Here is a 55,232-nt window from a genome sequence, read left to right as displayed (position 1 = left end):
AACCAACCCGGCAGCACCGATTCGGTCAGCTGCTCGTGAACGACGGCAATGGCATCGGCCTGCGGCTTGTTCTCCACCATCGGCTTGCGCACCGGCTTGTGGATCTTGCAGTCGGCGTTGCGCCCGACGTTGCAGGCGATGCCGTCGGCGTTGGCTTCCAGGCCGAGCGCCCACTGCGCGTTCTGCACATCCGCGAAGGTCTTCTCCATCAAGGCACGCACGCCCGGGTCGAGCTTGTCCCACCAGGCCAGGTTCACGAAGTAGCCCGCCACCGACCACGACAGCGGCAGCGAATAGAGATGCGATGTCACCTCGGCCCAGTTGGCGCTGCTGCCCGCGCTGGCCCCCGACACGCTGCAATCGAGCGTGCCGCGCTCCAGCGCCGTGTAGACCTCGCCAAAGGCGATCGAGACCGGTTGCGCGCCGATGCCCTTGAGCAGGTCCGAGGTCGACGGACCGTTGGTGCGGATGCGCAGCCCCTTCAGATCGGCCAGGGTGTTGATCGGCTTGCGGCAGTAGAACATCTGCGCGGTGAAGGGAAAGGTGGCCACCAGTTTGATGCCCAGGCGCTGCAGCTCCTTGTTGGCCAGCGGCATCATCGCGTCGGCGATGCGCCGCGCCTGGCGGATGTCGGTGCTCAGCCCGGCAAGGTCCACGCCGTCCAGAATCGGCACGTCGCCCGACACCGTCGTCAACGGCGAGGTGGAGATGTCGATCTGACCCGCGCGCACCAGGCGCAAGACCTCGGGGCCCGACACATTGCGTTCGGGCCAGGTCGACAGCACCACCTCCACGCGCCCGTTGGAGGCCTTGGCCAATCCGTCGCGCAGGATCGGCTGGTCCACGCGGGTGTACTGCGGCAGGGTCGGTGTGGCCTGCGTCACGGCCTGGATCACCACCTTGGGGCCTGGCGCGAGTTGGGCCAAAGCTGCGCCGGGCAGCAGCGTGGCGGCGAAAGCGAGCGAGAGGAGTGTGTTGAGGTGCTTCATGTGCGTACGTCCGTTGAGGTGGAAACCATCCCGCCGACATCGTCCCCGTTCGCCAGAGCGATCGGCGGAGAGAACGGCGCGGGAACCAGGATTTCGTTTGTCATGTCCCTGATGAGTGGCAGCACGGTGGGCACGAAGGCCTGCCATTGCGGGTCCGCGTAGAGGCTTTGTCGTCGTCGCGTGCGGTCGTCGTGCGACACGAAGGCCCACATGTGCAGCACCTTGTTGATCGATCCGAACTCGGTGGAATAGAAGCCCAGAAGCCCGCCGAGGTGCCGCTTCTCGATGTCGATGCCGCCCTCGGCCATCAACTGCATGAAGCGTGCCACCTGGCCAGGATGCAGGACGTAGGTGCGGGCTTCGACGATCATCGTGCTGCCCTCACGACCACAGCACCAACTCGCCATCGGGCATGCGCCCCACGAACGAGCCGATGGAGATGCGGCTGCCGCCGGGCTTGGGCGTGCCGCCAACGATCTCGTGCGGGTTGCGCGTGTTGAACAAGACCACATCGCCCGCCGAGGCCTTGTACACCGCCTTGGGTGAGCCTTCGACAAGTTCGGGCTCCAGTCCATAGCTCTTGGGGATTTCACCGGCCGCCACCTGCGGGTCCCATGGCGCGTTGTGCACCGTGGTCTCGCCACCCGATGCCAGTTCCTCGGCAAAGAAGTTCCAGCCGAGCTGGCCGTCGATGTGGCCGATGGCGTAGTGCGGCGCGTTGACCGGGGCCCAGTCCACGTGCAGGTCCACGCCTTCGCTTGCGAAGCGGATGATGCCGGCGTAGTACGCACCCAGCGCTTCACGCGCCACGCCCACCGGGTTCGGCCACACGGCTTGCAGCCGGTCGATCAGGCGCTGCAGCGGATCGAAGCTGCAGCGCGCGATCACGTCACGCAGATCGCACTGCGCGTCGGGCACGGCGGCGAAGAAGTCTTCCTTCGGGCGGTCCCAGCGGTATTCGTACTGCGCCATGCCGATGTAGCCAATGCGCTTGGCCACGCTGTAGTACTTGATGTTCCCCGCGCGCGCGGCCTCGGTGAAGCTCGTGCATTCGGCGGACGTCGCAAAGCCAGGGATGCGGATGACGGAGATGCGGTTGTCCAGCAAGAGGCGCAGGTTCTCCTGTGTCAACAGGTGCTCGCCTTCGGTGGTCCAGGTGGGTGCGGTGGCAGCCATGGCGTGATGCCCCTTCAGGCTTCCGAGACCCAGGTCTTGCGAACCGGGGACTTGATCTCGAGCTGCTCGCATTCCTCCAGCGCTTCGCTGAAGTGCTCCACACCGCGCGGGTGCCGCCACGAGGTGCCTGGCCCGGCGATGAACTCCTCGCCACCGATCACCAGGCGCAACTTGCCGCGGATCAGGTAGGCAACGGTTTCGTGGTCATCGTGTTTGTGCACCGGGTCGATCAGACCCTTTTCGCGCACCACGTGCAGCATGAGGATGTCCTCGCCCACCATGGCGCGCCGCACCTCGACGCGCCCCTTGGGCTTGATGCCCTCGACGGCCGCCAGACGCTCGGGCGCGATGGCCGCCAGGGTGGTGAAAAAGCCCTCGGTGGGCGCGATGTATCGGGGATCGGTTGCCGTGGTCATCGTTCTGTCGTCATCGGTTGGTAGGAGCCGTTAGCGTAACAGCGACGGCTCTCATTGTCGACAATTGATCTGTATTTTTTTGATAAGTGGTTTCCACTACGCCTTAAATAAGTTTTCAAAATGCTTTGATTGTGTACAATTCGCCGAAATTCAGCTTGCGTCAGGAGACCACCTTGAGCGACTCCCTCGGCTGGCGACAGAAGTTCGCCGTCCTCATCCCCTCGACGAACACCAGCGTGCAACCCGAGTTCGACGCCATGCGTCCGCCCGGGGTCACCAACCACATCAGCCGCATCCGCATTCCCAACATCGCGTTGAACGACGACGCCGATTTCCAGCGCCTGATCACCCTGATCGCCGATGCGCAGGACGAGGCGGTGGACGCGGTGATGTCCTGCGAGCCCGACCGCCTCGTGCTGGGCATTTCGGCGGAGACGTTCTGGGACGGCCTCAAGGCCAGCCGCGACCTGAAGAAGCACCTGGAGGAGCGCACGAAGCTGCCGGTGTCCATGGGCTCCGAAGCCTGCGCGGCCGCGTTCGCCAAGCTGGGCATGCGCCGCCTGGGCGTGGTCACGCCCTACCAACCCGTGGGCGACCGCAACGTGCAGCGCTTCTTTGAAGAGTCGGGCTTCGAGGTGCGGCGCATCAAGGGACTGAAATGCGAGAGCCCGGTGAAGATCGCGCACGTGAGCGAAACCGAACTGCGCGACGCGTTGATCGAAGTCGACGGCGACGACATCGACGGCATCGTGCAGGTCGGCACCAACCTCGCCATGGCTCGGCTGGCGGGCAGCGCGGAGATCTGGCTCAAGCGCCCGGTGGTCGCGATCAACACCGCCATCTATTGGCACGCGCTGCGCGAATCCGGCATCACCGATCGGGTGGGTGGCTTCGGCGCGCTGCTGGAACGACACTGAACGAGGCCACGAACATGTCCATGGAAACCGTCGCCGCCCGCATCTACGGCGCCATCAAAGAGCAGATCATCGACGGCCGCTACCCGCCGGGTGGGCGCATCACCGAACAACAGGTCGCCGCCGAGTTCAACACCTCGCGTACCCCCGTGCGAGAAGCCATGCGCCAACTGGTCGCCGACGGCTTCGCGCGTTTCAAGCCCAACAGCGGCACGGTGGTGCGCGAGTGGTCGTTCGAAGAGATGCGCCAGATTTTCGAGGTGCGCGTTTTCATCGAAAGCGAAATCGCCGGCCACGCCGCCACGCGCATCACGCCCGAAGAACTCGCCGAGCTCACGCGCATCCAGGACGAGATCGAACTCAACGGGCCGGACATCGGCACCGAGAACACTGCGCGCATCGGCCGCCTCAACCGCGAATTCCACCGCATCGTGGCCGAGGCCAGCCACAACGAACGGCTGGTGTCCATGCTGGCCAGCGCGATCGAAGTGCCCATCGTGCAACAGACCTTTCGCCAATACACCACCAAGCGCCTGGCGCGCAGCTTTGGCCACCACCGCGAACTGCTCGACGCCTTCGCCGCACACGACAGCGCATGGGCCAAGAGCGTGATGAGCAGCCACATTCACTCAGCCAAGCAAACCTTGTTGGGGGAGAAGCAGCATGGGCACGCCTGACGCCACGTCCCCCGCTTTCGGCGCCAACCTGGGTTATGGACATCGGCAGGCGCTGGTGATGATCGACTTTGCACAGGCCTACTTCATCCCGGACTCGCCCCTGTTCGCCAACTGCCCGCAAGCCGCCGAGCAAGCCACACAGCTGCTGGCGTGGGCCCGCGCGCGCCGCATGCTGGTGTGCCACACGCGCGTGAGCTACCGCGAAGACGGCCTGGACGGCGGCGTCTTCTTTCGCAAGATCCCGGCCCTGCGCGTCTTCTGCGAAGGGCATCCGCTGGCCGAATTCGTTCCCGCGCTGGTACCCCGCCCTGACGAACCCGTGGTGACCAAACAGTACGCCAGCGCCTTCTTCGGAACCTCGCTGTCCAGCCTGTTGCGCGCGCAGGGTGTTGACTGCCTGCTGCTCGCCGGCATGAGCACCAGCGGCTGCGTGCGCGCGAGCGCGGTCGACGCGATCCAGCACGGTTTCATCCCGGTCGTGGTGGGCGACGCCTGCGGCGACCGCCACAGCGGCCCGCACGAAGCCAACCTGTTCGACCTGAGCGCGAAATACGCGGACGTCCGCACCCTGGCCCAGGTACAGGCCAGCCTCATCTGAACGACACCACCCTCCTCTTCGCCATGGCACTCGAACACATCACCGTCCTCGACCTCACCCACATGCTCTCGGGCCCCTACGGCACCATGCTGCTGGCGGACCTGGGCGCGCGCACCATCAAGGTGGAGCCCCCAGGCGTTGGCGAAGGCACGCGCCGTTTGCTCGAACACGACCCGGACTATTCGCGCGACGGCATGGGGGCGTACTTCCTCACGCTCAACCGGAACAAGGACAGTGTCTGCATCGACCTGAAGAGCGACGCGGGCCGCGCCGTCTTCTTCGACCTGGTGCGCCGCGCCGACGTGGTGTTCGACAACTTCAGCGTCGGTGTGCCACGCCGCCTGGGCATCGACCACGCGGCGCTGGCCGCGGTGAACCCGCGCATCATCACCTGCAGCGTCACCGGCTTTGGCGAAACCGGGCCGGACACGCAGCGCCCCGCGTTCGACCAGGTGGTGCAGGCCATGGGCGGTGGCATGTCCATCACCGGCTCGCCGGAGACAGGCCCCATCCGCGGCGGTATTCCCATCGGCGACCTCGGCGGTGGCCTGTTCGGTGCGATCGGCGTGTTGTCCGCGCTGGCCGAGCGCGAGCGCACCGGCCTCGGGCAACACGTGGACGTGTCGATGCTGGATGCGCAGATCTCCATGCTCAACTACATGGCCACCATGCACCTCATGTCGGGCCACGTGCCCGAAGGCATCGGCAATGGCCATTTCGTCCACGTGCCCTACAACTGCTACCCCACGGCCGACGGCCACGTCATCGTGGCCTGCATCGGCGACGCCTTCTTCGAACGCTTCGCCGAATTCAGCGGCATTCCCGAGTTGCAAGACCCCGCGCTGAAAAAGCAGCCGGTGCGCTTCGCCGCCAAGGGCCGGATCGATGGACTCATCACCGAGAAATTCCGCACCCGCCCCACCACCGAATGGGTGGCCCGTCTGCGCGAAGCGCGTATCCCTTGCGCGCCGGTCAACAACTTCGCGCAGGCGCTGTCGGACAGCCAGGTGCGCGCGCGCGACATGGTGAAAGACGTCACCCTGCACACCGGCGAGGTCATGCCCATGCCCGGCAACCCGATCAAGTTGTCCGCCGCGAAGGCGACCGAGTGGACAGCGCCGCCGACGCTCGGGCGCGACACCGACCGCGTGCTGAGCGATCTGGTCGGCTACGACGCGCAACACCTGGCGGCGTTGCGCGCTACGGGCGCGGTGGCTTGATGGATCGCGTGCACATCACCGACGTTGCGCCGCGCGACGGGTTGCAGAACCAGGCGGTGCACGCCTCTACCGCGCACAAACTCGCGCTGGTGGAACGCCTCGCGGCCGCCGGTATCGGCAGTGTGGAGATCACAAGCTTCGTGTCCCCCAAGGCCGTGCCGCAGATGGCCGACGCTGCCGACCTGCTGCCGCAGGTTCAAGCGCGGTTGCCTGCGCTGCGCAGCTCCGTGCTGGTGCCCAACCGCAAGGGCCTGGAGCGGGCGCATGCCGCGGGTGCGCACGAGATCGCGGTGGTGCTCTCGGCCACCGAGACCATGAACCGCAAGAACATCAACATGGGTCTGGACGAAGCCATCGCGGTGAGCGAACAGACCCTGCAAGCCGCACTGGCGCTCGGGCTGCGCACCCGCGCCTACGTGGCGGTGGCCTTCGATTGCCCGTTCGAGGGCGAGACCCCGCTGGACCGCGTTGTCGACCTCTCGCTGCGCATGACAAAAGCCGGCGCCCACGAAATCGTGATCGCCGACACCATCGGATCGGCCTCACCCGGCATGGTGAAGGAACGCATGGGCGCACTCACGCAAGCCATCGCAGCAGACAAACTGGCGGTGCATTTTCACGACACGCGCGGCATGGGCGCGGCCAACGCCTGGGCAGCGCTGGAAGCCGGCATCCGGCGCTTCGACGCCAGCGTGGGCGGCATCGGCGGCTGCCCTTTCGCGCCCGGTGCGGCGGGCAACCTCGCGACCGAAGACCTTGTGCTGTTGGCCGAACGCAGTGGCTTTTCAACAGGCATCTCCTTGCCCGGTCTGCTTGATGCGATCGACCTTGCGCAGGAGGTTTTGCAACGGCCCCTGGGCGGACGCTCTATTGCCTGGCTGCGCAAGCAACGCGATTCAGCCAGCGGCACACACCTCAAACGACCGCAAGGCCTCCACCAAAGCCCCACCCAGCTCGCGCCGCCGCCCGGCTGACATGCGGGCGTTGAGCGCCGCCACGCTCACGCCGGCGAAGCTGGCATCCGACAACCTCACCGCGCAGCCCACCCCACGCGTTTCGCCCGTGCGGGGATCGGGTGCCTGGGAGTAGCCCAGGTGGCGCGTCTCTTCCACGCGATCGCGCAGCCGCTCCAGCGAAATGCCCGCCGTTCGGTACTCGGGCTGTCGCCGGCTGTAAATGGCCTCGACATCGGCGTCGGGCAAGCGCGCGAGCACCCCGACCCCCACGGCGCTCACGCCCAGCACGCGCCGGATGCCGGGCTCGACGATGAGCCCGCTCTCCGTGTGTCCGCCCTCTTCCCGATGCAGGCACAAGGCGTGGTCACCGCTGCGCACCATGAGAAAAACCGTGTCGCCCGAACGCTGCGCGAAATCTTCCATCACCGGCTTGAAGCGCTGCACGAGCGGCCTCATCGCTGCCGTCCCCACACCGAGCTGCATCGCCTCGATGCCCAGCCGGTACCGCTTCGACGGCTGCGCGCGATCGACAAATCCTTCTTCGATCAGACACGCCAGTTGCCGGTGCACGGTGGAGCGGTCCAGGCCGCTCAGCCCGATCGCGTCGGTGAGGCGCAAGCCATGCGGGTGGTGCATGGCCACCAGACGCAGCAGCGCCAGGGCCTTGCCCGCGCTGCGTGCACCCTCCACCACGGGCCTCATGAGCGAGCACCTCCGGTCCACGCATGGCTGCTCAGCTCGGCCCGCAGCAGCGCACCGAGTTCGCGGCACCGGGTGGGCGGCATGCGCGTGTCGATGGCCGCGATGCTCATGCCGATCAGGCTGTTGGGCGACAGGCGGATCGCACAGCCCACACCGCGAATGACTTCCTGGCGCGGGTCCTCCATCTCCGAAAACCCGGCGCTGCGCGTGTTCAGCCAGGCCCTGTGCAGCCTGGCATAAGGCATGGCGTGTCGCTGGTAGTCGGCCGCATGGCGTTCGTGCGTCGCGGCCACCTCCGCTTCGTCGAGGTGCGCCAGCATCGCCATGCCGGCCAGGCTGCGCCCCAGAAGCACGCGCGAATCCGGCTGCGTGGTCAAGGCCTTCATCGGTGCGCCGCCCTCTTCGCGGTGCAGGCACAAGGCGTGATCGCCCGCGCGCACCATGAGAAACACGGTGGTGTCGCCGGTTTGCCGGGCGAGACGGCGCATCAAGGGCAGAAAGCGCTCGACCACGGGGCCCATGCCCGCCGACATCCAACCCATTTCCAGCGACGCCAACCCGAGCCGGTACGCTTTGGAGGGCAAGGCCCTCTCGACGAGCCCGTGTTCCTCCAGGCACGCGAGCAAACGGTGGGCCGTGGAGCGGTCCTGTCCCGAGCAGGCCATCAATTCGGTCAGGCGCAATCCTTGGGGGTGGTGCGCACCGACGTGCCTCAGCAAAGCCATGGCTTTGGCGGCGCTGCGCGTGCCGCTCAGGGGGTCGACGTTTCTCATGGATTGGGAAAGACTTCAGGTACCGGTTGCGGTTCGGATTTTGAACCCGTTCAATGGGGGACCGGTTGTCACACGGGCGACCATGCCTTTTTTGCAGACAACCTTTTTTGAGAGCACGCACGATGCAGATGATGAATGCCATTGAAATTTCGAGACCGGGCGGCCCGGAGGTCCTTGTTCCCGTTCAACGACCCCTGCCCGAGCTTCGGCCGGGCGAGGTGTTGATCCGTGTGGCCGCGGCCGGCGTCAACCGGCCCGACGTGGGGCAGCGCGCGGGCCGCTACAACCCGCCGCCAGGCGCCTCGGACCTGCCCGGGCTGGAGGTGGCCGGCACCATCGAGGCGGTGGGCGAAGGTGTCACCCACTGGAAACAGGGCGATCGCGTCTGCGCGCTGACGCCCGGCGGGGGTTACGCGGAATTCTGCGCGGCGCCGGCTTCGCACTGCCTGCCCGTTCCCGCCGGCCTCACGCTGGTGGAAGCCGCGTCGCTCCCCGAAACCTTCTTCACCGTGTGGAGCAACCTGTTTGGCCCGTTCGGGCTCAAGCCCGGCGAGAGCGTGCTGGTGCAAGGCGGCTCCAGCGGCATTGGCGTCACCGCCATCCAGCTCGCGCGCGCCCTGGGCCACACCGTGTTCGCCACGGCGGGCAACGACGCGAAGTGCCAGGCCTGCGAAGCGCTCGGCGCGCAGGCCATCAACTACCAGCGACAGGACTTCGTGGCCGTCGTCAAGGAGGCCACGCAAGGCCGCGGCGTGGACGTGATCCTCGACATGGTCGGCGGCGACTACGTGGCGCGCGAGATCGGCGTGCTCGCGCCCGACGGCCGGCTGGTGCTGCTCGCTTTCCTGCGCGGCGCGGAGGCGGCATTGCCGCTGGGCGACATCGTGTTCAAGCGCCTGGTGATCACCGGCTCGGCCCTGCGCCCGCGCACGGTGGCGTTCAAGGCCGAGATCGCGCAGCAATTGAAGGAGAAAGTCTGGCCCTTGATCGAGGCCGGCAGCGTGCGGCCCGTCATCCACAGCACCTTCCCCTTCGAAGAAGCCTGGCGCGCGCACGCGCTGATGGAGTCGAGCCAGCACATCGGCAAGATCGTGCTCACCGTGAATTGAGGGCGGGTCAGCGCCGGGCGCTGGCCCGGCGCGGTGGCGCTCAGTGCTGGATCGCGGTCTTGCCTTGTGCGGCCACGAGCTGCGCGCGGTCGTAGTACTCGCGCCACAGGGAAATCAGCGGGCCTTCGAAGTCCAGAATGCCGACCACGGGCACCGAACGGCTCACGCCGTCGACGGTGATCTCGTCGCGGCGCTCGCACACGAGCGCGCCCTCGACGATGCCGATGCGGTCGATGTGCAGCTTGACCTGCTTGTCCGGCGAGCTCATCGAGACCATGCGCTGGTAGAACGTTTCGCGTCCCACCGTGGCCTCCTCCTTCATCATGGAGTGGATGCGGCCGTTCTCGGTGAGAAGGTCCGCGCAGGTGCGCCAGTCCTTGCGCTCCCAGGCGTCGGCCATTTTGCGGAAGGTGGCGATTTTCTGTTCGTCGGTGAGATCGGAAGCCATGGTGCGGGTACCCCTTGTGAATGAAGTGATGTGGCCGCTACGGTAGAGCGGCGGTATGGGGTCGGTCAACGGCTTTGGCGTTCGATTCCCAACAGATGGGAAACGCCCGGGCTTGCCCCGACGCTACCGCCCCTGCTCCGCCATCACCAGCAGCACCCGCGCCGGCGCGTTCCCCCGGTTGACCAGCATCCGCGCTTCGCCCGGTGCGATGCGGCAGCTGTCGAGCGCGCGCAGCACCTCGACCCGCGTGGTGCCGTCCGGCAGCACACCGGTGATCTCCAGCTCACCGTCCACCACCACATAGAACTTTTCCAGCGCGGACGCCGACAGTGTCGTGCTACCGCCGGACGCGACCACCGACAGGCCGATCCAGGCGGCATCGCCCGGACCGGCCTCGCGGCCTTGCAGGCGCACCATCTGAAAACCGGCGTGGCCGGGTGCGTCGTAGGCCGGTGCGTCGACGTGTCGAACCAGGTGCATGGCGGCCTCCGGCGTCAGGGCGCGAGCACCACGCGCGAGGACGAGCCCGCGATCACGCGCTGGTACGCGTCCGCCGCCCCGTCCAGCGGCACCAGGCCGTCGGCGTCGACGTCGAACGCGCGCAGCGAGCCGTCCGAAAAACCGGGCGCCAGCGCGTGGAGGATGGCGGCGCAATCCACCACGCCGAGCTTGAGGCTGTCCACGCCCAGCAGGTGCAGGTTGCGGCGGTAGAACATGAGGATGTCGAACGGCACCGTGCGCTCGATGGTGGAAATGAGGATCTGCGTGCCGCCCACGGCCAGGCCTTGCAGCGCCGCCGCGAAATACGGTGAGCCGACGGTGTTGTAGGCGATGTCGGCGCCTTGCCCGTCCGTGGCGGCCAGCACGGCCTCGCCCAGATCGGCGCGCGTGCCATCGAGCAACACGACGGGCCCGCTACTGTGGCCACGGTAGGCGCTGGCGCCGCGCTCCACGCCGATCACGCGCGCGCCGGCGCGCGTGGCCAGCTGCACCGCGGCCTGGCCGACCTTGCCATTGGCGCCGAACACCACCACCGTCTGGCCCGCGCCGCGCAGACCCGCGCGGCGCAAGCCCTCGTGGGCTGTGATGAAGGGCACGCCCACCGTGCCGGCCGCCGCCGTGGGCACCGCGTCGGGCTTGCGCACCAGCGCTTGCACCGGCAGCACCAGGTAACGCGCGTGGCTGCCGTCGCGGGTGATGCCCAGGTCACCGCCGGTGCCCCACACCTCGGTGCCCGGCCAGCCGTCCGGCCCGGACACCACGCGCGCGGCGAAATCGCGCCCCGGCGTGCGCGGCCAGACGGCCTGCGGCATCAGGCCCAACGCGGCCTTGACGTCGCTGGGGTTCACAGCGGCGGCCAGCACTTCGACCACGGCATGGCCGGGCGGCGCATCGGGCAAGTCCTGGGTTTGCACCTGCAGTTGCAGCGCGTCGGGCGTGGCGGCCTTCTGTAGCACGCGCAGCGCGCGCGAAGGGGTGACAGGGGTCATGGTGAGCGTCCTTGATGAAGTGAAAAAAGTGATTCAGTGCGCGGCGTTGTCCGCGCGCAGGCGCCAACGCTCGCGCGCCTGCGCGCAGGTGGCCAGGCGCCCGCCGAGGTCCTCGACGATGCGGCGCGCCTTGCGCACGAGGTCGGCGTTGCTGCGCGCGAGCACGCCCTTGTCGAGGTAGATGGTGTCCTCCAGGCCAATGCGCACGTTGCCGCCCAGCAGGTGGGCCTGGGCCACGGCGGGAAAGGCGTGGCGGCCCACGGCGAAGGCGGACCAGGACGCATCGGGCGCGATCAGCGAACGCGCCAGCATCAGCGCGCCGGGCGTGAACGGCAGCGCGTAACGCACGCCCATCACGAAGGTGTAGAGGCCGGGACCCCGCAGCGTGCCGTCGGCGATCAGCGTCTGCGCCAGCACGAGATCGCCGGTGTCGAAACACTCGAGCTCCGGCTTCACGCCGTGCGCGCGGATCACGGCCGCCATGCGGCGCACATTGGCGGGCGTGTTCATCACCACCTGCTCGCCCGAGTTCATGGTGTTGAGGTCGAGCGAACACACGTCGGGCTTGAGCGCCGCGATGTGCGCCACGCGCTGTTCGGGTGGCAGCAGCGAGGTGCCGGGGCCGGCCACGCGCGGCTCGTCCGCGCTGGGCACGAAACGCCCGCCCGGTCCGGTGGTGAGGTTGATGATGAGTTCGGGCCGCTCGCGGCGCAGGGTCTCGACCACGCGGGCGTAGAGATCGACGTCCATGGACGGCGTGCCGGTTTTCGGATCGCGCACGTGGATGTGCACCGCCGCCGCGCCGGCGTCGGCGGCTTGCAGGCAGGCGTCGCTGATCTGTTCCGGCGTGACCGGCAGGTGCGGCGTCTGGTCCGGGCGTGTGAGGTTGCCGGTGACGGCGCAGGTGAGGATGGTGGTGGTTTCCATGGAGGTCTTCAGCCGAGATGGCGGCCACCGTCGGCGACGATCACGCTGCCGGTGGCGTAACGCAGGGTGGTGCAGCAGGCGACGATGGCGGCCGCCACGTCGTCGGCCACGCCCACGCGCTGCAAGGGAATGGTGGCGCCCACGCGGTGATTGAACGCGGCGTCGCGCCCGGGCACGAAGCCCGTGTCCACCACGCCGGGCGACACCGCGAGGCACCGGATCTGCGGCGCCAGCGTCTTCGCCAGCGCGCGTGTCAGCGCATCGGAAGCGGCCTTGGCCGCCGCGTAGGCGAGGTTGCTGCCCAGGCCGGTGAAGGCGGCGATGGACGAGACGTTGACCACCACCGATTCGCCGGCCGCCTTCATCTGCGGCGCGAACGCGCGGATGGCCGCGAAGCCGCCGCGCCAGTTGGTGGCGAAGATGTCGTCGATCAAGGCGTCGTCCAGGCCGTCGAGATCGGCTGCCGGCACGGCGCGGGTGAAGCCGGCGCAGTTCACCAGCACCGTGGCGCGGCCGACCTCGCGCTCGACGGTCTGCGCGGCCGCGCGCAACGCGGCGCTGTCGGTCACGCTGGCCTGCAAGGCACGGTGCCCGCCGCCAGGCAGTTGCGCGAGCGCGGGTGCGGCGGCCTCGGGCGCGCCCCGCTGCAGCAACACCACGCGCGCACCCAGCGCGGCGACGCGCCGCGCGGTGGCCAGGCCAATGGCGCCGGTGCCGCCGATGATGACGGCGACTTCGCCGTCCAGCCGCTCGCGCGGCGCAAAACTTCGTTGCGGTTCTTGCATGTCCATCTCAGGGCAAAGGGCAATGGGGCAGCCGGGTTTCGCCGGGTTCGACGCGCAGCTCGATGTCCAGTCCAAAACCACCGCGGCCATCGGGTTCGAAGCGGCGCAACAGCGAGCCCACGGCGCCGAACACCACGTCCTCGTGCGCGTGCGGGTCTTCGATGTCGAAGTACTGCGTGGCCAGCACCTTGTGGCCGTCCGCCACCACGATGAAATGCAGGTGCGCCGGGCGCATGATTCCGCGCCCCTGCGCCGCCAGCAATTCGCCGCACGGGCCGTCCACCGGCACCGGGTAGCCCGCCGGGCGCACGCTGTGAAAGTGAAAGCCACCTTCTGCGTCGGTGAGGAACACGCCGCGCAGGTTCATGTCTTCCTGCTCGGGGTCCTGGTTCTCGTACAGGCCTTGGGGCGAGGCCTGCCAGGTCTCCACGCGCGCGCCGGCCAGCGGTGTGCCATCGAGCGAACACACGCGACCGCGCACGTGCAACGGCGCACCCGGCGTGTCGGAGGCGGCGATGCTCTCGCCGTTCGCGCGCACCGGTTGGTGCGCGCGCCAGAACGGGCCGACCAGCGCCGGTTCGGTACCGCCTTGGGCCAGCGCCTCGCGCGCGCCGCGCAGCTGCGCCAGCGTGGCCAGACCCAGGATGTCGGCCAGCAGGATGCCTTCGTTCTTGTGCGGCCCGCTGGCCTGGCCCATGCGCACCAGGAAGTCCATGCCCAGATCGAGTTCGGCCGACGTCAGGTCAACCTCCAATGCGAAGGCGTGCGCGTGGCGGATCAACGCGTCCATGACCTGCTTCAGGCGCGCGTTCGGGGTGCCGGCATTGGCGCGCAGCACGGCCGCCAGCAGCTCGGCCGGGTCGGAGGCCGACAAGCCGCTGGGCGCGGCGGCGTGCGTGTTCACGGCAGCGGCGGCCATCATCGGACCAACGCCTTGGCGTTGTCGCGGTAGATGGCCTGCAGCTCGCTCGCACTCAGGCCCGCCTTCTCCAGCCCCTCGACGATCTTCGCCGGCTCGACCCACGGAAAGTCGGAGCCGAACACGATCTGCGAGGTGGGCACGATCATCTTCAGGATGCCCATGTGCACCGCGTCGGCGGCGGCGGCCGTGTCGTAGTAGAAGCGGCGGAAGTGGTGCAGCCGCGAATCGGGCGGCGCCACGCGCGCCAGCGACTCGGCGGTTTCACCTACCAGGAAACGCTGCGCCCAGATGCTGCCGCCCCCGTGCGACCAGATGTAGCGCACATCGGGCGTGGCCTTGGCCGTGCCGCCGTGGATCAGGCTCACCATCGCGCGCGCGAGGTCCGAGCCGAGTTCCACGAAGGTGGGCAGGATGCCGGGCTGGAAGTTCCACGCGCAGCAGTTGGGCGCGGTGGCGTGGGTGTAGACCACTGCCTTGCGCCGGTTGAGCTCGGCCCACACCGGCGCGAAGGACTTGTCGCCCAGCCACTTGTCGTCGTAGCTGGAGAGCAGGCCCACGCCGTCGGCCTTGAGCACGTCGAAGGCGTACTCGATCTCGCGCAGGCTGCCTTCCACATCGGGCAACGGCAGCACGGCGAAATGGCCGTAGCGGCCCGGGTGGTCGGCCTTCATGCGCGCGGCGAATTCGTTGAGCTCGCGCGCGGCACGGCGCGATTCGGCCACGTCACCGAACCACACACCGGGCTGCGTGACCGACAGGAAGGCCTTCTCCACGCCGCCGCGGTCCATCGCCTCCAGGTCCTTCTGCACCGTCCAGGTCTTGAACTGCTCGAAGCCGAGCACGGGCGTTTTGAGGTTCTGGCGCTCCACCAACTGGACCCACGCGGGCGAGAAGAAGTGGTGGTGGAAGTCGATGCGCGTGCCTTTGGCCGCCAGGGTCTGCGCCAGCGGCCGGCCTTCGGGCACAAGCGCGCCCGCGCCCATCACGCCCAAGGTGCCGAGCGAGCCGAAGAGGCCCAGGAAACCGCGGCGCGAAGGCGCGCAGGCCATGCCGTCGGACGGCGGTTGCGTTGAGTGATCCATGACGGTGGCTCCCAGGTTCAGAAGTTGTGGCGGATGCCGAACTCGATGCCGTTCGCGTTCGCCCCGGTCTGGGCCGGCAGCGGCGCGGCGGGCCAGTTGGGCAGGCCGGTGCTGCTCACTTGCTGCGCCGAGGCGCCGCGGTTGCTGATGAGCGCGTAGGTGCCGTAGACCGCCGTCCGCTTGGACAGGTGGTGCACATAGCCCAGCGCCAGCTTGCTCCAGTCGTCTGCGCTGTTCGCGCGGTTGTAGCGGCTGTAGGCCGCGCGCCATTCGCCCGCGCCCTGGCGCAGCGTCGCGCCGATCAGCAACGCGTCGATGCGCGCGCCGCGCGTGTCGGTTTCGCGGGTCCAGAAGGCCATGGGCGTGACCGCACCGAAGCTGTAGGACACCGCCAGGTTGGCGGCCTTGATCTGAGCGGGTGCGGCGGCGGTGCCGGTGTGGCGCCGGCCGATGGAGCCCGAGACGTTCAGCGCCTGGTCGGCATAGCCCAGGCGCGCGCCCGCATAGTTGTTGTTGTTCGTGGGGCTGCCGCTGCCGGCGGGCTCTTCGCCGAGCGCGACCTGCGCCTGGCCGTACCAGCCACCGAGTTGACGGGGCAGCAGATAGGTCAGCGCGTTGCTCACGCGGATCGGCGAACCCAGCATGCTGTAGACGGTGGGCTGACCGATACCGGTGCCGCCGAACGGGTCGAACCACGAGGGGTTCAGGTTGGTGGCGGCCATGTCGCGGCCCAACCGCAACTCACCCCAATTGCCGATCAGGCTGACCGTGGAGCGGCGCTGGAAGCCTCCCGGCGCCGTGCCGGTGTCGGCGGCGATCGTGCTCTCCAGCCAGAAGCCCGCGGACAGGCCGCCGCCCAGGTCTTCGGTGCCGCGCAGGCCAAAGCGCGTGTGGCTGTTGCCGCTGTAGCTCATCGCGGTCGTGCCGGCATCGCCATGCGAGACGCGCGCGATGCCGAGGTCCATCACGCCGAACAACGTGACCTGGGATTGCGCGGCGGCGCCGCCGCAGGTGAGGGCGATGCACGCCAGGGTGGAGCAGGTTTTTTTCATGGGAGGGTCTTTGAAAGTGGGGGTCGAAACAGGAATGGGGGCGAAACGAGGGTCAGGAGTTAATAGAATGAATCTTCAAAATTGATTCGAAAATTCATATGAACATCACCTTGCGGCAGTTGCGCGCTTTTGTGGAAGTGGTGCACAGCAACGGCTTCACCTCGGCGGCGCGCAAGCTGCATCTCACGCAGTCGGCCACCAGCCTGCTGGTGCGCGAACTGGAGTCGCAGTTGGGCCTTGCACTGGTGGACAGAACCACGCGCCAGATCGCGCTGACCGACGCGGGCCGCGAGCTGTTCGACAGCGCCGAGCGCATCCTGGCGGACGTGGAGCACGCGGTGGCCAACACGCAGGACCTGGTGCAGAAGCGCCGCGGCCGCGTGACGGTGGCGACCACGCCCTTTCTCGCGGCCAACTTCCTGCCCGAGGTGATTGCGCGCTTCCAGGCCTCGCATCCCGCGATCACCGTGCGCATCGCCGATCTGCCCACCGACCAGCTGGTGCGGCTGGTGGACAACGGCGACGCCGACATGGGCTTTGGCGTGTTTCCGCAGATGGACGTGGCGCTGGAGCGCGCGACCCTGCTGCGCCACAGCCTGGGCGTCATGCTGCCCGCGGCCTGGCCGCTGGCGCAGCGCCGCAAGCGCCTGACCTGGGCCGACCTCGACGGCCGGCCCATGATCGGCCTGGTGCCCGCGGGCGGTTTTCGCAACCTGGTCGACCCGATGCTGCGCCGCGAGAGCGAGCCCGCCGCGCCGCACTTCGAGGTCGGCCACCTGAGCACGGCGGTCGGCCTGGTCGAGGCCGGCCTGGGCGCCACGGTGGTGCCGGCCTATGTGGGCGCGCTGGTGCGTTCGACGCGCGCGCGTTTTCGCGAGTTGAACGACCCGGTGATCCACCGCAGCGTCGAGCTGGTCTGGCGCGCCGCGCGTTCGCTGTCGCCGGGCGCCAGCGCCTTTCGCAGTTGCCTCGAAGCCTGCTGCAAGCAACTGCAGGCCTGACGTGCGGGCCGGCGTGTTCAGCGGGGAATGCACGGGTTGGCCTTGGAGCACTTGTCGCCGATCACCGCTACGGCATGGATCTCGATCTGCATGCCGGGCACGGCCAGGCCGGACACCGTGATCTGCGCGCTGGCCGGGAAGTTGCGGTCCGGGAACATTTCGGTGCGCACCTTGGAGAAGGTCGCGCCGTTGCGCGCATCGGTCAGGTAGGCCGTGATGCTCACGATGTCCTTGAGGCTGCCGCCGGCGCGCTGGAGGGTCTGCTCCAGCAAGGCGAAGATGGTGCGCGTCTGCGCCTCGAAGTCGCCCTTGATGTCCTTGCCGTTGAGGTCGGTGGTGGTGGTCTCGCCGGCCAGCCAGACGGTGCGCCCGCCTTCGGTGACCACCGCCGGTGAATAGGAGCGCCCTTTCGTGCGTTCGCCATGCTCCAGGTAGTCGGCCGCGCCCGCGTGGGGCAGCAGCGCGCCGGTCAAGGCCAGGGCGGCCAGCCAGCGGGTGGTTCGGTGTTGCATCAAGGTCTCCTCAGGGGTGGTGGTGCGGCGGGCTCTGCGGCCCGCCCGGGTTGAAAAATCGGGGTCAGGCTTCGGCGTAGCGCCGCGCCAGGGAACGCATGGATTCGGTGGCCTCGTGCGCGATGGCGGCGCTGTCCCAGCGCGTGGGCTGGCCGCGGCGCAGCAGCACCCGGCCATCGACCAGCACCGTGTCCACGTTGGAGGGCTGGGCCGAATACACGAGCGCGTGGGCGGGGTCGAACACCGGCGCCATGTTGAGATCGGTGGTGCGCACGATCTGGATGTCGGCGCGCTTGCCCGGGGTGAGCGAACCGACGAGCCGGTCCAGCCCGAGGTCGCGCGCGCCGTCCAGCGTGGCCAGGCGCAGCAGGCGGCGCGCGCTCAGCGGCTGGCGGTTGCCGAAGCGCTGCTTGTGCGACCAGAGCAGCGCGCGCATGCAGGCGAAGAAGTCGGCGTTGGCGGAAGCGCCCGAGCTGTCCACCGACAGGCTCTGCAGCACCCCGGCCTCCTCCAGCTCGTGGAACTGGATCACGCCGCGCGTCGCCTGGGCGTACAGCATCTCGATCGTCGGCGAGCAGGTCATGGTGGTGCCGGTGGCGGCCATCAGCGCGCAGTCTGCGGTCGTCATGCCTTGCGGGTGCACCAGCTGCAGGTCCTTGCCGAGCAGGCCGTGTTCGGCCAGCACCGGCACCACGCCCACGCGGGCATGCATGGTCAGCGGCAGGCCCAGCGCGCGCACGCTGGCGCACTCCTCGCTCACCACCGCAATAGGCACCGCACCGCGCGGGTTGGAGACCGGCGTGCGCACTGCGGCGCCGAGCGTGAGCAGGTCCGAGGGCAGGCCTTCGCGCTGCACGCGTGCCAGGTCGTCCAGGTTCATGGGCCGGTCCAGCGGCTGCTCCTGGCCCCATCCATACGCAAAGCGGCCGCGCACGCCCATCTCGGCCATGGCACGCAGCTCGGCATCGGCATGCGCCGGTGAGCGCACGTTGTGGGCCCAGTTGTGCACCGTGGTGATGCCCGAGAGCAGGCCTTCGGCGAGCCCCAGGCGGACCGAGCGGTGGCTGTCCTCGGGCGTGAACAGCGGGCCCGCGCCCAGGGTGAGAGGGAAGTAGCCGTGCTCGGCATCGTCACCGCGCACCAGGGCGCGCATGGCGCTGTTCCACAGGTGCCAGTGCGTGTCCACAAAACCGGGCAACACGACCATGTCCCGCGCGTCGATTTCGAGCGCGCCTTGCACTTGAAGCCGGGGGCCGACCGCGACGATCGCGCCATCGCGCACATGCACGTCGGCGCAGGGCAATTCGCCCAGCACGGGGTCCATGGTGAGCACATGGCCACCACGGATGATGAGCTCCTGATCGAAGCCGGAACGGTCTGACGGGGGTATCGAAGGCACGAAGAATCTCCTGCACCACGCGGGGGTGCATCGGTCGCTGACGGGGAACGGGGGTGGTTACTCGGCCTTGGCGCCGGAGATGCGGATCAGTTGCGCCTTCTGGCGCATGTCGGCCTCGATGAACTTCGCGAAAGCCGAAGGTGTCGAGAACACGGGCTCGAAACCGCGCGAGAGCAGCACGCTCTCGCGAAACGCCGGGTCGTTGCCGATGGCGGCCACGTCCTGGTGGATCTTCTGCACGACGGCGGCGGGCGTGCCGCCGGTGGCGAACAGGCCGAACCACGACTCGCGCGGGTCGATGTCGGCCAACCCGGCTTCACGCAGCGTGGGCACATCCGGCATCTCGGTGAGCCGGGTGGCGCGCCCGACGGCCAGCGCCTTGAGCTTGCCCGCGCGCAGCAGCGCCAGGGCGCCCGACACGCCGGCCAGCGTGAGGTTCACCTCGCCCGACTGCACCGCCGCCACTGCGGGCGAGATGCCCTTGTACGGCACGTGCACGAAGCTGGCGCCGGTCCTGGCTTTCAGCGATTCGAACAACAGGTGCGGCAGGCTGCCCGAGCCATAGGACGCGTAGCTCAGCGCGTCGGGGCGCGCCTTGGCCATGGCCACCAGTTCGGCCATGTTGTTCGCGCCGACCTGGGGGTTGGCCACCACCATCTGCGGCAGGCTCACGAGCTGGCTGATGGGCGCGAGTTCGCGCACCGGGTCGTAGGCCAGCTTCGCGAACAGAAAGGGGTTGCTGGTGATGGTGGCTTCGCTGGTCAGCAGCAGCGTCAGGCCATCGGGCGCTGCTTTCGTGACCGCCATCGCGCCGATCACGGTGGCCCCGCCGGCCTTGTTCTCCACCACCACCGACTGGCCCCATTGCCGCTGCAGACGATCGGCCAGCATGCGCGCCAGCAGGTCCACACCGCCGCCCGCCGCATAGGGCACCACGATCCGCACAGTTTGCGCAGGCCATGCCGTGCCCTGCGCGAACAGCGCCGGGCAGGCCACGCCCAGGGTGAGCGCGGCCAGTGCGCCGCGGCGCGTGGGAGTCAACACGGATGCCATCACTTCAGGCTTTCGAAATGCTTGTAGGAAATGTCGTCGCGTCCAATGTGGCCGATGACCTGGTAGCGCGACTTGACCAGCTCGGCCGGCACGTCCAGCACACGCCGATAGTCGCTCACGGTCTGGCGTCCGTCCAGCGCCCATTTGCCGTTGCGGCGCGACCAGCTGTCGAGGTAGCGCGAGTGCATCCAGCGCTCTTCGTACAGGTTGGCGTTGCCTTCCTTGGGCACCAGCAGCGTGGCGGTCCCGGTGGACTCGCTCACCGCGCGATCGCCCTTCACTTCGATCAGGATGTTGCTGATGCGGTGGTTGTTGCCCGTCATGTCGTCGTGGGCCTTGATCAGGAAGTCCACATAGGCTTCCCAGTTGGGAAAGTCGCGGTTGCCGAAGCGCATCTTCGCGCCAGGGTGGGCCAGCGACATCAACATTTCGCGGTCACCACGGTCCAGCGCGCGCGGGTACTTGTAGATCAATTCCGTGATGGTCTGCTTGGCCAGCAGCTTCTCGATCTCGGCGGGGTTGACCTTCTGCGCCTGCGCCTGCAGGGGCACGGCCAGGGTGAGGGTCATCGCGGCGGCAAGCGCGGCGAGCAGCTTGCGGCGTGGGGTGCGGGATTGTGTGTCCATCGGTGTTGTCTCCGTCGTGTGGGATTCGGGTTGGGCCTTCAGCCGGGAGCGTCAACCCCTGGCATGGGGCGTATTTCAATGTCTTCTTCAATATTCTCCAAACGATTTAATTTAATGAATTCATGAGTTATTCCGATCGTTTGGAGCAGACCTCGCGCGCGCCATCGGCTGCGACAATCCAGGCCTGTTCCTTGACCGCACATGGCCGACCCATCGGCCTGAACCACGAGCGCCCCATGTCCCGCACCTCCGCTGTCACGTTGCGCCAGTTGCGCGCCTTCAACGCCGTTGCCGAGGAAGGCAGCATCGCCCGCGCGGCGCAGCGCCTGCACCTGACGGCGTCCGCGCTGTCCATGCTGATCGGCACGCTGGAAGGTGAGCTGGGTGTGCGCTTGTTCGAGCGCACCACGCGCCGCATGGTGCTGACCGACGAGGGCAACAAGCTCCTGCCCACGATCGAGCAGATGCTCGGCCAACTGGACGGCGCCATCACCGATCTGCACGAGTTTTCGCAGTCGCGCAGTTCGCGCCTGCGCATCGCGGCGTCGCCGCTGCTGGCCGCCACGCTGCTGCCGCACCTGATGGCCAGCTTTCGCGAACGTTTCCCCGCGATCCGGCTGACGCTGCGGGACCTTCCGGTGAGCGAGGTGGCGCAGGCCGTGCGCGCCGGTGAAGCCGACCTGGGTGTGTGCACGGCCGATGTGGACGCGCTGGACCTGCACACCACGGTGCTGCACCAGGACCGCCTGATGCTCGCTTGCCTGGAAAACCATCCGCTGGCTTCGCGCTTCGAGCTGCCCTGGCGCGAACTCGCGGGCGAGCCCCTGGCGCTCATGCAGCCGGGCTCGGGCCTGCGCAAGCTGTCCGAGCGTGGGCTGGCGCAGATCGGTGAGCCGGTGGACCCGGCGTATGAGGTGGCCAACGTGACCACCGCCGTGGGCCTGGTCGAGGCCGGCCTGGCGGTGGCGGTGCTGCCGCGTTATGCGCTGACCCGCACGCGCGCCGTGGGCGTGCGCGCCATTCCCCTGATCGACCCGGTGGTGGAACGCGCCATCGTCGCGCTCAACGCGCCCGAGCGCCCGCTGACCAGCGCGGGCGAGGCCTTCCTGGCCCACTTCCAGCAGGCCGCGGGGCTGGAGTGAAAACGCCTCTTACGGTTTTGCATTCAGGCGTAGAACAAGGCGGGTTGCCGCAGACAGTGCTGTAGCACGGCAAGGCAACCCAACGCAGTTATACGTTTGAAGGCAAAGCCGTATCAGGCGCGCTCGCGCCGTGCGTGCCAGGTCGCCCAGTCACGCCCTGGATGGACCTCGCCGCAGGTGGGACAGGTACGTTCGGCGGGCGTGGCGTCGTAGAAGGCCTTGTACACCGGTGGCAGGTCGTCCACGATGCTGGAGAGCTGCAGTTCGCTGCGGTGCACCAGGCCGCCACAGGCCGCGCAATACCACTCGAACGCGTCGCGCGTGCCCTGCGGCCGCGGGAGCTCGACCACCGTGCACAGGCTGCCCGGCTCGGGCCGCTGCGGCGAGTGGCGCACGTGCGCGGGCAGCAGGAAGATGTCGCCTTCGCGCAGGTCCACACGCTCGAACTGGCCGCGGTCCACGATCAGCAGGTGGGCGTTGCCCCTGAACTGGTGGAAGTACTCCTCGAACGGGTCGTCGTGGAAGTCGGTGCGCTGGTTGGGGCCGCCCACCACCGTCACGATCATGTTCGAGTCTTTCCATATCTGCTGGTTGCCCACGGGGGGCTTGAGCAGGTGCTGGTGTTCGTCGATCCAGCGGGCGAAGTTGATGGGTTGGCGCATGGAGTCGCTCCTGGTGGGGTTCAGTTGATCTTGATGGCGGCGTTCTTGATGACGGTCGCGTATTTGGCCATCTCGCTGCGGATGAAGGGGCCGAATTCTTGCGGACCCGCGCCCGACGATTCGGCGCCGAGGCGCGTGAGGGTGTCCCGCACCTCGGGTTGTCGCAGGGCCTGCTGCAACTGCGCGTGCAGCTTCTGCACCACCTCGGGCGGCGTGCGAGCGGGCGCCAGCAGGCCGAACCAGGCCACGGTGTCGTAGCCGCTCACGCCACTTTCCATCAGGGTCGGCACGTCGGGCAGCGCGACCGCGCGTTTGGCGCTCGTGACCGCCAGCGGAATGAGGCGCTTGTTGGCGATGTGCGGCAGCACGCTGGGGATGTTGATGATGATGGACATGACCTGGCCGCCCATGATGTCGGACAGCGCGGGCGCGGCGCCTTTGTAGGGCACGTGCAGCAGATCGAGCCCCGCGCTCGAGCGCAGCAGTTCGGCCGAGAGGTGCGACAGGCTGCCGCTGCCCGCGGAGGCGATGGTGAGCTTGCCCGGCTGCTGGCGCGCTTGCCGCACGTACTCGGCATAGGACGCGATGCCGGCATCCGCACGCACCACCAGCAGGTTGGGCGCGGTGGCGATCAGTGCGACGGGTGTGAAGTCGGCCACGCTGTCGTAGGGCAGGCTCGGGTAGAGGCCCGGCGTGACGCCGTGGGAGCTGGCGTTGGCCAGGAACAGCGTGTAGCCGTCGGGCGCGGAGCGGGCGACCTGCTGGGCGCCGATGCTGCCGCCCGCGCCGGGCTTGTTGTCGATCACGAAGGCCTGGCCCATCGACTCTCCCATGGCCTTGGACAAGGCGCGCGCGAGCACGTCGGAGCCGTCACCGGCGGGCGACGGCACGACGATCTTGATCGGCCGCTCCGGGTACTGGGCCGCGGCGAGTCCGCAGCCCCAGGCCAGTGCCATGGCGATGGCGCATTGGAGCAATCTGGATCGATGAACGAGAGTGAACATGGGCATCCTTTCAGGGGGTTTCAAAGCACGACGGCGGAACATCGGTTGAGCACCGCGCGCAAGGCGCTGTGCGCGGTGACGAGCGAGGTACGGGGGTTCTCGGGATCGGGGCGGTTCTCCAGGCGCAACAGCAGATGGCCGGCCTCGCCCCAGGCCTCGACCTCGTGGCGGTTCTCCGCCACACCGGGGTCGGCCCAGAGTTCGACCCGGGTGAGATCGAGCCCGAGTGTGGCCAGGGCGACGGTGGCGGCCACGTTGGCGTTGCGCGGGTAGTCGCGCGCGGCCTGGCGCGCGCTGCCTTTGAACACGAGGGTCGGCGCGTCCAGTGCATCCAGCCGGTGCGCCGATTCCGCCGGGCTTCCGCGCCATGCGGCGGGTGGCTTGCGGCCGCGGTAAACCACCTCGCGCAACCCCGCGTCGCGCGCGGCGGTGAGCCAGTCGATGCCGCCGATGGCGCCCGAGACCAGCAGCACCTGCCGGCCCGCCGCGGTGGCCAGGGCGCGCAAGCGCGCGAGGCGGTGGTCGTCGGTGAGCGCACCCACCGACGCCAGCAACAGATCGCAGCCCGCGTGCAGCACCGCCTCGGCGTGGGCGTCGACCGCCGCGTGTCCGGCGCACTCGACCACCAGTTCGGGGCGGGCCGCCAGCCAGGGTTCGCGCTGGTCGGTCAACAGCGGCCGCACGGCCTGCAGATCGCCCACCGCGGCAGCGCGAGCGGGTTCCAGCTCGTGCACCAGCACACCGGTGAGTTCGATGGCATCCGGATGCGCCAGCAGGCCACGCGCCAGGCGCTGGCCAATGGCGCCGAAACCGATGAGTGCGACGCGCAGGGTCATGCCGCTCGCCCCAGCAACCACAGCAGCGCGCCCGCACCCGCGAGCAAGGCCACCACCCAGGGCCAGCGCGTGCCGGTGGACGCGGCAGGCGGCGTGGCGACCGGCACAGGCGCGGCCGCGCTCGCCCCGCTGGCCAGCTGGGCCACGAAGCGCTGGAAAAAATCTTCGCTCATCTTGCGCACCGTGCCTTCGATGAGGCGCGCGCCCAGTTGCGCGATCTTGCCGCCCACCTGGGCATCGGCGCTCCAGTCCAGCCGGGTCTGGCCGGGCGCGGTCTCGGCCAGGGTCACACGCGCCTCGCCCTTGCCGAAGCCGGCCACGCCGCCCTGCCCCGAAAAACGCAGCGTGCAGCGGTGGGGCGCGGCCACGTCGGCCAGGCTCACCGTGCTGTTGAAGCGGGCCGCCACGGGCCCGATGCTGACCTTGACGGTGCTCGCGAAGTCGGTGTCGCTCGTGCGCTCGAAGGTTTCGCATCCTGCGATGCACTGGCGCAGCACGGCGGGGTCGAGCAGCGCGTCCCAGACGCGCTGCACCGGGTGTTCAAGAAGTTGGGTGCCTTGGTAGTTCATGGATGGGAAAGCAGTTGTTGGAGGGTACGGCGCGCCAGCACGCCGGCCAGGTGCACGCGGTACTCGGCGCTGGCGTGCAGATCGCCGGCGGCCTGCTGCGGGTCCAGCGCCAGGCCCGCCAAGGCCTCGGGTGCGAAGCGCCGCGTCAGTGCCGCCTCGGCTTCGGGCCAGCGGCAGGGCCCATGGCCCAGGCCGGTGAGCGCCACGCGCACGCCATCGGCTCCGCGCGCGATCGCCACGCCGGTCAGCGCGAAGCGCGAGGCGGGCTGTTCCTCTTTCAGGTAGACCAGAGGTGTGGGCGCGGGCACGCGCGCGCCCAGCAGCACTTCGTCGGGTTCGAGCGCGGTGGTGAACAGGCCCCGGAAAAAATCGTTGGCGGCGATCTCGCGCCGGTCGGTCACCAGCGTGGCGCCGCAGGCCAGCAAGCCCGCGGGCCAGCAGGCGGCCGGGTCCGCGTTGGACACCGAGCCCCCCAGCGTGCCGCGGTTGCGCACCTGCTGGTCCGCGATGCCCGCGGCCAGACGCGCGAGGCCCGGCCATCGTGCGCGCACCAGCGGTGACGCGGCCACGCTGGCGTGCGTGCACATCGCGCCGATCCAGAGCCCGGCGCCTTCTTCGCGCAGCACCAGCAGTTCGGGCACGCGGCCCAGGTCGATCAGCAGCGGCGGCGCGGCCAGGCCCAGCTTCATCGCGGCAAGCAGGCTCTGCCCGCCGGCCAGCAGCTTGGCATCGGGCGTCTCGCGCAGCCAGACCACGGCATCGGACACACGGCCCGCGCGGCGGTGCTCGAAGGGCGTCATGCGCCGCCCTCCCGCCCATCGCGCATCTCGCGCAGACCCTGGCACGCGGCCTTGACGATGCCGTAGTAGCCGGTGCAGCGGCACAGGTTGCCCGACAGGGCGTGGCACACGGCCCCGGGCTCGGCGGGCACGCCCTCGCGGTCCATCGCCACCGCGCGCATCACCATGCCTGGCGTGCAGTAGCCGCACTGCAGCGCGTGGTGCTGGCCAAAGGCGCGCTGCATGGGGTGCAGCGGGCCATCGGCGGGCGCCAGGCCTTCCACCGTGGTCACCGACGCGCCATCGGCCTGCACCGCCAGCACGTTGCAAGACTTCACCGCCGCGCCATCGAGCAACACGGTGCAGGCGCCGCATTGCGCGGTGTCGCAGCCGGGGTGTGTGCCGGTCAGGCCCAGGTCCTCGCGCAGCAGCGTGATCAGCAGGCGCTGCGGGGCCACGGCGCGGCGCACCGCTTGCCCGTTGACCGAGAGGGAGATGTCCACGCTCATGTTGTCAATGTCACTTGAGCTGGAGTCCGCTGCGCGCCAGTGCGTCGCGCGTGGCGGCCTTCTCGGCCTCGCTCAGGTTGAGCAGCGGGCGGCGCACCGGGCCACCGACCTGGCCCAGCAGCTCCAGCCAGTATTTGGTGTAGGCCTGCGGCGTGCCCGAAGGACGGGCCGAGCGGAAGGCCTGGCGCGCGGGCTCCAGGCTGTCGCGCACGGCCCGTGCTTCGGCGTGTTTGCCTTCGAAGGCCAGGCGCGTGTATTCGTTGATGCGCTGGTCGGCCGCGGTCTGCAACAGGAACGGTGGCGTGGAGCACAGGTACAGCTGCCAGCCGAGTTCGATGATGTTGTCCAGCCACTCCTCTTCGGACGCGGTGCTCACCAGGATCTTGTCGCCCGCCAACTGGGTCAGGCGGCTGTACTTCTCGCGGTCGACGCTGTACTTGATGGCCACGATGTTGGGCAGCTCGGCGATGCGCGCGCACAGCTCAGGGCTCATCTCGTAGCCGCAGTCGGGGTGGTTCCACAGCGCGATGCCGATCTCGGTCTGCTCGCTCAGGTAGCGGTAGTACTCGTAGACCGTCTCGTCGGGGTTGTGGTGGAAGTGCAGCACCGGGCTGTGCACGACGATGTAGTCGGCGCCGATGTTCTGCGAATGGCGGGCCAGGTCGAGCACCACGTCGAGGTTGGTGTCGGAGCACGAGGTCACGACGCCGCAGCGCCCGCTGGCCTCCTCGACCGCCAGTTCGAAGGTGCGCTTGCGCTCGGCCACCGACATGGAGAAAAACTCGCCCTGCTTGCCGCTGACGAACAGCCCACCGAGTTTCAGGTCGCGAATCCAGTGCCGCAGGTTGCGGCGGAAACCGTCTTCGTCCAGGCTCAGGTCTTCCTTGAAGGGCGTGGCGGTGGCCGCCCAGACGCCGCGGAAGTGTTCACGGGCGTAGGCTTTGGCGTCTTGCTTGCGGTATTTGGTGGTCATGGTTTCAATGGAGAGTGGTGGGTGGGCATGGCCCGCCACAGGCGTTCGGCCGTGAGCGGGAAATCGAGTTCGGGTTCGCCCCGGGGCGAGAGCGCATCGGCCGCCGCGTTGAGCAGCGCGGCCGGCACGCCAATGCAGCCGGCCTCGCCCACGCCCTTGGCGCCCAGCGCGTTGGCGTTCGTGGGCACGTGCTGACTGCGCAGCTCCACCGGTGGCATGTCGTCGGCGCGCGGCATTGCGTAGTCCATCAGCGAGCCGGTGACGAGCTGGCCGTCCGCGTCATAGACCAGCCGCTCGAACAGCGCCTGCCCCAGACCTTGCGCCAGGCCGCCGAGCAACTGGCCTTCGGCCAGTTGGGGCGAGACGATCTGGCCGGCGTCATCGGCCCAGACGATGCGCTCCACGCGCGGCTTGCCGGTGTCGGCGTCGATGGCCATGCGCGCCATCACGCAGCCGTAGCTCCAGGCTTCGGCGGGGGCGGTGTAGACCTGTTCGGCCATGATCGGCAGGGCTTCCCCGGCGTCGCGGCGGCGCGCCGCCTCCTGCGCGGCGAGGAGCACCGCGCTGCCGCCGATGGCCATGCTGCGGCTGGCCAGCGCGCCGATGCCTTCGGGGCAGTGCGCGGTGTCGCCATGGCGCACGCGCACGCGCGCCGGCTCACAGCCCAGTGCGGCGGCGGCGATGGTCGCGTAACTGGTCTCATGGCCCTGGCCTTGCGCGCTGGAACCGCTGGCGACTTCGACCGTGCCGTCGGCCAGCAGGCTCACGCGCGCGCTTTCCCAGCCCTGGCCGCAGGGCTCGATGTACAAGGCCGTGCCCAGGCCCACCCATTCGCCCGCGGCGCGCCGGCGCACCTGTTCGGCACGCTCGGCCTCGTAGCCGAACGCCTGGGCGGCGCGCTCCAGCACGGCACGGTAGTCGCCCGCGTCCAGGACCTCGCCGGTGGGCGTGGCCCAGGGCATCTGATCGGCCTCGATGAGGTTGCGCCGGCGCAGCTCCAGCGGGTCCAGGCCCAGGTGGCGCGCGGCGCGCTCGACCAGGCGCTCCATGAGCAGCGTGGCCTCGGGCCGGCCCGCGCCGCGGTAAATCGTGACCGCCGCCGCGTCCGAGGTTTCAACCTGCGCGGCGATGTCCACGCCACCGACCCGGTACGGGCCGGGCAGGATGCGCGCGGTGTTGCGCGCCGGCGCCACGGCACTGAAGGGCAACCAGGCCCCCACCGGGAAGCGCAAGCGCGCGCCGAGGTGCATGAAGCGGCCCTGCGCATCCAGCGCCAGCTCGCCCTGAAGGTGGGCGCCCCGGCCGTGCACGCCCGAGGTGAATTCCTCGCTGCGCGTGGCGGTCCACTTGAGCGCGCAGCGGTACGTGCGCGCGGCCCAGGCCAGCACCAGTTCTTCCGGCCCGAGCGACGATTTGGCGCCAAAGGCACCACCGACGTCGGGCGCGATCACACGCACCCGCTCGGCCGGGAGGTTCAACAATTGCGCAATATTGGCGCGGGCGCGCGACGGCGCCTGCGTGGGCAGCCAGGCGTCCAGTTGGCCGGTCGCCTCGTCCCAACGCAGCACGGCCGCGCGCGGCTCCAGCGCCATGGCCGCGACGCGCGGCTGCTGCTGCACCGCGCGCACCACGGTCGCGCCGACCGTGGGCGCATCGCCCGTGTGGTGGCGCACGCGGGCGACCACGGGCGCACCGTCGGCCAGGTCGTTCTGCGAAGGCTCGGCTTCGCAATCGAACCACACCGCATCGGCCGCCTGGCGCGCGGCCTCCGCGCTGCGGGCGAGCACCAGCGCCAACGGCTGGCCCACGCTGCGGATCGCCTGCGTGGGCATCAGGGGCGTGGGTTCGGCGCGCAGGCTCTGGAGCAGGTCGTTGGGCGGCGGCAGGGTCAGACCGTCGATGTCGTGACCGGTGACGATGGCCACGAACCCCTCAACGGAAGACGCGCCGCTGGCGTCCATCGACACGATGCGCGCACGCGGGTACACGCTGCGCACGAAGACCGCGTGCAACATGCCAGGCAAGGACACGTCGTGCACGTAGCAGCCGCGACCGGTGAGCAGGCGCGCATCTTCAACACGGGCGAGGGGTACGTCGGCGGGATGGGTGGTGGGAGCGGCGTTCATGCGGGACTGGATCTGAGGGGTCGATTCCACGCGAACGCCCCTGTCCCGGCAAGCGAATGTTTCTGAACGATTCCTCAACAAATCTGAGCACCGCCCCCGACCGGCGGTGACTTATGCCAGCTTGCGCGCCAGGGCAATCAACTTCGGTGCCACCTCGTCCACCAGCCAGCGCTCGTCGAGCCGGCGGCGCTGGAAGGAGGCGTTGATCGCCACCAGCTCGCCCCGGTCCACCTTGCCGAGCGAGACCGCCACGGCCTGCACGTCCGGGTAGACCTCGCCCACCGAAATGCAGCAGCCCAGGCGCGGGTAGTTCGCCAGGGCCTGCATCAGGCGCTCCTCGTGCCGCGCCCACTCTTCCGGCGCCTTGATCTTGATCGTGTTCATCAGCGCCTGCCGCTCCGTCGGGCTGCAGGCCGCGAGGTAGGCGCGCCCCACCGCCGTGCCGCACATGGAGTACGTGCGCCCGATGTCGATCGGGTGGCCGCTGCGCACACCGCCGCGCGTCACTTCGATGCAGACCATGTCCAGCCGGTCCCGGATGGCGATGGCCACGGTGCCGCGGATCTCCTGCGCCAGTTCCAGCATTTCGGGCCGCGCGCGCTGCCGCACCGGAAAGGTCTCCAGCAGCGGAAAGCCCAGCGACAGCACCGCCGAACCGAGCCGGTACTTGCCCGAGTCCGCGTCCTGCGCGAGGTAGCCCATGCGCATGAGCGTGTAGGTGAGGCGCGAGACCGTGGGCCGCGGCAAGCCCAGTTGCTGCGCCAGTTCCTTGTTGCCCAGCACGTGGTGCACGGGCGAGAAACAGCGCAGCAACTCGAGGCCGCGCGCGAGCGTGGTGGCGAACTGCCGGTCGCCTTCGTAGTCCTCGTAGGTGAGCGGCGCGCGGTACACGGGGCGGGTGGCGGGGTCGTCTTTTGAATTTGACATATCGAAATTGTGATCGATATATCGAAACAAGATCATCGGGACAAACACCCCCTTCCTACACTGGCCTGGCCAAGGAGACATACCGTGAACGCTGTCGATTTACCTCTGCACGAGATTCCTGCGCTGTCAGGAAACAACGCCCCGATTCATCAGGAAGACGTCTTCGACGACCTGCCTGTCCTGGGCACGGTCCCGGCCGATTTCAGCGGTCTCTACGTCCGCAACGGACCGAACGCCTACTACCCGCCGGAATGGCGTTACCACGCCTACGACGGCGACGGCATGTTGCACGCCGTGCGCTTCGACCAGGGCCGCGTGAGCTACCGCAACCGCTGGATTCAGACCGCGGGGCTGCAGGAAGAGTTGGCGGCGGGACACGCACTCTGGAAGGGTCTGAAGGAACCGCCGCGCGCCGACCGACCTGACCAGCCGCTGAAGAACAACTCCAACACCGACGTGAAGTACCACGCCGGTCGCTTGCTCACCATGTGGTACCGCTCCGGCGTGCCCTACGCCGTGGATCCGTTCACGCTGGAGACCTTGGGACCGGTCGACATCGATGGGCCGGCCACCCGCATCTCGGCGCACTCGCGGCCCGACGAACACACCGGCGAACTGATGTGGTTCGACTACGACACCAAGCCCCCGTACATGCGCTACGGCGTGGTGGGGCCGGACCGCCAGCTGCGCCATTCCGTCGACATTGAATTGCCCGCTCCGGGCCTGCCGCACGACATGGCAGTGACCGAGAACTACACGATCCTGCACGACTTCCCGCTGCGCCCCGACCCCGATGCATTGGCAGCGGGCCGCTACAAGGTGCGCTTCTACGCCGATCAGCCGAGCCGCTTCGGGATCATCCCGCGCTACGGCAAGGCCGAAGACATTCGCTGGTTCGAAGCCAAGCCGGCGTACATGCTGCACGTGATCAATGCCTGGGAAGAAGGCGACGAGGTCGTGATGGTCGGCACGCCCTACCGGCTGCACCGCACGGAAGATGGGCAGCTCGACAGCCGCCGCCTGGAGCGCACCATCAACCAGCGTCAGCGCGACTTCCTTTTGTACGAATGGCGCTTCGACCTGAAGACCGGTCTTACGAAGGAGCGCGTGATCGACGACGTGCTGAACTCGGAATTCCCCGTCATCAACGGCGCCTACCAGGGCCGCAAGAACCGCTGGTCTTACAACATCGTGTTCCCGCCGGGCGGCCGCGAGGAGCCGCGCTTTCCGGGCCTGGTGAAGTACGACCTGGAGACGGGCGGCTACATCGCCTACAGCGCCGGCCCGAATTTCTTCTACAACGAGCCCGGCTTCGCGCCGCGCGACAACCCGCGTTCGGAAGATGACGGTTATCTCGTCACGCTGGCGTGGAACCCACGCGAACAGCGCTCCGAGATCCAGTTGTTCGATTGTTATGGCGCGGCCCTCGCGCAGGGTCCGGTGGCTTCGCTGCCATTGCCGCGCCGGGTGCCCAACGGCTTCCATGCGACCTTCGTCAGCCAGGCCACGCTCAACCGCTGGAAATGACCTCACCATGATTCTGGTTCCCGAAGACAAGATCGCCGACTACGTCCGCAAAGGCTGGTGGGGCGAGCGCACGATCGCCGGCATCTTCATCGACACGGCCTTGCGCCAGCCCGATGCGCTGGCCGTCACCGATCCGCCCAACCTGGCCTCGATCTGCGGCGTGCCCCCGCGCCGCTGGCGCTGGTCGGACCTGTTGCGCGAGGTCGGCCGCGTCACCGCTTTCCTGCATGCGCAAGGCCTGCGCAAGGACGACGTGCTCGTGGTGCAACTGCCCAACACGGTGGAGCTGCACGCGGTCTACCTGGCGTGCGCGGCCAGCGGCATCCTGGTGTCGCCGGTGCCCGTGCAGTACCGTGGGCACGAACTCGGCCACGTGCTGAGTGCGACCGGCGCGGCGCTGGCGATCACGGCGACCCGCGTGGGCGGCCACAACCTGTCGCAAGGCTGGGCCGAGCTCGCCCCGCGGTTCGCCGACACCTTGAAGCAGGTGTGGGCCCTGGGCGAAACGCCCGCGCCGGGCGTGCAAGCCTTGACGCCCGCGCTGGAGGCCATCGAGCCCTGGTCCGCGCAGCAACTGTGCGGGCACATGGCCGCCATCGGCGTCACCGCGCACGACGTGTTGACCGTGTGCTGGACCTCGGGCACCGAAGCCCGGCCCAAGGGGGTGCCGCGCAACCACAACGAGTGGTTGATCGTGGGCCAGTCGGTGATCGACGCGGGGCAACTCCAGCCCGGCGCGCAGATGGTGATTCCGTTTCCCTTCGTCAACATGGCCGGCATCTCCACGAGCCTGGCGGCCTGGTTGCTGGTGGGCGGCACGCTGCACCACCACCACCCGTTCGACCTCGACGTGTTCATCGCGCAACTGCGCGACGAGCCCACCGACTACACCGTGGCCGCACCGGCCGTGTTGTCGATGCTGCTGAAGGACCCCTCGAAACTCGAAGGCGTGAACCTCGGCCGGCTCAAGCGCGTGGGCTCGGGTGGCGGCCCTGTGGCGGCGTGGTTGTTCGAACAGTTCGCGCAGAAGTTCGGCGTCGAGATCGTCAACTACTTCGGCTCCAACGAGGGCGCCGCCCTGTCGTCCGCGCCGCAGGACATCCCCGACCAGCACGAACGCAGCCAGTACTTTCCTCGACTCGGTGTCGACGGCTTCGAGTGGTCGTTGTCGAACTCGAAGAAGATCCGCACGCGCCTGGTCGACCTGGACACGGGCGAAGACATCGAGGATCCGGGCCGCGTGGGCGAACTGCGCTTCCAGGGCGCCACGATCTTCAGCGGCTACTACAAGACACCCGAACTCACCGCGCGCGCGTTCGACGAGCAGGGCTACTACCGCACTGGCGACCTGTTCGAAATTGCGGGCGACCGGCTGCAGTACTACCGCTTCGCGGGGCGCCACAAGGACATCGTGATCCGGGGCGGCATGAACATCTCGTCCGAAGAAGTCGAAGGCCTGTTGCTGGCCCACCCGAAGGTGCGCGAGGCCGCCGTCATCGGCTACCCCGACCTGGTGCTGGGCGAGCGCGTGTGCGCCGTGGTCGCGCCGCAGCCCGGCGAAGAGATCACGCTGGAAGACCTGGTGGACTTCCTGCGCCGCAAGGAACAGGTGGCGTCGTTCAAGTGGCCCGAGAAGCTGATCGTCATGGAGCAATTGCCGCGCAATCCGTTGGGCAAGGTGCTCAAGCGCGACCTGCGCGCGCAGATCGCGTCCAAGGAGGCCACGGCATGAAGACCACGGTGCTTCTGTTGCCGGGCATGCTCAACGACGCCAGCCTGTGGGACGCCGTGGCCGCGCCCCTGGCCTCCGTGGCCGACGTGCGCCGCGCGCCCGCGCTGTCGCAAGACTCGGTGCCCGCAATGGCGGACGCGGCCTGGCAACTGCTGGCCGACCTGCCTCCCGAAGCGCCCGTGGTGCTGGTGGGCTTCTCGCTCGGCGGCTATGTGGCCATCGACATGCTGGCACGTCCACAACGACCGCTGCAAGGCGCCGTGCTGGTGTCCACCTCGGCGCGCCCGGAGTCTCCCGAATCGCAGGCCGGGCGCGAAAAAACCATCGCCGGCATGCGCAAGAACTTCGAGCGCATGGTGGACGGCATCGCGGCCTTCGTCACCCACCAGCCCGACGCACCCCAGCGCATCAAACCCATGATGCTCGGCGTGGGGGCGGAGGTAGCCATTCGCCAGAACCAGGCCATCTCGCAACGCAAGGACCACCGCGCCGCGCTGGGCAAGCTCACGCTGCCCGTGACCGTGCTCTGCGGTGAACAGGACCGGGTCACGCCGCCCGACCTGTCCAAGGAGTTGGCCGCACTGATACCCAGTGCGCAACTGCAACGGGTGAGCGACTGCGGGCACATGCTGCCCGTCGAACAGCCCACCCACCTGGCGGACGCCATCCGCCAGGTGGTGGAGAGACCACAACACAACTAACCGATGGAGACAAAGATGCAAAGACGTTCACTGATGCTGGCTGTCGCGGGTGCCCTGTGCGCCAGCACCCTGCCCGCCATGGCCCAGACCTTCCCGGACAAGCCCGTGCGCGTGGTCGTGCCCTTCGCGCCCGGCAACACGCTCGACGCCTCGCTGCGCCAGGTGGCCGAAGAGTTCCGCAAGAACACCGGCCAGGCGCTGATCGTGGACAACAAGCCCGGTGGCGGCGGCACCATCGCAGCCATGACGGTGGCACAGGCGCCCGCCGACGGCTACACGCTGCTGCTCACGAACACCAGCATGCTGGCGATCAACCCCCACACCTTCACCAAGCTGCCCTACGACGCCGAGAAAACCTTCAAGCCGGTGACCGGCTTCCTCGGTGCGTCGCTGGTGCTCGCGGTCAACGCGGCCAAGGTGCCGGCCAGCACCTTGAAAGACTTCATCGCCTGGAACAAGAGCAACCCGGCCGGAGGCGTGTCCTACGCCTCGTTCACCGCCGGCAACTCCTCGCACTTCGCGGGCGTCATCCTGAACAAGCGCGCGGGCATCGACATGGTGCACGTGCCCTACAACGGCACGCCACCGGCCGTGCAGGGCCTGCTCGCGGGCGACGTGCAAGCGGCCTTCCTGCCCTTGCTGGCGGTCAAGCCGCACGTCGAGTCCGGCAAGGTCAAGGTGCTGGCCATCTCCACGCCCAAACGCTCGGATCTGTTGCCCGGCGTGCCCACCTTCACCGAGCAGGGCTTCCCGGACCTGGAGATCTACATCTGGTCGGGCATCTCCGCGCCCGCGGCCACGCCCGATGCGACCGTCTCGCGCATCAACGCCGAATTCGTCAAGGCGCTGCAGTCGCCGGAGATCGTGCAGAAGTGGCGCGCCATCGACTTCGAACCGATGCCCATGTCGCCCAGGCAGTACCACGACTACGTGCAGGCCGACAGCAAGCGCTGGGCCGAGGCGGTGAAGATCTCCGGGTTCAAGGCGAGCGAATGAAACAACACGATTTCCTGCGGCACCTGAAGGTGCCCGTGGTGGCCGCCCCCATGTTCCTGGTGTCGGGCCCGCAACTGGTGGTGGCCGCTTGCCGTGCCGGCATCGTGGGCGCGTTTCCCACACCGAACGCGCGCCCCATCGAAGCGCTGGACCAGTGGATGCGCGAGATCACCGAAGCGTTGGCGCAAGCCCGCGACGAACAGCCGCCCGAGAGCATCGGCCCCTGGTGCGCCAACCTCGTGACCCATTCGTCCAACACGCGCCTGGCCGATGACCTTCGCCTGATCGCGCAGTACCAGCCACCGATCGTGGTCACCGCGCTCGGCAGTCCGCGCCCCGCGATGGAGACGGTGCACGGCTACGGCGGCCTGGTGATCGCCGACGTCACCAACCTGACCCTGGCGCGCAAGGCGGTGGCCGCTGGCGCCAACGGCCTGGCCTGCATCTGCTCGGGCGCGGGCGGCCACACCGGCACGCTCTCGCCGTTCGCCTTCGTCAGCGCCGTGCGCGAGTTCTTCGACGGCCTCGTGATCGTCGGCGGTGGCATCACCGACGGCTGGGGTGTGGCCGGCGCGGTGGCGGCGGGTGCCGACCTGGTCTACATGGGCACGCGCTTCATCGCCACGCAAGAAAGCATGGCCGATGCTGCGTACAAGCAGATGCTGGTCGACTGCACCGCAGACGACATCATCGTGAGCGCCGGCCTCACGGGCACGCCGGCGAGCTGGCTCAAGCCCTCGCTGCGCGCGCGCGGCCTGGACCCCGACAACCTGCCCAGTGCCCCGCCGCGCAGCTACGACAGCAACGACGTGAACAAGCCCTCGAAGTGGCGCGACATCTGGGCCGCGGGACAAGGCGTGGGCGCGATCAAGGCCGTGGACGCGGTGCACACCGTGGTGGACCAACTGCGCTCGGAATACGACAGCGCGGGCCGCCGCTTCTCGAACCTGTTGCAAGGACATGTCACCCATGGAAGTTGACGTTGTGGAACGCGTACCGCACACGCTCGTGCCGGGCGACCACCCCTACATGACCGGCCCGTTCGCCCCCAACTACGAGGAGGTCAACGCGACCGAACTCGAGGTGATCGGCGAGGTGCCGCGCCGCCTGAAGGGCGTGTACCTGCGCAACACGCAGAACCCCGTGCACCAGCCGCTGGGCACCTACCACCCCTTCGATGGCGACGGCATGATCCACTCGCTGCACTTCGACGAGGGCCGCTGCGAGTACCGCAACCGCTTCGTGCGCACGCAAGCCTTCCAGGAGGAACAGGAAGCGGGCCATGCCTTGTACGCCGGCCTGATCGACAAGCCAACGCTCGCGCAGCGACCCGGCTGGGGCGCGCGCGGCGGCTTGCGCGACAGCGCCGCCACCGACGTGATCGTGCACGCCGGCAGCGCGCTGGCCACCTTCTACCAATGCGGCGAGCCCTACCGCCTGGACGCGCGCACGCTGGCCACGCGCGGCATCTCGTCGTGGGGCGAGAAGGTGCTGCCCGACGGCGGCATTTCCGCGCACCCCAAGGTGGACCCGAACACGGGCGACCTGCTGTTCTTCAACTACTCGAAGAACCCGCCTTTCATGCACTACGGCGAGGTCGACCGCCACGACCAGCTCGTGCACTACGTGCCGGTGCCGCTGCCCGGGCCGCGGCTGCCGCACGACATGGCGTTCACCGAGAACTTCGCCATCCTCAACGACTTCCCGCTGCACTGGGACGAGGCCGCGCTGACGCAGAACCGCCACAAGCTGGTGTACCGCGAACAGCAGCCTTCGCGCTTCGCGATCGTGCCGCGCCGCCACGCACCGCAGACCGGCATCCGCTGGTTCGAGGCCAGCCCCACCTATGTGCTGCATTGGCTCAACGCGTGGGAGGAAGGCGACGAGATCGTGCTGCATGGCTACCACCAGCTCACGCCCATGCCGCCCAAGGGCTACGACAACAGCGGCAACACGCTCGGGCCCGACCGCTACGGCCCCACGCTGTACGAGTGGCGCTTCAACCTCAAGACCGGCCGCACCACCGAGCGCCGCCTGGACGACCGCCTGCTCGAGTTCGGCATGATCAACGTGCGCCACTGGGGTCGGCCGTACCGCTACTCGTACAACATGATCGCCAAGCCGGGCGCGTTCCTGTTCGACGGCATCCTGCGCTACGACTGGACCACGGGCGCGTCGCAGGAATACCGTTTCGGCGAAGGCCGCTATGGCAGCGAATCGCCGATGGCGCCGTGCTTCGACGCGAGCGCCGAGGACGATGGCTACGTGGTCAGCTTCGTCACCGACATGAACACCAACCGCTCCGAATGCGTGGTGCTGGACGCCAGCGACCTCGCCAAGGGCCCGGTCGCCCGCATCATCCTGCCCCACCGCATCAGCAGCGGCACACACGCCTGCTGGGCCGACTTCACGGAGTTCGCGCCCACCCCATCGACCCACAGAGAGCGCACATGAGCAACCCCACCTACATTCTTGGCGGCCATCAGACGGACTTCGCCAAAGTCTGGTCCCGCAACGGGCAAGACCTGTCCGACATGACGCGTGAGACCACGCTCGGCACGCTCGAGGCCTGCGGCCTCGATGCCAGCGCGATCGAGAGCATCCACGTCGGCAACGCCTTTGGCGAACTGCAGCGCCAGCAGGCGCACCTGGGCGCCATGGTGGCGCAGGTGGTGCCCGAGCTCTGGGGCGTGCCGGCCATGCGCCACGAAGGCGCCTGCGCATCGGCTTCGCTGGCGGTGCTCAGCGCCATGGCCGAGATCGAGGCGGGCCGCTACGACTGCGTGCTGGTCCTCGGCGTGGAAGAGTTCAAGAACCTGCCGGGCAACGAGGCGTCGATGAACCAGAACGCCGCGGCCTGGCAAGGCCACGAAGGCTTCGACTGCAAGTTCATGTGGCCGGCCGCCTTCGGCCGCGTGGCGCAGGAGTACGAACAGCGCTACGGCCTGGACCGGCGCCACCTCAACCGCATCGCCGAGATCAACTACACGAACGCCAAGTCCAACCCGCTGGCGCAAACGCGCAAGTGGGCCTTCGACGAACGCAGCTTCACCGACGACGACGAGGCCAACCCCTGGATCGAACCCGGCACGCGCCGGCAGGACTGCGGGCAGATCACCGACGGCGGCGCGGGCATCGTGCTGGCCTCGCCGCGCTTCGCGGCGGAGCACGCGCGGCGCACCGGCCGTTCGCTCGAAGGCATGGCCCGCATCACCGGTTGGGGCCACCGCAACGCCGGCCTGCGCCTGCAGGACAAGTTCGATCGCAGCCGCGACGAGGCCTACGTGTTTCCGCACCTGCGCACCGCGCTCGAAGATGCGTGGCGGCGCGCCGGCGTCTCCGGCGTGGCCGACATGGACGGCGTGGAAACCCACGACTGCTTCACCACCACCGAATACGTGGCGATCGACCACCTCGGCCTCACACCGCCCGGCCAGAGCTGGCAAGCCGTGGAAGACGGCAGCATCGCGCCCGGTGGCCGCTGCCCCATCAACATGAGCGGTGGCCTGATCGGCTGCGGCCACCCGGTCGGCGCGACCGGCAGCCGCATGCTGCTGGACGCCGCCCGCCAGGTCACGGGCACCGCGGACGCGGCCCAGATCGATGGCGCGCGCCGCCTGCAAACGCTCAACATCGGCGGCTCCTGTGCCACCGTGGTGAGCTTTGTGGTCGAAGGCGCGTGATCCGCTGATCCGTACTTTTCCCTTTCAGGAACCAACATGACATCCACGAATAGCGGCGCCAAACCATCGCTGCTGCGCAACCCGGCCAATGCACCGCTGGGCAAACTGATCAGCTTCTACGTGCGGTTCACGCCGAGCTACAGCAAGATCGGCTACCACGCCCGAAGCCTCTTCTGGGGGAGCCTGAGGCCCGATTTCCGCGGGCAGACCTGGCTGGTGATCGGCGGCTCCGAAGGCATTGGCGGCTCGGCCGCGCGCTCGGCGGTGGCCGCTGGTGCGCGCCTGATCAGCGTGGCGCGCAATGCCGAGAAACTCACCGCGTTTGCCCAGTCGACAGCGCATCCGGACCAGGTACAGAAGGAAGTGGCCGACTTCTCCTTGCGCAGCGAGGTGTGGGCGCTGCTCGACCGCCTGCAGGCGCAAGGCGTGAAGATCGACGTGCTGGTGAACAACGTCGGCATCCAGAAGCGCGACCAGATCATCACCAAGGAAGGTCTGGAAACGTCGTTTGTCACCAACATCCTGAGCCACTACATCTTCACGCGCGAAGCGCTGTCGCGCGGGCTGCTGGCCGACAACGCCACCGTGATCGAGACCGCGTCGGGCGGCATGTACAACCACCCGCTGGTGGTGAAGGACCTCAACATTACCGGCACCAACACCACGCCTGCGTACCTGGGCGTGCGTGCCTACGGCCTGTCCAAGCGCGCGCAGGTGGTACTGACCCAGTACTGGCGGCGCAAGTTCGCTGGCACCGGTCGCAACTTCTATGTGATGCACCCCGGCTGGGTCGACACCGCGGCGGTCGGCCGCTCGATGCCCCGCTTCCGCGAGACCCTCAAGTCGGTGCTGCGCAGCGATCCGCAGGGCGCCGACACCATCGTGTACCTGGCTGCAAAACGGCCACCACAGACGTCGGACGAATCGATCTGGTTCGACCGCAGAGAGCGCACCGCGCACATTTTCCCGCGCACCCGAGCCGCCACCGACACACCCGAGACCCTGGTGGCTTCACTCGATGCCTACAGCACCCGGCCTTGATATTTCAACAAAGGAGACACAGCACATGAAACGCATCCAACACCTGACCGCAGCCCTCCTGGCCACGGCCGCCCTGTCTGTGGCCGCGACCGCGGCCGCCCAGGGCTTCCCGAACCGCCCGATCAAGATCATCGTGAACAGCCCGGCGGGCGGCGGCAACGACTTCATCGCGCGCACCATCGCGCAGAAGATGGAAGCCTCGATGAAGCAACCGGTGATCGTGGACAACAAGCCGGGCGCGGGCGGCATCATCGCCTCCGACTTCGTGGCCAAGTCCCCGGCCGACGGCTACACCATTCTGTTCAACGGCCCGCTGATCGTGCAGACGGCCGCGCTGTACAGCAAGCTGCCCTACGACCCGCTGAAGGACTTCACGCCCTTGACCGACGTGATCCGCACGCCGCTGTGGCTCGCGGTGAACACCGAGAAACTCCCCGTGAAAGACATGAAGGAGTTCGTCGCGTACGCCAAGGCCAACCCCGGCAAGATCACCTACGGCTCGGTCGGCAGCGGTTCTTCGCACCATCTGTATGGCTATCGCGTGGGCGACGCCACGGGCACCGAGCTGCTGCACGTGCCCTACAAGGGTGGCGCACCCGCCATGGTCGCCCTGGTCAGCGGTGAAGTGAACGCCGCCTTTGCCGACTATGTGAGCCTCAAGCCCCACGTGGCCTCGGGCAAGGTGCGCCTGCTGGGCGTCACCGGCACACAGCGCCCTGCGCTCACGCCGGACGTGCCGACCTTCAGCGAACTGGGCTTCAAGGGCTTCGAGTCCTATGGCTGGGGCGCGTTGTTCCTGCCCGCCAAGACGCCCGCGGACGTGGTGCAGCGCCTGCATGCCGAAGTGGCGGCCGCGATCAAGGCCCCCGATGTCGCCGCGAAGTTCACCGATGTGGGCTTCGAACTCGGTGGCACACCGCCGGCGCAATTCGCCACCATCGTGCAGAACGACTACACGCGTTGGACCACCCTGATCAAACAAGTCGGCGTCAAACTGGATTGATCACCATGAAAGCACCGACCAAACGTCTTTTCATCCGCTGCGTTCCTCTGGTGGCCGCCATGGGCTTGCTCGCGCCATCGGTGAACGCGCAGGCACCGGTTGCTCCGGCGCCAGCCGCGTCCTCTGGCAAAACCATGCGCCTGGTGGTGTCCTTCGCGCCAGGCGGCGCGGGCGACTTTCTCGCTCGCCTCATCCAGCAGAAACTTCAGGAGCGCCTGGGCCAGACCGTGATCGTGGAGAACAGGCCCGGCGCCAGCGGCACCATCGGCGCCGACCTGGTGGTCAAAGCGGCACCAGACGGCAACACTGTGCTGATCACCAACCAGCTGGTGGTACAAGCGCCCAATCTGATCTCGAAAATGCCGTACGACGCGCAACGCGATCTGATCCCGGTGGTCGAGCTCGGCGGCGCCCCGTTGATCTTTGCGGTCAACTCGACCAAGACCAATGCCACGACCTTGAAGGATTTCTTCGACGAGGTTCGCAAGAATCCCAAGACCTTCAGCTATGCGTCGGTGGGGCAAGGCTCGATCGGCCACCTGTACGGCGTCGTGCTCAACGACCAGGCGAAGACCGATCTGATGCACGTGCCGTACAAAGGCAGCGCACCGGTGGTGATGGCGCTGGTCGCGGGTGAAGTGCAATCGGCCTTCAGCGACTACGCCACGATGAAGCCGCACATCGAATCGGGCAAGCTGCGCCTGTTGGGCGTGTCCCGGCCCTACCCGGCCACGCCGAACGTCCCGACGTTTGCCACGCTGGGCTACAAAGGCCTGGAGTCGTACAGCTGGATCGGCATGTTCATGCCGGCAAAAACACCCCATGACAAGGTGCAACAGCTCTCGCTCGAGGTCAACCGCATCATCAAACTGCCCGAAGTCGCGGCGAAGTTGCAGGAGATGGGGCTGGAGATGCCCCCCACGTCGCAGGAGCAATTCGCCGCGATGGTGAACGACGACTTCAAGCGTTGGGCCAACATCATGAAAACGGCGGGCATCAAGCCCGAGTAAGCGTCCGCGGGCCTGCTCCCGCAAAGCTGGGGCGCATCCAGCGCCCCAGCACCGCTCAAACGCCGTCGTCCACGCTGGACGCCAGCGTCACGGCTTCGACCAGCGCGGAGAGTTGGGCCGAATGCTGTGCCGCCAGCCGCGCCATCTTGCGGCGGGCGGCGGGCAAGAGATGCACCTCGACCTGGCGACGATCGTGTTCGCTGGGCTTTCGCCGCACCAGGCCGGCCTCCTCGCAACGTGTGACCAGCGCCACCGCGCCATGCACCTGCATCTGCAGACGCTCGGCGATCTCGGTGATGCTGGCCCAGGTGCGCCCCTCAAAACCCTGCGTGTGCAGCATGAGCTGGTACTGCAGCGCGGTAATGCCTTCCTCGCGCGCCGCGTCCTCGCTGAAGCGCAGAAAGCAGCGCAGCATGTAACGGAAGTTGGACAGCGCCTCGTAGCGGTGCTTCTCATCCGACTCTGTTTTTTTGGTCATGTCGCATTTTCCCCTCATGACGCCATGAGGCAGCGGGACTATATCAGCGTGGCCCGGCTCTCCTGAACGATTCTTGCTGACAGGGAAATTACTCATGACATGATTTAAATTGGTTCATAACATGATGTATCTGGCTGGCAACCGATCCTCCTCGGACCCTCTCCTTCCGCCGGTCATGTCCCGCGAATTTCTTGCCCGTTGACGGGTGAGAGGTTTTGTCCTTTCCGCTTTACCACCACTTCCACCATGCAGATCAAGAGTCGCAAGGATTTCGTTTCCGGATTGATGTTCATGGCGATCGGCACAGCCTTCGCCGTGGGCGCGACCAACTACACGGTCGGCTCCGCAGCCCGAATGGGACCCGCCTACTTTCCACTGATGCTCGGCATCCTGCTGGCCTTGATGGGCGCTGGCGTCGTCGCCGTTTCCTTGTCCACCGGCCGACCCGATGGCGGCCCCATCGGACGCATCGCCTGGAAGCCGCTGCTGTTCATCGTCGGCGCGAACCTCGTCTTCGGCATCTTGCTGGGCGGCGTGCAGACACTGGGCGTGCCGGCCATGGGCCTGATCGCGGCCATCCTCGCGGTGGTGGTCATTTCAAGCATGGCCGGCACCCAGTTCAGATGGCGCGGCGTGTTGATCCTCGCGCTCATCCTCGCGGTGAGCAGCTACCTCGTTTTCGTCCTGGGCCTGAGCTTGCAGTTCCAGGTCTGGCCCACCTTCATCGGCAACTGAACCACAATGGAACTACTCGACCACCTGAGCGTCGGCTTCGGCGCGGCGTTCACACTGCAGAACCTGCTCTACGCCTTCATCGGCTGCATGCTGGGCACGCTGATCGGCGTGCTCCCGGGAGTTGGCCCGACGGCGACCATCGCGATGCTGCTGCCCGCCACGTACGGGCTGCCGCCGGTGGCCGCGCTGATCATGCTCGCGGGCATTTACTACGGCTCGCAGTACGGCGGATCCACGACCGCCATCCTGGTGAACTTGCCGGGTGAAGCGTCATCCGTGGTGACGGTCATTGACGGCCACAAGATGGCCCAGAACGGCCGCGCGGGGGCCGCGCTGGCGGCAGCGGGTCTGGGCTCGTTCTTCGCCGGCAGCGTGGCCACGCTGGTGCTCGCGGCATTCGCGCCACCGCTCACCGAGATCGCCCTCACGTTTGGACCCGCCGAGTACTTCTCCCTGATGATCGTCGGCCTGATCGGCGCCGTGGTGCTGGCCTCGGGTTCGCTCATCAAGGCGCTGTGCATGGTGGTCACCGGCCTGCTGATCGGGCTGGTGGGCACGGACGTCAATTCCGGCGTGGCGCGCTTCTCGTTCGACATCCCGGAGCTCACCGACGGCATCAGCTTTATCGCGATCGCGATGGGCATCTTCGGCTACGGCGAGATCATCGCCAACCTGGCCAAGCCGGACCAGGATCGGGAAGTGTTCACCGCCAAGGTCAGCGGCCTGTGGCCGACGGCGCAAGACTTCCGCGACATGACGCCCGCGGTGCTGCGCGGCACCGCCCTGGGCTCGGCGCTGGGCATTCTTCCGGGCGGAGGCTCGCTGCTGTCCGCTTTTGCTTCGTACACGATCGAGAAAAAGCTCAAACCACGGCGGGGGGAAGTGCCGTTTGGCCGCGGCAACATTCGCGGCGTGGCAGGCCCCGAAGCGGCCAACAACGCAGGCGCGCAGACCTCGTTCATTCCGCTTCTGACGCTCGGCATCCCCGGCAACGCGGTCATGGCGCTGATGGTCGGGGCGATGACCATTCACAACATCCAGCCGGGCCCACAGGTCATGACCAGCAACCCCGAACTCTTCTGGGGGCTGATCGTCTCGATGTGGATCGGGAACCTGATGCTCGTCATCCTGAACCTGCCGCTGATTGGTCTGTGGATCAAGCTGTTGACCATTCCGTACCGCTGGCTCTTCCCGGCCATCGTCCTGTTCTGCGCCATCGGCGTCTATTCCACGAACAACAATACCTTTGACGTCTGGATACTGGGGTGGTTCGGCATCGTGGGCTACATCTTCCACAAGCTGGAATGCGAACCGGCACCCTTGCTGCTGGGTCTGATTCTGGGTCCGATGATGGAGGAGTACCTGCGCCGCACGCTGCTGATCTCGCGCGGCGACTGGGGCGTCTTCGTGTCACGCCCGATCTCTGCCACGTTGCTCGTCGCGGCCGCGGTGCTGCTGGCCGTTGTGTTGCTGCCAAGCGTGAAGAAGGGCCGCGAGGAGGCCTTTGTCGAAGAAGGCTGATGGCGTTTCACATCGGCGGATGAACGCCAGAAACCAAAATGGGCTGCAGTCTTTCGACTGCAGCCCATTGATATTTTGGCGGAGTGGACGGGACTCGAACCCGCGACCCCCGGCGTGACAGGCCGTAAATACACAGCTCTTATGTCTTTGATTTACAATATGTTTTTTACATATTCTCCCCCATTTTTCTTTTTTGGGGACAAATCCGGGACACTGAACTTCGATGGCAAATTTCACGCGACGCGAATCTGGAAAGTGGCAGGCAAAAGTCCGTCGTGATGGATGGCCCTCTCAAAGCAAAACGTTCGACACGAAGGCGGCAGCGGAGGCATGGGCGAGATCGGTGGAGCGTGAGATGGATACGGATTCGTTCATCTCCAGGAACGACGCCGAACGAACCACTTTCTTCGAAGCTGCTGAGCGCTACCGGACAGATGTACTCCCTTCAAAGCGAGGGAAGCAACAAGACGGCTACGTGCTCAAGCGCGTGACCGAAGAGTTTGGCTCGTACTCCCTTGCCGCCATCACGCCGGCCAAGCTGTCTGCGTACCGGGACGAGAGATTGAAGGCAGTAAGTCCACAGACCGTGCTGCATGAGCTGGGCATGGTCTCTCGGATCTTCAAGGCTGCCAAGCTGGACTGGAACATAGCCCTGCCCAAAGGAAATCCTGTCGAGGATGTTCGTAAACCCAGCCCGAACAACGACCGAACAAGAAGGCTCGAGAGTCTTGAAGAGGATCTTCTGCTGAATGCTTTGAAAGAGTGTGCCAGCGTGTGGCCACATGCTGCAGCAGTACTGGCCATGGAGACTGGGGCGCGCCAAAGTGAGCTGTTGTCTCTCAAATGGGAAGAAATCGACCTGGAGCAACGTGTTGCACGAATTCGTGGTCGGGATGGCGGAAAAACCAAAAACGGCGATGAATATCGAGATGCACCGCTTTCGAGGCGGGCTGTGGCTCTTCTCAACTCACTTCCCCAAGCTGCACGAGGAAAAGTACTCCCACTTAGTCAGAACGCACTTCAGTTGTCTTGGGAACGGGCAGTGACTCGCGCAAGGAGAACCCATGTATTTGGATTGCTTCGTGAGCTACTCGAAAAGCACGGTGTCGACGAAAAAGCCCAAGAGCGCGAGATCACCGCACTGAAGTTCAAGAAGCGTGCACCCAGTGAGGCGACGATCAATCACCTTGCTGATATCGACAAACATGACAGGGTGATGGTCGACCTTCATTTCCATGACTTGCGTCATGAAGCCACCACGCGGCTCGCCGAGAAACTGGAAATGCATGAACTCATGAAGGTCACCGGCCACAAGACCACACGCATGCTTGCCAGGTATTACCACCCTCGAGCGGCTGATCTGGCCAAGAAGCTTGACTAGAAAGAAGCCTTTTGTCGTATAGGTGCGCGCGACTGAAAAGGTCAGGACGCTGTCGAACGGACTTTATTTTTTGGCGACATATCCCAAGCAGTCACCCGCCACTCACGTGAACGGCCAAAGGCAAAAACAGCATGACAATCCCGTCAATGCGTTTGCCCGCTAGCGCACATGGCGACGTGCATTGCACCCTAACAAACCCAAAAGGATAACGGTCATTCGCCTGATCAGTTTCTCTAGTAGCTCTTCGGAGCTACTAGTTTTTTATGGGCGACAGTTTTTTGTTCGAAACACAAAACTTCACCAAGACAGGTGAATGTTGGTCGATGAACAAGTTAGATGCTTCGCCTACAGCGTGAACCGGCACCATCGCGTTCTCCGAGGTTACAGCCACCCCTTGAAGCCATAGGTCAGGTCTGATGCTCACAAACCGTCACGATCAGGCTGAACGCCATGAGCAGTTCTTGCTTGAGCAGTGTGGGATCAGAAAGGGTGCTGTCTGACAACAGTGCTACCTCGTCCCGGACACGGTTGAGAAGCGGATCGAAAACTCTTTATTTTTCCAGCATATTGAGACTGCCATCTGATGGGTGAGGCACACCGCCTTCCGATCAAGAAGGCTGAGTCTCGAGTCCACGGATCCCCAAGCTGAAACCTTAAAGCGAGCAGGTTGGTACGGCTGGGTGCCTTTTTTCTGTAGATACATATCCCTCTCAGTCATGGCGATGTGCCTGACCTTTTAAAGGAAAAATCTACTTATGCGTATCAACACTGCTCAACGGACTGGTCTTGCTGATCTTTTCGAAAAGATTGCCACGGGTTTGGTCTGGGCTCTCTTCTTTATTATCTTCATCAATGAACAATTTTCATGGCTGAAAGTGGTTATAATTTCAACATTATCGTTAGCATCCATTGTTGTCTCAGTGTACCTGAGAGGTTTTGACAATGAAGACTGACATAGCCAACAGCTTGCATCAACATTTTCACCAAGGCAAGTATCATTAAATGTTGATCTTCACCAGATCAACATAGTTAGCAACCCAAAACCACGATTCGTCGTGGTTTTTTTATGCGCATATGGAAATGAAGAAAATCCCGCCGAAGCGGGATTGGGTTAACTAGCAGTTAGCTTTTCAAATGACTTGATTTCGCCATGAACAAAAATCAAGAAATCATCAACCTGTCCCAATAAATGAAAATATTCATCATCAAATAGTTGGCTGGTGGTTTTACAGAGCAGCAGAAGCTCTCTAAATCCCTTAACTCTCTGCTGTGACTCAAATAAACATCCCAGCAGATTCATTTGCATCACCACAGGATAGCCGTATTCACCATGCTGATGAAATTTTATTAACCCCTTCATGTCTTCAAGCGTTTCCGAAAGTTGGACGGGGTCGAGTGTGAGATCCATATCTTAATACCTTTGAAGTTAAACATATTCAACCGAATAGTCTCCTGCTTTTTTGGTAGCTCATCACAGAAAGTGACGTTCTACCGATGTTGCTCGGTGACTGCAGTGGATATGTGCACAACTCAAAAAGGCAAGAAGGTGGATCTATCCAGAACCCAAGGAAGCCATGTGGGGGTTTGGCTGGATCAAGAAGCTCAAGAGTTTGCGGAGCGGCCACACGGTGTGGAGTCTCCGCTCATGTTCGTTGCAGATGCTCTATGAACATGCGTCGCGTGGTCGGCGAGGAAAGAATGCGCCGCCAGGTGCATTCGGGGGCACCCGCCTTGCGGGGGGCGGCAGCCCGGTCGAAGACCTGTGCGGAGGGCACCCGGCCCACCGGGGAGGCGGGAGCCTCGTCCGAAGGACTGCTGTGCGCCGCTTCGCGGCTACCTGGGAGGTTTCCGATGTGCGGAGCACAGGCGCCAGCCCGAGCACGGCAGTGCGCAGTCGGTAAACCTCCCAGGTAGCCGCGAAGCGGCGCACAGGTGTTGGGGATGGGTGGGGAGCCGCCGCATGGCGGGGAGGGATAGGGGCGAAGCCACTGCCCCTCCCGCGCAGGCGCAGCCGAAGCGCTGGGGGGCCGCGTAGCGGGGAGCGCAGCTCCCGCCGCAGGCGCGGACTTATTTTTTGTCGCACATATCCCCCGTGCACACATCTCAAAGTCTGTCCAAGTGCGCCTCATAGTGGGTGCAAATCAACTTGGATAGTGCGGGACATAGTGCTAGCGGAATCAATGTCTCCCACTATTTAACGAACTATGAACATCAAAGAACCGGAAGAAGAATTCAACAGGACCTCAATTGCAAGAGCTGTTTTAAGGGAACGACTAAAAGGGCAAACAACCCTTGAGAGAGGAAGAGAAAGGACACAAACAGCACTAAGCTGGATGTACAGGTGGGGATGGGCAAGCTCCACGACGTTAGAAATTTTAGTTGGATCCAAAAGATCAGGACTGGCATCTCGCCTAGTTAAGAACAAGTTGGCAGTCGTCACAAAGACGAACAGTCGGCGGAACGAGAAATATCTGCCGGGTTCTTTTTTGACGTTGACACAAGATGGCAAGCACATGGTTGAGATCAATCGGATGGAGCCGCTGCAATATGAGCATCGTCCAGATCGGATCAACCAGAACACTTTGCTGCACAACGAGATGGTGCAACGCTTCACAGCAGAGCACTTAGTCTCAGGTGAGATTTCGGATTATTGGTCAGAGAAGGAAATGAAGGCAAAGAGTCAGAATGGGGTAAAGCACCCCGATGCTGTGTGGCTTTATTCCTCGGGATTGAAAGTGTCTATCGAGGTTGAACTTTCACCCAAGTGGGAGCGAGATTTGGATGTCTTTGTTTATTCAACGTTACTCTCATTGAGGACAACAAATGGGTCCGCTAGATTTGACAAGATGCGCTTGATAACAGATGCTCCAGCGATTCTCAAGCGATATAAAGAAGCTTTTAAGCCAGGTGCCAATTTTTGGATTTGGAGAAAAAACGATTCTGGACGCTGGATTGCTGAAGACGAGCTGACCGTGCCGGCTTGGACGCCAGAACGAATAGACTGGAAGCTCGTATAGAACGGTTCTAATTTTTGGTTTTCGCAATGATCGAGGTCCGCCCCAGCTGTAGCCTGCTTTACAGCTGGGGCGGAACACCAGGAACGTGGTCGGTGTCGGAGGCAGCTGAGGTCACCGAGGTTAGTAAAACGGGGACACTTGATGCGTAGCGAGGCCTGTTTATGCCCAGAAACTTCCACTGGGACATGCAAATAGCTCTCACCAAAGAAGGTTCAGGACATGTGATTTTGGAAGACCAATCCGCATTCACCTTTGATTTCAAAGGAGAAATTACCGCTGCTGCGATGAATGCCACTACACCACCCTGTAGAGTTGGCGATGCACTCGGCCGGTGACTTGCGGTGCAGAAGGTGCGGCCACTCGAGGTTAGTAAAACGGGGACACTTGATGCGTAGCGAGGACTGTTTCTGCCCAGAAACTGCCATGGGGACATGCAAATAAAATTCTCACCAAAGAAGGTTCAGGACATGTGACTTTGGAGGACCAATCCGCATTTACCTTTGATTTCAAAGGAGAAATCACCGCTGCTGCGATGAACGCCACTACACCCCCCTGTGGAGTGCGCAATGCACTCGGCCGGTGATTTGCGATGCAGAAGGTGCGGCTAGTTGGGGTTAGTAAAACGGGGACACTTGCATTTTTCGGGAAGTGCACACAGAGAGCCTCACAGTCGCTGGCGCCTAGTGAAAACATTTTTTGCTATGCGAACCCAGGCGCACAACCGCATCCGTCGTGGACTGAAGGCCTGGCCCAATAGGTCGTTCTAGGGCCACCCCAGCCCAAAGGGCATAGAGATCGTCAGTTGCGCTGCTTTCGATTGGTTGGTGTGCGAACGAAACGGTCGCTGGCGACGCATTACTCGAGCGCCCCTCGATTGCAGTGTCTCTACCGGTGAACGCGATTTCAGATCACCAGTTGGCCAGTCGTTACAGAGGGCTCGATCGTGGCCTCCATACCCGCTGTGAACTGGAGGTAGTCGGCCTCCATGCCGTCCGAGAAGATGATCCCGTTGTCCGACATGCGCGATCGGACCTTAAGCGGCTCGCCGACCTGCACCCGCCCGTAGACCAGCGTGGCTTGCGCGGTCCGCGTCGGAAACGGCTCCCGCACGGCAAACACCAGAGCCCGCTCTTCCCACGGCATGGGCTGATAGACCTCCTCCGACGATTGCGTGCCCAACGTGCGCGCAATCGCCAACGAACCCGTCACGATGCTCTTGAGCCAAGCGGTGGAGCCCAGTCCTGTCGACACGATCAACCCCGAGGAGGACTGGAACTCGGTCTTCGATCCATGCGAGAGGTCGTAGAGCGCCGAGGTGTGGCCGCGGGGACCGATGAAGAGATCGTTCACGGCGCGCAGCACCTGCCCGTCGCTCAAGCGCGCTTCGGCCATCGTCACCGAGCGGGTGTCTCGCTGGTCCGCGGCCACGCCTGGCAAGACCGCACCCAGGTCGTCCGGCCGAAACGGCAACAACACACCGTCCCAGCGCGAAGGCTCCGGATTGAGGCCCACCAGCGGTTGACCCTCCAGGTACTTCATGGTGTTGGCCACCAGGCCATCCTGCCCCAGCGCCACCACGATGTCTGTGGGTGCGAAGACGAAGTTGGCCAGCAGCGACCGGTCCACGATCTGATAGCGGCCCCAGGTTTGCAGGGCCTGCACCGTCACCCGCAGGCTGGCCGCGTACGCCTCGCTCTCTTTGAGGTAGTCCGTGAAGTCCGCCCCCAGGTGCTCGACGTAGAACTTGGCCTGTCCGAGCGTGTTGTAGCGGGCGATCAGCTGGTCCAGCCGGGTGCGGCGCGTCACCAGCACCACCCGCCGGTCCCCCAGTCCGACTGCCCCGCTCACACCGGCCTCCGTGCCACCACCGACCCAGTCCCGACACCCGCACCCACACCGGCGCCCATCAGCGAGTTGAGCAACTCGGGCGACATGTTCAGCTGCCCTATCCGCTCGGCCCGCTCGGCGATGCCGCCGAACGCCTGTGCGATCAACTGACCAGGCTGCATGCCCACGGCCGCCAAGGCCTGTACCACGCGGGGATCGGCCTTCTCCAGGGCGTCCATCACCGCGCGCACCTTGTGCGCCTGCGCCTCGGCCTCCTGGCGTGTGTTCTGTGCCTCGCTGGTGACAAATTCCTTGCGCTGGTTCTCCAGCACGATGTCGGCGCTCATCTGCTCCGCCCGCAGCTCGTTCTGGCGCCGCATCGCCGCGGCCTTGGCCTCCATCTGGGTTTCCTGGATTTCGCGTTTCTTCACCTCTACCGCGATCTCCGTGTCCAGCTCGTTCTGCCGGATGGCCCGCTCGTTCTGCACACCGGCCATGCGGCGCTGGGAGATGGCGTCATCGGCGGCCTTCAGGTTGGCCTCGCGGGCCTCGGCCTCCAGCGCCCGGGCGATGTCGGGCGTGGGCTTGATAGCCACCACCGCCACACCCAGGATCTCCAGACCCAGCGCCTTCACCTCGGGCTGGTTGCCCAGCTGTTCCTGGGCGGCACGCGCCACCTCGGCCGTGGCCTTGAGTGCATTGCGAAGCGGCAGCGCCTGGATCACCTGCTGCACGATGGCGCGCACCTGCATCACGACCCGGTCCTGGAGGCGCTCGGGGTCGTCCGAGGCGTAAGTGACGCCATCAGGTTCCAGTGAGAAATCCATCATTTTGTAGATGCGGCTTGGGTCACCCACCCGGTAGGTGACTTCACCCTGAACCGTGACCCCCTGGAAATCGCTGGTGACCAGGTCGAGCATGAAGCCGGCGTCGCGGCTGGCGATCGGCACCGCGACCAGCGAGGTGGTGGGTGCGTAGTAGAAAAACGAGAGGCCCGCCCCCTGGCGCACGAGCTTGCCGCCACGGAACTGCATGAGGTGGGTGGTGGGCTGCGATTTGATGAACTGGATGCCAAGCATTTGGAGCTCCTTTTTAAGTTGCACAGTACAACCTTTAATGGGTTGTATAGTACAACTCAAACAGGAGATGTCAACCATGGCCACCAAAAAACCCACGGCACGCCCATCGGTACCCGCCTTCGAACGCCCGCTGGTCACGGTCGACGTGGTGATCTTCACGGTGATCGACGAGCAGTTGAAGGTGCTTCTCGTGCGCCGTCTCGATGCCGCTGGAGATCCTCACCCCGGGCGCCTAGCCCTGCCGGGCGGATTCATCAACGTGGACGTCGATGCGAGCCTGCACGACTGCGCGCTGCGCAAGCTGGGGGAGAAGACCGGGCTCCAAACCCCCTACCTGGAGCAGCTGGGCAGCTGGGGCAGCGCCACGCGCGATCCTCGGGGGTGGTGCGCCACGCATGTCTATTTCGCTCTGGTGCCACCGCCCGAGACCGGTGAGGAAACGGGATCGAAGGCACCGCCCGTATCGGAATGGGTCGAGGTCGACACGGCCCTGCGCAAGCGCCTCGCCTTCGACCACGCAGAGATCCTGGCGGCGGCCGTGGAGCGACTGCGCGGCAAGGTGGAGTACACCTCGCTTCCGGCCTTTCTGTTGCCGGAGCCTTTCACGCTGCCGCAGCTGCAACGAACCTACGAGATCGTGCTGGGCAGGCCCATGGACAAGAGCGCGTTTCGCAAGCGCATGCTGGATGCGCAGTTCCTGATCGAGGCGGGATCCATCGCTGGTGATGCCGGCCGCGCAGCCATGGGCTACCGCATCCTGGACCGCGAGCGGGCGGCGGTGTTTCCGCGAACGTTCCGCTCTGTCGAAGTGTTATCCACCAAGGACTGACATGCGCACCAAGCTCCTGATCATCGATCCCCAAAACGATTTCTGCGACATCGACGGCGCGGCGCTGCCGGTGGCGGGTGCCAACACCGATCTCACGCGCCTGGCCGGCTTCATCAAGACGAACCAGGGCCGCATCAGCGACATCACGGTCACACTGGATTCGCATGCGAGTGTTGCGGTCGAACGCACCACGTTCTGGCTCGGCCGGGACGGACAGCCCATTGCGCCCTTCACCTTCATCACGGCTGCGGATGTGTTCGCCGGTGCCTACCGTCCCAGAGATGCCGGCTTGACCAGGCAGGTCGTCGCCATGCTCGAACAACTGGCCGGGGCAGGCAAAGGCGGGATGGTGGTCTGGCCGGTGCACTGCGTCACGGGCACCTGGGGTCACAACATCCACAGCGATGTGGCCCGTGCCCTCGCGGCCTGGGAAATGACCCACCAACGTGCCGTTGCCAAGGTGCTCAAGGGCGAGTACCCGTTGACCGAGCACTTCGGGGTGTTCGAAGCCGATGCTCCCGTGCCGTCGGTCCCGGGCACCCAGTTCAACACGGCACTGGCCACCTCGCTGGCCGACGGTGCCGATGTCATCGCGATCGCGGGTCAGGCTTCGAGCCACTGTGTGGCCGCCAGTTACGACCAGTTCATGCGCTTCCTGGCCGGTGCGCCGGCTCTGACGCCGAGAGTGGTCCTGCTGCGGGACTGCATGAGTCCGGTGCCGGGCTTCGAAAAGCTGGCCGATGCCCTGTTCGCGCGAGCCCGCGCAGCCGGCACCGTCGTGATGACGGCCGACGAATTCGCACAATCCATTTCATGACGCACGGACACGACGGGGAGACCACAGTGAACACGCACCACACACCAGCGCAGGAAGTCGGAGCGGACTTTGTACCGGTCGTGACCTCACTGCTGGGGACCGACCTTTACAAGTTCACCATGTTGCAGCCCATGCTGCACTCGATGCCGGCCAACCAGGCCGAGTACCGTTTTGTGTGCCGCAACGAAGCCACCTACCCGTTGAGTGAGATCCGGGACGAGGTGGAGCGACAGATCGAGCACCTATGCACGCTGCGCTTCTCCGAGGAAGAGTTGCAGTACCTGGGCGGCCTGCGGTACATGAAGTCCGACTTCATCGACTTTCTGCGCATCTTCCGAATTCAGCAACGCTACATCTCGGTGACGGCCAGCGGTGATGGGCTGAGCATCGTGGCCAAGGGTCCCCAGATCCACGTCATGCTGTTCGAGATCTTCGTGCTCGCCATCGTCAACGAAATCCACTTCCGACGCCTGGCCACACCGGACGTGATCGAAGAAGGCCGTCGGCGTCTGCAGGACAAGATCGCCCTGCTGCGGATCGGCGCGCGGGACCTTCAGCGCCAGCACCCGTTCGAATTCTTCGACTTCGGTGTGCGCCGGCGCTTCTCGGCGGCCTGGCAAGAGGAGGTGGTCGCGACCCTCGCGCGTGAGGTGCCCGAGTTCTTCAAGGGCACCTCCAACGTTCACCTGGCGAAGAAGTACGGCCTGGTGCCCATCGGCACCATGGCGCACGAATACCTCCAGACCTTCCAGGCGACGGGCGTTCAGCTCAAGGGCTTTCAAAAGGCGGCCTTTGAGAACTGGGTGCAGGAGTACCGCGGTGACCTGGGCGTGGCCTTGACCGATGTGGTGGGCATGGACGCGTTCCTGGCCGACTTCGACCTCTATTTCGCCAAGCTGTTCGACGGGCTGCGCCACGACTCGGGTGACCCTATCGTGTGGGGAGAGAAGGCATTGGCGCACTACGCGCGCCTGAAGGTCAATGCGCACAGCAAACGGCTGGTGTTCTCCGATGGCCTGGACCTGCCGGCAGCACTCAGCCTGTATGGTCGTTTCGCCGATCGCATCCAGACCGGCTTTGGCATCGGCACGAACCTCACCAACGACGTGGGTTTGACGCCGCTGAACATCGTGATGAAGCTGGTGAGCTGCAATGGCCAACCCGTGGCCAAGCTCTCCGACTCGCCGGGCAAAACCATCTGCGACGACGAGACATTTCTGGCCTACCTGCGTCAGGTGTTTCGCATCGAGGGCTGAGACAAGCAGCTGATCAAATTGTCGAATCTCATAACGGCTGGAGATCTTGGCTACCCGCACCGGCTGTTTCAAAAGCTTCAGACTGACGGCTGTAGCCCACCCTTGGAAGGTGAGAGACAGCAGTGCAGCGAAGGACTAAACCGCTTTCGCGGTAATCGCTCCGGCAGCATCGTGGTTATTCGTTCCACCGCTGGTTCTGCCATGTTGACGGGTGAGGCAATCCGCCTCGCTCTTCGACAGGAGTT

56 protein-coding genes (1 of these 56 running past the window's edge) are annotated in these 55,232 nt (G+C 66.1%); 25 read left to right on the top strand and 31 right to left on the bottom strand.

All coding sequences use genetic code 11. The features are described from left to right. The 4 genes in view from FFS09_RS14010 to FFS09_RS13995 are tightly spaced (at most 14 nt apart) and all read right to left on the bottom strand, a layout consistent with a single transcriptional unit that may run on beyond the window. A protein-coding gene (locus FFS09_RS14010; protein WP_171020024.1) for a TRAP transporter substrate-binding protein crosses the window boundary here: on the bottom strand, positions 1-989 show its 5' portion. Its footprint begins 82 nt before the window's first position; 989 of the gene's 1,071 nt are visible here — the first part of the coding sequence; it begins with the start codon at positions 987-989; its stop codon lies beyond the left edge, outside the window. Further along, complete coding sequence (locus FFS09_RS14005; protein WP_171020023.1) at positions 986-1,360, bottom strand: NIPSNAP family protein; 375 nt, start codon at positions 1,358-1,360, stop codon at positions 986-988. Before FFS09_RS14005 ends, FFS09_RS14010 begins: the two co-directional genes overlap by 4 nt. Positions 1,361-1,370: 10 nt before the next feature. Beyond that, the gene (locus tag FFS09_RS14000) at positions 1,371-2,165 is read right to left on the bottom strand and encodes a hypothetical protein (RefSeq protein ID WP_137919507.1); all 795 of its coding nucleotides are present in this window, start codon (positions 2,163-2,165) and stop codon (positions 1,371-1,373) included. Positions 2,166-2,179: 14 nt separating this feature from the next. After that, positions 2,180-2,581, bottom strand: a complete 402-nt coding sequence (locus FFS09_RS13995) for a cupin domain-containing protein (protein WP_137919506.1) — start codon at positions 2,579-2,581, stop codon at positions 2,180-2,182. A gap of 173 nt (positions 2,582-2,754) precedes the next feature. Here FFS09_RS13995 and FFS09_RS13990 point away from each other — a divergent pair, with 173 nt between their 5' ends. Genes FFS09_RS13990 through FFS09_RS13970 form a run of 5 tightly spaced genes read left to right on the top strand, consistent with a single transcriptional unit; the run spans position 2,755 to position 6,964 of the window. After that, positions 2,755-3,498: a maleate cis-trans isomerase family protein gene (locus tag FFS09_RS13990; protein WP_137919505.1), complete on the top strand. Its 744-nt coding sequence runs from the start codon at positions 2,755-2,757 to the stop codon at positions 3,496-3,498. 14 nt (positions 3,499-3,512) lie between these two features. Continuing rightward, positions 3,513-4,172: a GntR family transcriptional regulator gene (locus tag FFS09_RS13985; protein WP_137919504.1), complete on the top strand. Its 660-nt coding sequence runs from the start codon at positions 3,513-3,515 to the stop codon at positions 4,170-4,172. Beyond that, positions 4,159-4,770 (top strand): isochorismatase family protein, encoded by a 612-nt coding sequence (locus FFS09_RS13980; protein ID WP_137919503.1) that lies wholly within the window; start codon positions 4,159-4,161, stop codon positions 4,768-4,770. Before FFS09_RS13985 ends, FFS09_RS13980 begins: the two co-directional genes overlap by 14 nt. A 23-nt stretch (positions 4,771-4,793) precedes the next feature. Further along, complete coding sequence (locus tag FFS09_RS13975) at positions 4,794-5,990, top strand: CaiB/BaiF CoA transferase family protein (RefSeq protein ID WP_137919502.1); 1,197 nt, start codon at positions 4,794-4,796, stop codon at positions 5,988-5,990. Beyond that, positions 5,987-6,964, top strand: a complete 978-nt coding sequence (locus tag FFS09_RS13970; protein WP_171020021.1) for a hydroxymethylglutaryl-CoA lyase — start codon at positions 5,987-5,989, stop codon at positions 6,962-6,964. Before FFS09_RS13975 ends, FFS09_RS13970 begins: the two co-directional genes overlap by 4 nt. Here FFS09_RS13970 and FFS09_RS13965 read toward each other — a convergent pair. Both FFS09_RS13965 and FFS09_RS13960 read right to left on the bottom strand, forming a co-directional pair. Further along, entirely contained in the window at positions 6,887-7,648 is a 762-nt protein-coding gene (locus FFS09_RS13965; protein WP_137919500.1) for an IclR family transcriptional regulator, read from the bottom strand. The two genes, FFS09_RS13970 and FFS09_RS13965, sit on opposite strands and share 78 nt — an antisense overlap. Beyond that, a complete protein-coding gene (locus FFS09_RS13960) occupies positions 7,645-8,421 on the bottom strand; it encodes an IclR family transcriptional regulator (protein WP_137919499.1) in 777 nt (258 codons plus the stop codon). The genes FFS09_RS13965 and FFS09_RS13960 overlap by 4 nt, the downstream gene beginning before the upstream one ends. Before the next feature lie 131 nt (positions 8,422-8,552). Between FFS09_RS13960 and FFS09_RS13955 the strand changes: the two genes are divergently transcribed. Beyond that, positions 8,553-9,530, top strand: coding sequence for an NAD(P)H-quinone oxidoreductase (locus tag FFS09_RS13955; protein ID WP_137919554.1), 978 nt, complete (start codon positions 8,553-8,555; stop codon positions 9,528-9,530). Between the two features lie 40 nt (positions 9,531-9,570). On the opposite strand, the gene FFS09_RS13950 is transcribed toward FFS09_RS13955, so the two are convergent. The 8 genes from FFS09_RS13950 to FFS09_RS13915 form a co-directional block, all read right to left on the bottom strand. After that, complete coding sequence (locus tag FFS09_RS13950) at positions 9,571-9,978, bottom strand: limonene-1,2-epoxide hydrolase family protein (protein WP_137919498.1); 408 nt, start codon at positions 9,976-9,978, stop codon at positions 9,571-9,573. A 123-nt stretch (positions 9,979-10,101) separates the two neighbouring features. Then, the gene (locus FFS09_RS13945) at positions 10,102-10,458 is read right to left on the bottom strand and encodes a cupin domain-containing protein (RefSeq protein WP_137919497.1); all 357 of its coding nucleotides are present in this window, start codon (positions 10,456-10,458) and stop codon (positions 10,102-10,104) included. Positions 10,459-10,472: 14 nt separating this feature from the next. Next, positions 10,473-11,468, bottom strand: coding sequence for a quinone oxidoreductase family protein (locus FFS09_RS13940; protein ID WP_137919496.1), 996 nt, complete (start codon positions 11,466-11,468; stop codon positions 10,473-10,475). Between the two features lie 33 nt (positions 11,469-11,501). Further along, complete coding sequence (locus FFS09_RS13935) at positions 11,502-12,395, bottom strand: beta-keto acid cleavage family enzyme (protein ID WP_137919495.1); 894 nt, start codon at positions 12,393-12,395, stop codon at positions 11,502-11,504. A gap of 8 nt (positions 12,396-12,403) precedes the next feature. Beyond that, positions 12,404-13,180 carry an SDR family NAD(P)-dependent oxidoreductase gene (locus FFS09_RS13930; protein ID WP_137919494.1) on the bottom strand — a complete coding sequence of 259 codons (777 nt, stop codon included), beginning with the start codon at positions 13,178-13,180 and terminating at the stop codon, positions 12,404-12,406. Positions 13,181-13,187: 7 nt separating this feature from the next. After that, positions 13,188-14,099, bottom strand: a complete 912-nt coding sequence (locus FFS09_RS13925; protein WP_137919553.1) for a dioxygenase family protein — start codon at positions 14,097-14,099, stop codon at positions 13,188-13,190. Next, positions 14,099-15,184, bottom strand: a complete 1,086-nt coding sequence (locus FFS09_RS13920; protein ID WP_252374364.1) for an amidohydrolase family protein — start codon at positions 15,182-15,184, stop codon at positions 14,099-14,101. The genes FFS09_RS13925 and FFS09_RS13920 overlap by 1 nt, the downstream gene beginning before the upstream one ends. A gap of 17 nt (positions 15,185-15,201) precedes the next feature. Continuing rightward, positions 15,202-16,236 (bottom strand): porin, encoded by a 1,035-nt coding sequence (locus FFS09_RS13915; protein WP_137919493.1) that lies wholly within the window; start codon positions 16,234-16,236, stop codon positions 15,202-15,204. Positions 16,237-16,334: 98 nt separating this feature from the next. Here FFS09_RS13915 and FFS09_RS13910 point away from each other — a divergent pair, with 98 nt between their 5' ends. Next, a complete protein-coding gene (locus tag FFS09_RS13910; RefSeq protein ID WP_137919492.1) occupies positions 16,335-17,237 on the top strand; it encodes a LysR family transcriptional regulator in 903 nt (300 codons plus the stop codon). Positions 17,238-17,254: 17 nt separating this feature from the next. Here the strand turns inward: FFS09_RS13910 and FFS09_RS13905 are convergent, their stop codons facing one another. From FFS09_RS13905 to FFS09_RS13890, 4 genes are all read right to left on the bottom strand, one after another. Beyond that, on the bottom strand, positions 17,255-17,749 hold the full coding sequence (locus FFS09_RS13905; RefSeq protein WP_137919491.1) for a RidA family protein: 495 nt from the start codon (positions 17,747-17,749) through the stop codon (positions 17,255-17,257). Positions 17,750-17,813: 64 nt separating this feature from the next. Next, on the bottom strand, positions 17,814-19,148 hold the full coding sequence (locus FFS09_RS13900; RefSeq protein ID WP_137919490.1) for an amidohydrolase family protein: 1,335 nt from the start codon (positions 19,146-19,148) through the stop codon (positions 17,814-17,816). A gap of 57 nt (positions 19,149-19,205) precedes the next feature. Further along, positions 19,206-20,201: a Bug family tripartite tricarboxylate transporter substrate binding protein gene (locus FFS09_RS13895; RefSeq protein ID WP_137919489.1), complete on the bottom strand. Its 996-nt coding sequence runs from the start codon at positions 20,199-20,201 to the stop codon at positions 19,206-19,208. Beyond that, positions 20,201-20,827 (bottom strand): nuclear transport factor 2 family protein, encoded by a 627-nt coding sequence (locus FFS09_RS13890; RefSeq protein WP_137919488.1) that lies wholly within the window; start codon positions 20,825-20,827, stop codon positions 20,201-20,203. Before FFS09_RS13890 ends, FFS09_RS13895 begins: the two co-directional genes overlap by 1 nt. A 236-nt stretch (positions 20,828-21,063) precedes the next feature. Here FFS09_RS13890 and FFS09_RS13885 point away from each other — a divergent pair, with 236 nt between their 5' ends. Continuing rightward, positions 21,064-21,969: a LysR family transcriptional regulator gene (locus tag FFS09_RS13885; protein WP_171020020.1), complete on the top strand. Its 906-nt coding sequence runs from the start codon at positions 21,064-21,066 to the stop codon at positions 21,967-21,969. Positions 21,970-22,082: 113 nt separating this feature from the next. Here FFS09_RS13885 and FFS09_RS13880 read toward each other — a convergent pair whose 3' ends face one another. The 9 genes from FFS09_RS13880 to FFS09_RS13840 form a co-directional block, all read right to left on the bottom strand. After that, a complete protein-coding gene (locus FFS09_RS13880; RefSeq protein WP_137919486.1) occupies positions 22,083-22,631 on the bottom strand; it encodes a 3-hydroxyanthranilate 3,4-dioxygenase in 549 nt (182 codons plus the stop codon). A gap of 20 nt (positions 22,632-22,651) precedes the next feature. After that, the gene (locus tag FFS09_RS13875; RefSeq protein ID WP_171020019.1) at positions 22,652-23,635 is read right to left on the bottom strand and encodes a Bug family tripartite tricarboxylate transporter substrate binding protein; all 984 of its coding nucleotides are present in this window, start codon (positions 23,633-23,635) and stop codon (positions 22,652-22,654) included. Positions 23,636-23,655: 20 nt separating this feature from the next. Next, the gene (locus FFS09_RS13870; RefSeq protein WP_137919484.1) at positions 23,656-24,471 is read right to left on the bottom strand and encodes an aspartate dehydrogenase; all 816 of its coding nucleotides are present in this window, start codon (positions 24,469-24,471) and stop codon (positions 23,656-23,658) included. After that, positions 24,468-25,040: an SRPBCC family protein gene (locus tag FFS09_RS13865; RefSeq protein WP_137919483.1), complete on the bottom strand. Its 573-nt coding sequence runs from the start codon at positions 25,038-25,040 to the stop codon at positions 24,468-24,470. The genes FFS09_RS13870 and FFS09_RS13865 overlap by 4 nt, the downstream gene beginning before the upstream one ends. Then, positions 25,037-25,840 carry an FAD binding domain-containing protein gene (locus FFS09_RS13860; RefSeq protein WP_137919482.1) on the bottom strand — a complete coding sequence of 268 codons (804 nt, stop codon included), beginning with the start codon at positions 25,838-25,840 and terminating at the stop codon, positions 25,037-25,039. The genes FFS09_RS13865 and FFS09_RS13860 overlap by 4 nt, the downstream gene beginning before the upstream one ends. Continuing rightward, positions 25,837-26,328 (bottom strand): (2Fe-2S)-binding protein, encoded by a 492-nt coding sequence (locus FFS09_RS13855; protein WP_137919481.1) that lies wholly within the window; start codon positions 26,326-26,328, stop codon positions 25,837-25,839. Before FFS09_RS13855 ends, FFS09_RS13860 begins: the two co-directional genes overlap by 4 nt. A 10-nt stretch (positions 26,329-26,338) precedes the next feature. Further along, positions 26,339-27,301 carry a dihydrodipicolinate synthase family protein gene (locus tag FFS09_RS13850; RefSeq protein WP_137919480.1) on the bottom strand — a complete coding sequence of 321 codons (963 nt, stop codon included), beginning with the start codon at positions 27,299-27,301 and terminating at the stop codon, positions 26,339-26,341. Further along, positions 27,298-29,427 (bottom strand): xanthine dehydrogenase family protein molybdopterin-binding subunit, encoded by a 2,130-nt coding sequence (locus FFS09_RS13845; RefSeq protein ID WP_137919479.1) that lies wholly within the window; start codon positions 29,425-29,427, stop codon positions 27,298-27,300. The genes FFS09_RS13850 and FFS09_RS13845 overlap by 4 nt, the downstream gene beginning before the upstream one ends. Positions 29,428-29,538: 111 nt before the next feature. Continuing rightward, positions 29,539-30,354, bottom strand: a complete 816-nt coding sequence (locus FFS09_RS13840) for an IclR family transcriptional regulator (RefSeq protein ID WP_137919478.1) — start codon at positions 30,352-30,354, stop codon at positions 29,539-29,541. An 84-nt stretch (positions 30,355-30,438) separates the two neighbouring features. Between FFS09_RS13840 and FFS09_RS13835 the strand changes: the two genes are divergently transcribed. Genes FFS09_RS13835 through FFS09_RS13790 form a run of 10 tightly spaced genes read left to right on the top strand, consistent with a single transcriptional unit; the run spans position 30,439 to position 42,047 of the window. Further along, positions 30,439-31,881, top strand: a complete 1,443-nt coding sequence (locus FFS09_RS13835) for a carotenoid oxygenase family protein (protein WP_137919477.1) — start codon at positions 30,439-30,441, stop codon at positions 31,879-31,881. A 7-nt stretch (positions 31,882-31,888) separates the two neighbouring features. After that, positions 31,889-33,613: a class I adenylate-forming enzyme family protein gene (locus FFS09_RS13830; protein WP_137919476.1), complete on the top strand. Its 1,725-nt coding sequence runs from the start codon at positions 31,889-31,891 to the stop codon at positions 33,611-33,613. Beyond that, complete coding sequence (locus FFS09_RS13825) at positions 33,610-34,314, top strand: alpha/beta fold hydrolase (RefSeq protein ID WP_137919475.1); 705 nt, start codon at positions 33,610-33,612, stop codon at positions 34,312-34,314. The genes FFS09_RS13830 and FFS09_RS13825 overlap by 4 nt, the downstream gene beginning before the upstream one ends. Before the next feature lie 15 nt (positions 34,315-34,329). Next, positions 34,330-35,310: a Bug family tripartite tricarboxylate transporter substrate binding protein gene (locus tag FFS09_RS13820; protein ID WP_252374363.1), complete on the top strand. Its 981-nt coding sequence runs from the start codon at positions 34,330-34,332 to the stop codon at positions 35,308-35,310. Continuing rightward, on the top strand, positions 35,307-36,290 hold the full coding sequence (locus FFS09_RS13815; RefSeq protein WP_137919473.1) for an NAD(P)H-dependent flavin oxidoreductase: 984 nt from the start codon (positions 35,307-35,309) through the stop codon (positions 36,288-36,290). The genes FFS09_RS13820 and FFS09_RS13815 overlap by 4 nt, the downstream gene beginning before the upstream one ends. Then, the gene (locus tag FFS09_RS13810; protein WP_137919472.1) at positions 36,280-37,764 is read left to right on the top strand and encodes a carotenoid oxygenase family protein; all 1,485 of its coding nucleotides are present in this window, start codon (positions 36,280-36,282) and stop codon (positions 37,762-37,764) included. The genes FFS09_RS13815 and FFS09_RS13810 overlap by 11 nt, the downstream gene beginning before the upstream one ends. After that, complete coding sequence (locus tag FFS09_RS13805) at positions 37,761-38,993, top strand: acetyl-CoA acetyltransferase (protein WP_137919471.1); 1,233 nt, start codon at positions 37,761-37,763, stop codon at positions 38,991-38,993. The genes FFS09_RS13810 and FFS09_RS13805 overlap by 4 nt, the downstream gene beginning before the upstream one ends. A 36-nt stretch (positions 38,994-39,029) precedes the next feature. Continuing rightward, positions 39,030-40,034 (top strand): SDR family NAD(P)-dependent oxidoreductase, encoded by a 1,005-nt coding sequence (locus FFS09_RS13800; RefSeq protein WP_137919470.1) that lies wholly within the window; start codon positions 39,030-39,032, stop codon positions 40,032-40,034. A gap of 25 nt (positions 40,035-40,059) precedes the next feature. Further along, positions 40,060-41,037, top strand: coding sequence for a Bug family tripartite tricarboxylate transporter substrate binding protein (locus FFS09_RS13795; RefSeq protein ID WP_171020018.1), 978 nt, complete (start codon positions 40,060-40,062; stop codon positions 41,035-41,037). Between the two features lie 5 nt (positions 41,038-41,042). Continuing rightward, complete coding sequence (locus tag FFS09_RS13790; protein WP_137919468.1) at positions 41,043-42,047, top strand: tripartite tricarboxylate transporter substrate binding protein; 1,005 nt, start codon at positions 41,043-41,045, stop codon at positions 42,045-42,047. A gap of 55 nt (positions 42,048-42,102) precedes the next feature. On the opposite strand, the gene FFS09_RS13785 is transcribed toward FFS09_RS13790, so the two are convergent. Next, positions 42,103-42,525 carry a MarR family winged helix-turn-helix transcriptional regulator gene (locus FFS09_RS13785; protein WP_137919467.1) on the bottom strand — a complete coding sequence of 141 codons (423 nt, stop codon included), beginning with the start codon at positions 42,523-42,525 and terminating at the stop codon, positions 42,103-42,105. A gap of 246 nt (positions 42,526-42,771) precedes the next feature. On the opposite strand from FFS09_RS13785, the gene FFS09_RS13780 reads away from it, so the two are divergent. The 3 genes from FFS09_RS13780 (at position 42,772) to FFS09_RS13770 (ending at position 46,162) form a co-directional block, all read left to right on the top strand. Next, entirely contained in the window at positions 42,772-43,260 is a 489-nt protein-coding gene (locus FFS09_RS13780; RefSeq protein ID WP_137919466.1) for a tripartite tricarboxylate transporter TctB family protein, read from the top strand. Between the two features lie 6 nt (positions 43,261-43,266). Then, positions 43,267-44,781 (top strand): tripartite tricarboxylate transporter permease, encoded by a 1,515-nt coding sequence (locus tag FFS09_RS13775; protein WP_137919465.1) that lies wholly within the window; start codon positions 43,267-43,269, stop codon positions 44,779-44,781. Between the two features lie 355 nt (positions 44,782-45,136). Beyond that, positions 45,137-46,162, top strand: coding sequence for a tyrosine-type recombinase/integrase (locus tag FFS09_RS13770; RefSeq protein ID WP_252374362.1), 1,026 nt, complete (start codon positions 45,137-45,139; stop codon positions 46,160-46,162). A gap of 1,111 nt (positions 46,163-47,273) precedes the next feature. Here FFS09_RS13770 and FFS09_RS13765 read toward each other — a convergent pair. After that, on the bottom strand, positions 47,274-47,570 hold the full coding sequence (locus FFS09_RS13765; RefSeq protein ID WP_137919463.1) for a hypothetical protein: 297 nt from the start codon (positions 47,568-47,570) through the stop codon (positions 47,274-47,276). 796 nt (positions 47,571-48,366) lie between these two features. Between FFS09_RS13765 and FFS09_RS13760 the strand changes: the two genes are divergently transcribed. Continuing rightward, on the top strand, positions 48,367-49,179 hold the full coding sequence (locus FFS09_RS13760; protein WP_137919462.1) for a hypothetical protein: 813 nt from the start codon (positions 48,367-48,369) through the stop codon (positions 49,177-49,179). A gap of 903 nt (positions 49,180-50,082) precedes the next feature. On the opposite strand, the gene FFS09_RS13755 is transcribed toward FFS09_RS13760, so the two are convergent. Together FFS09_RS13755 and FFS09_RS13750 are read right to left on the bottom strand one after the other, a co-directional pair. Next, positions 50,083-51,027: a diacylglycerol kinase catalytic domain-containing protein gene (locus FFS09_RS13755; RefSeq protein WP_137919461.1), complete on the bottom strand. Its 945-nt coding sequence runs from the start codon at positions 51,025-51,027 to the stop codon at positions 50,083-50,085. After that, positions 51,024-52,085, bottom strand: coding sequence for an SPFH domain-containing protein (locus FFS09_RS13750; RefSeq protein ID WP_137919460.1), 1,062 nt, complete (start codon positions 52,083-52,085; stop codon positions 51,024-51,026). The genes FFS09_RS13755 and FFS09_RS13750 overlap by 4 nt, the downstream gene beginning before the upstream one ends. A gap of 76 nt (positions 52,086-52,161) precedes the next feature. On the opposite strand from FFS09_RS13750, the gene FFS09_RS13745 reads away from it, so the two are divergent. From FFS09_RS13745 to pncB, 3 genes are read left to right on the top strand one after another with little or no spacing between them, the layout of a single operon-like run. Continuing rightward, on the top strand, positions 52,162-52,914 hold the full coding sequence (locus FFS09_RS13745) for an NUDIX hydrolase (protein WP_137919459.1): 753 nt from the start codon (positions 52,162-52,164) through the stop codon (positions 52,912-52,914). Between the two features lies 1 nt (position 52,915). Next, the gene (locus FFS09_RS13740) at positions 52,916-53,731 is read left to right on the top strand and encodes a cysteine hydrolase family protein (protein WP_137919458.1); all 816 of its coding nucleotides are present in this window, start codon (positions 52,916-52,918) and stop codon (positions 53,729-53,731) included. 26 nt (positions 53,732-53,757) lie between these two features. Then, positions 53,758-54,987, top strand: coding sequence for a nicotinate phosphoribosyltransferase (gene pncB / locus FFS09_RS13735; RefSeq protein ID WP_289509300.1), 1,230 nt, complete (start codon positions 53,758-53,760; stop codon positions 54,985-54,987). Positions 54,988-55,232 lie beyond the last annotated feature (245 nt).

It is taken from the genome of Hydrogenophaga sp. 2FB (genome assembly GCF_005503365.1).
Classification (GTDB): Bacteria; Pseudomonadota; Gammaproteobacteria; order Burkholderiales; family Burkholderiaceae_C; genus Hydrogenophaga.
This window is presented reverse-complemented; position numbering and strand designations above follow the sequence as displayed.

Excerpts from the sequence above, each read along its gene's own strand:
- FFS09_RS14005 (WP_171020023.1), bottom strand. The coding sequence starts at position 1,360 with ATGATCGTCGAAGCCCGCACCTACGTCCTGCATCCTGGCCAGGTGGCA.
- FFS09_RS14000 (WP_137919507.1), bottom strand. The coding sequence starts at position 2,165 with ATGGCTGCCACCGCACCCACCTGGACCACCGAAGGCGAGCACCTGTTG.
- FFS09_RS13995 (WP_137919506.1), bottom strand. The coding sequence starts at position 2,581 with ATGACCACGGCAACCGATCCCCGATACATCGCGCCCACCGAGGGCTTT.
- FFS09_RS13985 (WP_137919504.1), top strand. The coding sequence starts at position 3,513 with ATGTCCATGGAAACCGTCGCCGCCCGCATCTACGGCGCCATCAAAGAG.
- FFS09_RS13980 (WP_137919503.1), top strand. The coding sequence starts at position 4,159 with ATGGGCACGCCTGACGCCACGTCCCCCGCTTTCGGCGCCAACCTGGGT.
- FFS09_RS13975 (WP_137919502.1), top strand. The coding sequence starts at position 4,794 with ATGGCACTCGAACACATCACCGTCCTCGACCTCACCCACATGCTCTCG.
- FFS09_RS13965 (WP_137919500.1), bottom strand. The coding sequence starts at position 7,648 with ATGAGGCCCGTGGTGGAGGGTGCACGCAGCGCGGGCAAGGCCCTGGCG.
- FFS09_RS13960 (WP_137919499.1), bottom strand. The coding sequence starts at position 8,421 with ATGAGAAACGTCGACCCCCTGAGCGGCACGCGCAGCGCCGCCAAAGCC.
- FFS09_RS13955 (WP_137919554.1), top strand. The coding sequence starts at position 8,553 with ATGAATGCCATTGAAATTTCGAGACCGGGCGGCCCGGAGGTCCTTGTT.
- FFS09_RS13950 (WP_137919498.1), bottom strand. The coding sequence starts at position 9,978 with ATGGCTTCCGATCTCACCGACGAACAGAAAATCGCCACCTTCCGCAAA.
- FFS09_RS13945 (WP_137919497.1), bottom strand. The coding sequence starts at position 10,458 with ATGCACCTGGTTCGACACGTCGACGCACCGGCCTACGACGCACCCGGC.
- FFS09_RS13940 (WP_137919496.1), bottom strand. The coding sequence starts at position 11,468 with ATGACCCCTGTCACCCCTTCGCGCGCGCTGCGCGTGCTACAGAAGGCC.
- FFS09_RS13935 (WP_137919495.1), bottom strand. The coding sequence starts at position 12,395 with ATGGAAACCACCACCATCCTCACCTGCGCCGTCACCGGCAACCTCACA.
- FFS09_RS13930 (WP_137919494.1), bottom strand. The coding sequence starts at position 13,180 with ATGCAAGAACCGCAACGAAGTTTTGCGCCGCGCGAGCGGCTGGACGGC.
- FFS09_RS13925 (WP_137919553.1), bottom strand. The coding sequence starts at position 14,099 with ATGGCCGCCGCTGCCGTGAACACGCACGCCGCCGCGCCCAGCGGCTTG.
- FFS09_RS13920 (WP_252374364.1), bottom strand. The coding sequence starts at position 15,184 with ATGGATCACTCAACGCAACCGCCGTCCGACGGCATGGCCTGCGCGCCT.
- FFS09_RS13915 (WP_137919493.1), bottom strand. The coding sequence starts at position 16,236 with ATGAAAAAAACCTGCTCCACCCTGGCGTGCATCGCCCTCACCTGCGGC.
- FFS09_RS13910 (WP_137919492.1), top strand. The coding sequence starts at position 16,335 with ATGAACATCACCTTGCGGCAGTTGCGCGCTTTTGTGGAAGTGGTGCAC.
- FFS09_RS13905 (WP_137919491.1), bottom strand. The coding sequence starts at position 17,749 with ATGCAACACCGAACCACCCGCTGGCTGGCCGCCCTGGCCTTGACCGGC.
- FFS09_RS13895 (WP_137919489.1), bottom strand. The coding sequence starts at position 20,201 with ATGGCATCCGTGTTGACTCCCACGCGCCGCGGCGCACTGGCCGCGCTC.
- FFS09_RS13890 (WP_137919488.1), bottom strand. The coding sequence starts at position 20,827 with ATGGACACACAATCCCGCACCCCACGCCGCAAGCTGCTCGCCGCGCTT.
- FFS09_RS13885 (WP_171020020.1), top strand. The coding sequence starts at position 21,064 with ATGTCCCGCACCTCCGCTGTCACGTTGCGCCAGTTGCGCGCCTTCAAC.
- FFS09_RS13880 (WP_137919486.1), bottom strand. The coding sequence starts at position 22,631 with ATGCGCCAACCCATCAACTTCGCCCGCTGGATCGACGAACACCAGCAC.
- FFS09_RS13875 (WP_171020019.1), bottom strand. The coding sequence starts at position 23,635 with ATGTTCACTCTCGTTCATCGATCCAGATTGCTCCAATGCGCCATCGCC.
- FFS09_RS13870 (WP_137919484.1), bottom strand. The coding sequence starts at position 24,471 with ATGACCCTGCGCGTCGCACTCATCGGTTTCGGCGCCATTGGCCAGCGC.
- FFS09_RS13865 (WP_137919483.1), bottom strand. The coding sequence starts at position 25,040 with ATGAACTACCAAGGCACCCAACTTCTTGAACACCCGGTGCAGCGCGTC.
- FFS09_RS13860 (WP_137919482.1), bottom strand. The coding sequence starts at position 25,840 with ATGACGCCCTTCGAGCACCGCCGCGCGGGCCGTGTGTCCGATGCCGTG.
- FFS09_RS13855 (WP_137919481.1), bottom strand. The coding sequence starts at position 26,328 with ATGAGCGTGGACATCTCCCTCTCGGTCAACGGGCAAGCGGTGCGCCGC.
- FFS09_RS13850 (WP_137919480.1), bottom strand. The coding sequence starts at position 27,301 with ATGACCACCAAATACCGCAAGCAAGACGCCAAAGCCTACGCCCGTGAA.
- FFS09_RS13845 (WP_137919479.1), bottom strand. The coding sequence starts at position 29,427 with ATGAACGCCGCTCCCACCACCCATCCCGCCGACGTACCCCTCGCCCGT.
- FFS09_RS13840 (WP_137919478.1), bottom strand. The coding sequence starts at position 30,354 with ATGTCAAATTCAAAAGACGACCCCGCCACCCGCCCCGTGTACCGCGCG.
- FFS09_RS13830 (WP_137919476.1), top strand. The coding sequence starts at position 31,889 with ATGATTCTGGTTCCCGAAGACAAGATCGCCGACTACGTCCGCAAAGGC.
- FFS09_RS13825 (WP_137919475.1), top strand. The coding sequence starts at position 33,610 with ATGAAGACCACGGTGCTTCTGTTGCCGGGCATGCTCAACGACGCCAGC.
- FFS09_RS13820 (WP_252374363.1), top strand. The coding sequence starts at position 34,330 with ATGCAAAGACGTTCACTGATGCTGGCTGTCGCGGGTGCCCTGTGCGCC.
- FFS09_RS13815 (WP_137919473.1), top strand. The coding sequence starts at position 35,307 with ATGAAACAACACGATTTCCTGCGGCACCTGAAGGTGCCCGTGGTGGCC.
- FFS09_RS13810 (WP_137919472.1), top strand. The coding sequence starts at position 36,280 with ATGGAAGTTGACGTTGTGGAACGCGTACCGCACACGCTCGTGCCGGGC.
- FFS09_RS13805 (WP_137919471.1), top strand. The coding sequence starts at position 37,761 with ATGAGCAACCCCACCTACATTCTTGGCGGCCATCAGACGGACTTCGCC.
- FFS09_RS13800 (WP_137919470.1), top strand. The coding sequence starts at position 39,030 with ATGACATCCACGAATAGCGGCGCCAAACCATCGCTGCTGCGCAACCCG.
- FFS09_RS13795 (WP_171020018.1), top strand. The coding sequence starts at position 40,060 with ATGAAACGCATCCAACACCTGACCGCAGCCCTCCTGGCCACGGCCGCC.
- FFS09_RS13790 (WP_137919468.1), top strand. The coding sequence starts at position 41,043 with ATGAAAGCACCGACCAAACGTCTTTTCATCCGCTGCGTTCCTCTGGTG.
- FFS09_RS13785 (WP_137919467.1), bottom strand. The coding sequence starts at position 42,525 with ATGACCAAAAAAACAGAGTCGGATGAGAAGCACCGCTACGAGGCGCTG.
- FFS09_RS13780 (WP_137919466.1), top strand. The coding sequence starts at position 42,772 with ATGCAGATCAAGAGTCGCAAGGATTTCGTTTCCGGATTGATGTTCATG.
- FFS09_RS13775 (WP_137919465.1), top strand. The coding sequence starts at position 43,267 with ATGGAACTACTCGACCACCTGAGCGTCGGCTTCGGCGCGGCGTTCACA.
- FFS09_RS13770 (WP_252374362.1), top strand. The coding sequence starts at position 45,137 with ATGGATACGGATTCGTTCATCTCCAGGAACGACGCCGAACGAACCACT.
- FFS09_RS13765 (WP_137919463.1), bottom strand. The coding sequence starts at position 47,570 with ATGGATCTCACACTCGACCCCGTCCAACTTTCGGAAACGCTTGAAGAC.
- FFS09_RS13760 (WP_137919462.1), top strand. The coding sequence starts at position 48,367 with ATGAACATCAAAGAACCGGAAGAAGAATTCAACAGGACCTCAATTGCA.
- FFS09_RS13750 (WP_137919460.1), bottom strand. The coding sequence starts at position 52,085 with ATGCTTGGCATCCAGTTCATCAAATCGCAGCCCACCACCCACCTCATG.
- FFS09_RS13745 (WP_137919459.1), top strand. The coding sequence starts at position 52,162 with ATGGCCACCAAAAAACCCACGGCACGCCCATCGGTACCCGCCTTCGAA.
- FFS09_RS13740 (WP_137919458.1), top strand. The coding sequence starts at position 52,916 with ATGCGCACCAAGCTCCTGATCATCGATCCCCAAAACGATTTCTGCGAC.